Source organism: Streptomyces sp. NPDC029164, from assembly GCF_055563995.1.
The window spans coordinates 55087-96143 of record NZ_JBVHWW010000034.1; the positions used below are offsets into that span (position 1 = coordinate 55087).

Here is a 41057-nt window from a genome sequence, read left to right on the forward strand (position 1 = left end):
TGGGTGGCGGAGTCCTCGACGTGGGAGTCCGGGGAGTCGTGGGAGTCAGGGGGATCGAGGGACTCAGGTGACTCCGGTGACTCCGTTGCCTCGGCCGCGGGCGGTGCGCTCTCGCCGGTGTCCTCGGTGCCGAACGCGGTGGGGGAGAGCTGCAGACTTCCCACGATGGCGACCGCGGCCGCCGCGGCGACCATGGATATCCGGTGCTTGCCTGTCAGCCGCACGTATGCGTCGCCCTCTCTGAAGGCTCTCAAGGAATCGGAGCGACGATTAGATCAACAGGCCGAATGCGCTTGTCAAATCGCGCAGTTGGAGGCCGGTTAGCATGGGTGAGTGCCCCGGCTTGAGCTTCTGCGCTTCGACCACGCCCCGGCCGTGCTCGACTTCGAGCGCGAGAACCGGGCCTACTTCGCCGCGTCCGTCCCCGACCGCGGCGATGAGTACTTCGCCCACTTCGACGAGCGCCACCACGCGCTGATGGCCGAGCAGGACGCCGGACTGTGCCTGTTCCACGTACTGGTGGACGGCAGTGGTGCGGTCGTGGGGCGGGTCAACCTCGTCGACGTGGCGGAGGGTTCGGCCGAGCTCGGATACCGGATCGCCGAGAAGGCCGCCGGGCGGGGCGTGGCCACGGCGGCCGTGCGCGAGGCCTGCGACCTGGCGGCCACCGCGTACGGCCTGACCACCCTGCGGGCGGTCACGACGCTCGACAACCCCGGCTCCCGGGCCGTACTGGCCCGCACGGGCTTCGTGCCCACCGGCGGAATCCAGCTCGACGGCCGCCCCGGCCTGCGCTTCGCGTGCGACCTCGGGGCGTTCGCGCGACGCCTGTGAACGGATCAGAAGCGGGCTTTGTGGGCGAGGGCGGCGTCCGTGCAACCGGCGATCCAGTCCGCCGCGACGCGCTCGGGTTCAGGATTGGCGACTTCGTAGGACGGCAGCGAGTTCTTGCACGCCGCCTCGGCGGATCCCTGGTCCTTCACGGAAAGGATCTCGGTAACCGTGTTTCCTCCCAGGTGCCCCGTGCTGTCGGCGGGTCACAGTAACCGACGTCCAAGCCCGGTACCCGCCAAGGGCGGAGGCCGCCACCCCGCCCCTTGCACCCGGCCCTGCCCCCGAGGCATGCTTCGCCAGGGCAAATCGGAAGGATCATCATGCCGGTGGACAAGCGGACCGTCGTGACGGCGGTGCTGTGTGCGGTGGCGGCTCTGGGGGCGTCCGCCGCGGTGGCCGAGCTGGTGCCGCCGCCCGAGGGGGCCGCGCCCGTGCGAGCGAAGGCGGGCCCGACTGCATCGCCGACGGCCACATCGCGATCGCAAGCGGCGAAGCCTCAGCTCTCGACCCTGCCCGGAGCCACCCTTCCGCCCGCCGTCACGCCTCCGCCCGGTGGTCCCGCGGCGTTCACCGGGGCCCTGTTCACGGACGGGCTGGACAGTGATCACTTCTGTACGGCCACCGTGGTGCACAGCCCCGGCCGCAACATGATCATCACCGCCGGGCACTGTCTGCTGGAGGGTGACCAGGGCGACGGAACCGCCGTCTTCGCACCTGCGTACGCGAACGGCATGGCCCCGTACGGCACCTGGAAGATCGAGGAGGTCTTCGAGGACGACCGCTGGGCCGAGGGCACGGACGACGACTACGACCTCGCCTTCGCCCGCCTGGCCCCCGACGCCAAGGGCCGCACCATCGAGGACGTGACCGGCGCGGCCGTGCTCGACACCAGCGGGCGCGCGGGCGAGGAGGTCACCGTCACCGGCTACCCGGCCGACCGTAAGATCCCCCGCACCTGCACGGCGGTCGGCGTCCGCGAGAGCGCCACCCAACAGCGCTTCGACTGCGCCGACTTCCCCGGCGGCACCAGCGGCAGCGCGTGGATCGCCCGCGACGGAAAGATCATCGGCATCCTCACGGGCGGCGACACGGACGACGTGTCGACCAGCACGATCCTCGGCGAGTACGCCGCCTCGCTGTACGCCAAGGCCACGGCGAAGAACCCCGCCGCCGGCTAGCAGCGAGGCGGACCCCGCCGCGTCTCAAACGCCGGCGAGGCTGAAGTCGGCCCGCCGGTTGTGACGGGGTCGGGTGTGTGGCGGGGTGTCCCCGCAGGGCGTCGAACGCAACCGCCCCCTCACTCTCCGACCCCTCGCCACGTTCGGCGCCCGAGGAGATACCCCGGCGCGCGCCCGGCCCCGTCGCAACCGGCCCCCGCCCCACCCCGGCGGCCCCAGCTGCCGGCCCAGGCAGTCGGCCGGTCAGGCCAACAGGCCCAAGTGGACCGGTTCCGCCGGGGCGTTCGCCAGGAGGTCCGGGAGGCGCGGGGGCCACAGGGGTTCGCCGAGGGTGGCGAGGCGGTCCGCGGGAAGCCACTGCCAGTGGATGCCGGGGGACTCCAGGACCGGTTCGCGGTGGGGGCCGCGGGCGAGGTAGATGTGCTCGTGCTGGCGGACCGGGATGCCCTGGTGGGTGAAGTCGTGCTCCCAGGTGCACAGCAGCCGTTCCGGCTCCAGGTCCGTCCACCCGGTCTCCTCGCGCAGCTCGCGCCGCACGCAGTCCTCGGGGCTCTCACCGGGATCGATGCCGCCGCCGGGCGGCAGCCAGTGGATGCCGACCTCCACGTTGTTCTCGCGGAAGAGGAACACGGATCCGGCCGGGGACAGGATGACAACGCGCGCCGCGTGACGTGGAGTTCGATTCATCACCTCAGGGTACGTCGGTGATCGGGTCCGGGGGACGGGCTCGTCGGCACCGGTCTTTCGCCCTCCCCGGCTCGGCCCGCTTCTCCCCGGCCCGGCCGCCCCTCCCCGGCCCACCCCTCCCCGGCCCACCCCTCCCCGGCCCGGCCGCCCGGCCCGCCCGAACCCGCCCCGGCCCGCCCGCCCTACGCCGCCGCCAGCGCCAGCGTCGGCGACAGCCGGGCCGCGCGCACCGCCGGGTAGAGGCCGGCCACGGTGCCGATCGCCAGGGTGGAGGCGAAGCCGCCGGTCACCGCCCAGAGCGGGACCACCCAGGGCAGGTCGCCGGCGCGGGCGTAGACCGCCGTGGCCGCGCCGCCGAGGACGATCCCCGCCAGGCCGCCGAGGCCGGACAGCAGCAGGGACTCCGTCACGAACTGGATCCGGATCTGCCCCTTCGTCCCGCCCAGGGACCGGCGCAGGCCGATCTCGTGGCGTCGCTCCAACACCGAGATGATCATGGTGTTGGCGACGCCGACCCCGCCCACCAGCAGGGCGATCCCGCCCAGTCCCAGCAGCAGGGTGCTGAAGGCGCCCTCCGTGGCCGCCTTCGCCTGGAGCGCCGCCGAGGGGTCGGTGACCGAGACCGCGCTCGGCGTCTGCGGGTTGGCCGTCTGGGCGATGAGCTTCCTGACCGCCGCGACGCGGTCGTCCGCCGACCGCTCGTACACCGCCGTCGGATGGCCGTCGAAGCCCAGCAGCCGCTCGGCCGCGTCCCAGCCGATCAGTGCGGAGCGCTCGATCTCCGGGGCCAGCGGGACCGGCTTCAGGATGCCGATCACCGTGAAGTACCGGCCGCCGATGAAGACCTGCTGGCCCGGCTCGGTGATGCCGAGCCGGCGCGCGGAGACGTGCCCGAGCACCACCGAGGGGTATTGGCCGGTGGCCCCGTTGAGCCAGGTGCCGCTGCCCGTCCCGGCGCGCAGGGTGCCCAGCAGGTCGTCCTTGGCCGCCTTGAGCACGACCCCGCCCGTCTCCTCCTTCGGGATGTTCTCGGAGCGGCGTACGGACTCGGCCACGTCGCCGGTGGTGCCCACCGACTCGACGCCCTCGATCCGGGAGACCATGCCGGGGGCGTCCTTGGGCAGCTTGGTGTCCTGGCCGCTGAACATCCCCTTGCCGGGCGTCGCGACCAGCATGTTCGTGCCGAGCGCGTCGAGTTCGCGCAGCAGCTTGGCCTGGCTGGAGGAGGAGATCCCGACCACCGCGATCATCGTGGCGATTCCGATGGCGATGCCGAGCGCGGACAGGAACACCCGCGTCGGGCGCGAGCGCAGGCCCGCCGACCCGACGTGCAGGACGTCCCGCGGGGACAGCCTCGGCGGGGTCGGCTTCCGCGCCCGCCGGCCGCTGCCGGAGGCCGTAGCCGCGTCCGCACCCGTACCCGCGTCCGCGCCCGTACGGGTCCTCGTACGGCCCCTCACGCCACCACCCCCGCCCCGCTCCGTACGTCCGCCACGATCCGTCCGTCGCGGATCCGCACCTGCCGCGGCAGGCTCGCCGCGATCTCGTTGTCGTGGGTGATCAGGGCGATGGTGGCTCCGTCCCCGTTCAGTTCGTGCAGCAGCTCCATCACCGACTCCCCGGACGCCGTGTCCAGCGCGCCCGTCGGTTCGTCGGCGAGCAGCAGGTCCGGTGCGCCCGCCACCGCCCGGGCGATGGCGACGCGCTGCTTCTGCCCGCCGGACAGTTCGTGCGGCCGGTGGTCCATCCGGTCCCCGAGGCCGACCCGCTCCAGTGCCCGCGCGGCCCGGCGCCCGCGCTCGGCGCGCGAGAGGCCGCTGTAGAGCAGCCCTTCGGCGACGTTGGCCCGGGCGCTGATGCCCGGCACCAGGTGGAAGGACTGGAAGACGAAGCCGACGTGGCGGGAGCGCAGCGCCGACAGCGAGCGGTCCGAGAGGGCGGCGATGTCGTGCCCGGCGATCCGTACGCCGCCCGACGTCGGGCGGTCCAGGGTGCCGACGATGTGCAGCAGGGTGGACTTGCCGGAGCCCGACGGGCCGACGATGGCGAGGAGTTCGCCGGCGGTGACGGTGAGGTCGACGTCGCGCAGGGCGGTGACCCCGCCGGGGTACTCCTTGGTGACCCCGGTCAGCTCCACCACTGTCTCCATCTGTGTCACAGCTTCGGGATCCCCACCTGCATGCCCTCCTTGAGGGCGCCGCCGGTCACCTCGACCCGGCCGTTGCCGAACATGCCCAGCTCGACTTTGACCTCGCGCGCCCCGCCGTCCTCGACGACCTGGACGCCGAAGCCGCCGCCCGCGAGCGCGAGCAGCGCGTTGACCGGTACGGAGAGCACGCCCTTGCGGGTCTCGCCGGTGAGGCCGACGCTCACCGGGGACTGGTCGGGGGCGTCGACCTCGGCCGGCTTGTCGAAGGCGACGGACACCTCGACCTTGGCCTTCTGATCGCCGCCGCCTCCCCCTCCCCCTCCGCCTCCGCCGCCCGCGCCGCCGTTCTTGTCGTCCGGGGCGGCCGTCCCGCCCACCGAGTCGATCCTCCCGGTGGCGTCGACCCCGCCCGGCAGCCGTACGGTCACCGGGTCGCCGGCCTTCGCCGCCGCCGCCTTCGCCGCGTCGATCTGGAAGCGGACGATCCGCTCGGTTCCCGTCACCGTCAGCACCGGCTTGCCGGGCCCCGGCTCGTCACCGACCGCCGCGTCGCCCTTGCGCACCCGCTGCGGCCCCGAGGCGAAGGCGATGTCCTCCTTGCCGACCTCGCCCGTCTCCGCCGTCTTGTGCGCCTTCTGCCACCGCTTGACCGCCGTCGCCGTGCCCGCCGTGAAGGTGCCGTCCTGCGGATCGAGCCCGGTCCCGTACCCCAGCGCCTGCAGGTTCCGCTTGAGCTGCTTGACGTCCTCGCCCTTGTCGCCGCTCTTCAGCGGCCGGTACATCGGCGTGGACCCGTACATGAGCCGCACCGCCCTGCCGTTGACCTCGTACAGCCTCCCGTCCCGCTCGATCGCCGAGCCCCCGGCCGCGACCCACGTGAGGACGCCGGGCCCGCCCGCGTTCAGCTTGCGCTCCTGCGCGTAGCCGAGGGTGCCCTCCACCTGGAGGCCCGAGCTGAGGTCGCCGCGCCGCACCGGCGCCGTGGCCGGCGGCAGGCCGCCGCCCTCGCGCTGCTCCTGCCCGCCGGCGCCGCGCTGCGGCTGGGCGATCACGGCGTAGCCGCCGCCCGAGACGGCCAGGACGGCGGCCAGCGATCCCAGAAGCCACGTGGCGCGCTTCCTCATCGGGCCGTTTCGCACTTCTTCTGGGCCTCCTCGAAGGCCTTCTCCTGACCCTTGGGGATCTCGGTGGCGCTCTTCATGCCGCCGTTGTGCTCAGGGTCCTTGAGGGCGACCCCGTTCTCACGCATGCACCGGATCCACTTGAGCTCCTGGTCCTTCTCCTCCTGCGTGGGCTCCTTGCCCGACCCCGGTCCGCCCATCCCGCAGGCCTTCATGGCCTCCTGCGCCTTCTGCGGGTCGGCGCCCCCGCCGAGCGTCATCCCGCGCGGGTCCTGGCCGGGCTCGGGGTCGGGCACGTCCATGCCGTGTTCGCGCAGGCACTGACGCATCTTCACGGCCCGGTCGGCGTCCGCGCCGGCTCCGCCGCCGGTCCCGCCACCGCCTCCGGAGGCGTCCTTCTTCCCCGCCGCGGAATCGTTCGCGCAGGCGGTGGCGAACAGGGTCAGCCCGGTGACGACCGCGGCCGTGCTCATGATCAGGGATCGCTTCATGGGCCCGAGCCTGCGGTGAAGGGGCCTTTCGCTTCCCTCTCGCACCCTGCTTACGACGGCGAAATGCGGATCTCCGGTAAAGAGGACGCCATGCGCGTACTGGTGGTGGAGGACGAGGAATTCCTCCGGGAGATGATCGCCGAGGGGCTGCGCCGCGACGCGCTCGCCGTCGACGAGGCGAGCGACGGCCTGGAGGCCCTGCGGCGCCTGCGCCTGGGCGAGTACGACGTCATGGTCCTGGACCGCGACCTGCCCGGCCTGCACGGCGACGAGGTCTGCCGGCAGGTGGTGCGCGAGCGCCTGCTGACCCGGGTCCTGATGCTGACCGCGTCCGGGACCGTACGGGACCGCGTGGAGGGCCTCGGGCTCGGCGCCGACGACTACCTCACCAAACCCTTCGCCTACGACGAGCTCCTCGCCCGCGTGCTGGCCCTCGGCCGGCGTGCCCGCCCCGCGCTGCCGCCCGTACTGGAGCGTGCCGGGATCGCCGTCGACACCGCCCGCCGCAGCGCCAGCCGCGACGGGCACCGGCTCGCGCTGTCCCGCAAGGAGTTCGCCGTCCTGGAGGCCCTGCTGCGCGCCGAGGGCGCCGTCGTCAGCAACGACGACCTGATCGAGCAGGTGTGGGAGCAGGACACCAGCTACTCCACCAACGCCGTCCGCGTCACCCTCAGCAAGCTCCGCGCCAAGCTGGGCGAGCCGCCGCTGATCGAGACCGTGCCGGGCGCGGGCTACCGGATCGCCGCGCCGTGACGGGCCGCCCGATGCCGCGCCGCGCGACGCCAGGTAGCCCGGCGGCCCGCCGCCCGGTCGGGGGAGTCCTGCGCACCGAGCGCGGCCGCCTCACCGCCCTCTACGGCACGCTGCTGCTCCTCGCGGGCGGCGGACTGGTGGCGCTCGTCTACGTCCTGGTCGGCCAGGGCCTCTACGCGAGCGTCAGCGGGGCCGTCCGCACGGTCAGCCCGGCCTACGTCCTCCCCTCGCCCGGTGTCACGCCCGGTGTCACCCCCGGCGTCACGCCCGGTGTCACGCCCTTCCTCCCGCCCGGTACCGCCTCGCCCGGCCCGCGGGCCGACACGGGCCGCAGCTGGGAACCGGCGCGGCGGCGGCCCCCGGGCGAGCCGCCCACCCCCGAGGAGCTCAAGGGCTACGCCTTCACCCAGAACCTCTCGGACGCCGTCACCGACGCCACCCGGCACCGGCTGCTCATGTACTCCCTCCTCGCCCTGGCCGTCTTCGCCGTGCTGTCGATCTGGCTCGCCTGGTGGATGGCCGGCCGGGTGCTGCGCCCCGTCGGGGTGATCACCGGGACCGCGCGCCGCCTGTCCGGGGAGAACCTCGACGAGCGGATCTCCCTCGACGCCCCGCCCGGGGAGCTCAAGGAGCTGGCCGACACCTTCGACGCGATGCTGGGCAGGATGGAGCACCTGGTCTCCGCCCAGCGGCGGTTCGCCGCCAACGCGGCGCACGAACTGCGCACCCCGCTGGCCGTGCAGCGGGCGGCCGCCGAGATCGGGCTGGCCGGGGACCCGTCGCCGGAGAAGGTCGCCCGGATCCGGGCGAAGCTGATCGGCGTCGCGGATTCCAGCGAGCACCTCATCGAGTCCCTGCTGCTGCTCGCCGTGTCGGAGCAGGGGCTGGAGGGGACCGGGCCGGTGGACCTGGCGGCGCTGGCGGCGGCCGAGCTGGCGGCCTGCCCGCGGCAGGGGCTGACCGTCGTACGGACGCTCGCGCCGCTGACCGTGACGGGCGACCGCGCGCTCCTCGGCCACCTCCTGCGCAACCTGTTGATCAATGCGGTACGTCACAACCGGGCCGGGGGCCGGATCGCCGTGGCGACCTCCGCGGAAGGGGAACTGACGGTGTCGAACACCGGCCCGGTGATCGACCCGGCGGACGTGCCCGGACTCCTGGAGCCCTTCCGGCGGCGCGCCGAACGGCAGCACACCGCAGGTGAGGGAGCCGGTTTGGGCCTCTCGATCGTGGCGTCGATCGCGCGGGCGCACGGGGCGGAGCTGGCGGCCGAGGCCAATCCGGACCCGGAAGGCGGTCTGACGGTCCGTGTTCTGTTCCCCGGGCCCGGCGGGACGCGCAGACAGCGGGCGCACCTCCTCCGAAGAGCGCCTGATGTACGGTCGGTTCAATGAGCAAGCACGCCCGAGCACGCTCCCGAGCGCCCCGTACGCCCCGCCGTGTGGCCCTGGCCGCGACCCTCGGCCTCGCGACCATCGCGGTCGGCTGGGTGTACGTCGCCCAGGACCCGGACAAGACCGCCGACGCGGCGCCGCAGGCGCGCACGGACGCCCGCCCGCAGGCGGCGGACCGCGCCGCCCGCGACGTCCGGCGGTCCCCCCTGCAGGGCCTGACCGGCATCAGCGAGCAGACCCGGGAACGGATCCCGGCCGATGCCCGCCAGCTCATCCTGGTCACCGGCAAGGCCGGCGACTCCTCGGAGTCCACCGCCGCGCTGTACACCCGCCCGAGCGCCGACGTCGACTGGGTGCGGGGCGAGAGCTGGCCGGCGCGCAACGGCGCCAAGGGCTGGTCGGTGGATCGCGAGTACGGGGACCTGACCTCCCCGATGGGCGTCTTCGCGCTCACCGACGCGGGCGGCCTGCTCCCGAAGCCGCCGGGCACCAAGCTCCCGTACGACAAGGACCGGGGCTTCGTCGCCTCGGGCCGCGGGGTGAACGGCGAGTCCCTGGCGGGTTCCTTCGACTACGTCGTCGCCATCGACTTCAACCGCAGGCCGGGCAAGTCCCCGCTGGACCCGGTCATGCCGGAGGGCGAGGAGAAGGGCGGCAACATCTGGCTCCACGTGGACCACGACGGCCCCTCGCAGGGCTGCGTCGGCATCCCGAAGGAGGCCATGAAGAAGGTCCTGGAGACCCTCGACCCGGCGGCGAAGCCGGTCATCGTGATGGGTCCGGAAGGCTTCTGACCTCGACCGGGGCCCGGTCCCCGTTCCCGCCCCCGGTCCCGTTCCCGCCTCCGCCCCCGGTCCCGCTGCCGGGCCGGGCCCGGAGCAGCAGTCCGATGTAGGCGAGGTCGAACACGCTGCACAGGATCCCCAGCCCGAGGATGAACGGGGAGTCCTCCAGCACCCCGAACAGCAGGGTCGGGGCCAGTGTCCCCAGCCACTTGGCGACGGCGATGGTGAGTGACTGCCCGCGCGGCCCCCGCCGGGCGGCGTACAGGGCGATGAACAGGCCGGACATCAGCAGGTTCTGCAGGAAGGCCGAGTACCGGGTCGCGTCGTGCGTCCCGAACTGCGCGAGGAACAGCCACTGCACGGCGAAGCCGGTACCGAACACCAGAACGGACCAGGCGGCGAAGAGCGGCCGGGTCACGAAGTCCGGCAGCTCGGCCCGGCCGAACCGCAGGTAGGTGTAGACGATGACCACGTCGGCCGCCGCCCACACCACGTTCACCACGCCCTGCGCGGAGACGCCGGCCGTGAACTCGTGGACGGCGTAGGTCGCCTCCCAGGCGAAGTTCAGCGCGAGCGCGGCGACGGGCATCGCGTACGTCCGGTCCCGCAGCCCGACCCGGATCGCCTCCACGTACACGACCGTCCAGGCGATCCCGCTGACCAGCGTGAGCATCAGATCCACCCGCCGCACCCTAGGGCGTCTCGTACGGGCCCGGAAGGGTTCCGACCGGAGCGCCGGGATCAGCCGCCCAGGTCCAGGACGCGGACCGGCTCGCCCTCCCACCGCTTGGCGAAGGTGGTGGCGATGATCGCTCCGTCGGGGCGCTCGGGCGTGGGCTGGGCCGCGTACTGGGTGTGCGCCGCGGCCCAGGTCTCCCGGCGCGCCAGGGCCAGTGCGGCGGGCAGGTCCAGGTCGAGGATGGTGATGCCCGGCAGGGCGGCGAGGTGTTCCGCCGTGCCGGGCCTGGCGCGGTCCGCTTCGACCAGTGCGCAGGACGGCGCGTAGAGGTACCAGCCGGCCTCGGCGTGCGCGCGGTGGATGAGCCGGGAGGCGAGGACGTTGCCCTGTCCGGCTGCCAGCATCGCCGTCTCGTCCAGCACGATGTGCGTGTCCGTCACCGGCCCCTCGCCTCTGCCAGGCGCCGGTCCAACTCGCTGTCAAGGTCCTGCTGTTCGGACGGGGTCGGGGCGTATCCGTTCCAGTCCTGCAGTGCGGCGCGGGCGCGCTCGGCGCGGTCGGCCCGCTCGGCCGGAGTGAGCAGCGTCTCCGCGAGCCGGGCCAGGTAGGCGCGCAGCGACAGCCCCTCGGCGGCGGCTATGGCGGCGAGTCTGTCCTTGGCTTCCTCGGGGATGCGGATGTTGGCGTCGGCCATGAGCGTGCTCCTTCCCATACCCCCAAGCGTACGGGTACGTACCCGTACCCGCAATGTCCGGGCCTCCGGGATCGGGTCCTCCCTCTTGTCTGACGGGGCGTCAGCTACGACGATGGCCCGGCACCGATATGACGAATCGGCAGACGAAGGCGAGGCGGGCCCGCCATGGCGCGCGTGTTTCCGGAAGGTCGGCTGGTCTACGGGATGCAGCTCCCGATCCAGTCGCAGAGCACCATCTACGCCGAGCCCTGGGAGGCGTCGGCCACCGCCGCGGATCTCGCCGAGATCGCGCGGGCCGCCGACCGGTCCGGCTTCGGGTACGTGGCCACCTGCGACCACGTGGCCATCCCGCGGCGGCTCGCCGGCCCCATGAGCACCATCTGGTACGACCCGGTGGCCACCCTGTCCTTCCTCGCCGGCATCACCGAGCGGGTGCGGCTGCTGAGCCATGTGGCGATCCTCGGCCTGCGCCACCCGCTGATCAGCGCCAAGCAGTACGCCACGCTCGACCACCTCTCCGGCGGCCGGCTGATCCTCGGCGTCGGCGCGGGGCACGTGCAGGAGGAGTTCGAGATCCTCGGCGTGGACTTCGCCCGCCGCGGGGCCGTCCTCGACGAGACCCTGGACGCGCTGCGGGTGGCGCTGGGGCCCGAGGAGTACCCGGAGTTCGAGGGCGAGCGGTTCTCCTTCAAGGACCTCGGCCAGCTGCCCCGGCCCGCGCAGGAGCGGATCCCCGTCTGGGTCGGCGGATCCTCGCCCGCCGCCGTCCGCCGCGCCGCCGTCCGCGGGGACGGCTGGCTCCCGCAAGGGGACCCGCGCGACAAGCTTCCGGCGCAGATCGCCCGCATCGGGGAGCTGCGGGCCGAGGCCGGGGTCGCCGGCCCCTGCGAGATCGGCGCGATCACCGAGGCGCTGTACGTGGGCGAGCCCGGCTGGGACACCGGCCGCCGGACCCTGGCCGGCAAGGCGGAGGCGCTCGCGGAGTCCCTGCGGGAGTACAAGGCGCTCGGCGTGGACCAGATCCAGGTCCGCTTCCGCAGCCGCGACCGCGCCGAACTGACGGACCAGATCACCGCTTTCGGGGCCGAGGTCGGCCCCCTCCTCAACGACTAGGCCGAGACGATCAGGGAGCAGGACCATGGGCAAGCTGGACGGGCGCGTCGTCATCATCACCGGCGCGGCACGCGGCCAGGGCGAGCAGGAGGCCCGGCTGTTCGCCGCCGAGGGCGCCAGGGTGCTCCTCGGTGACGTGCTGGACGAGCAGGGCGCGGCGGTGGCCGAGGACATCGGCGAGGACCGGGCCCGGTACGTACGGATGGACGTGAGCCGCGAGGAGGACTGGGCGGCCGCGGTCGCCACGGCGAAGGAGGCCTTCGGCCGGATCGACGGCCTGGTCAACAACGCGGGCATCCTGCGCTTCAACGAGCTGACCGCGACCCCGCTGGAGGAGTTCCAGCAGGTGGTGCAGGTCAACCAGGTCGGCGCCTTCCTCGGCATCAAGACCGTGGCCCCCGAGATCGAGGCGGCCGGCGGCGGCACCATCGTCAACACCTCCTCGTACACCGGCCTGACGGGCATGGCGTACGTCGGCACGTACGCCGCCACCAAGGCGGCCATCCTCGGCCTCACCCGGGTGGCGGCGCTGGAGCTGGCGGCCAAGGGGATCCGGGTCAACGCGATGTGCCCCGGCGCCGTGGACACCCCGATGGCCAATCCGGGGCTGCTGGACCCGGCGAACATGACCGACGAGGCCAGGGACGCCATGGCGGAGCTCTACAAGCGGGTGGTCCCGATGGGGCGGGTGGGGCAGCCGGAGGAGATCGCCAAGCTGGCGCTCTTCCTGACCGGCGAGGACTCCTCGTACATCACCGGCCAGCCGTTCGTCATCGACGGCGGCTGGATGGCGGGCGTCAGCATCCTGTAGCGGTCCGCCGGTCTATCTGATGGAGCGTCAGGTATTGACGCTCCCGCCTCCGCGATGGAACAGTCGAGACATCGAATCTGACGCAACGTCAGAAACCAAAGGACGGTGAACCCCTTGGAATTCGGGCTCTTTGTGCAGGGATACGTGCCTGAGGCGCGGTCCAAGGTCGACCCCGAGGCAGAGCACAAGGCGCTGATCGAGGAGACCGAGTACGTCATCCAGGCCGACAAGTCCGGCTTCAAGTACGCCTGGGCCTCCGAGCACCACTTCCTGGAGGAGTACTCCCACCTGTCGGCGAACGAGGTGTTCCTCGGGTACCTCGCCCACGCCACCGAGCGCATCCACCTCGGCTCCGGCATCTTCAACCCGCTCGCCCCGGTGAACCACCCGGTCAAGGTGGCCGAGAAGGTCACCATGCTCGACCACCTCTCCAAGGGCCGCTTCGAGTTCGGCACCGGCCGCGGTGCGGGCAGCCACGAGATCCTCGGCTTCCTGCCCGGCATCGAGGACATGAACGGCACCAAGGAGATCTGGGAGGAGACCATCGCGGAATTCCCCAAGATGTTCCTCCAGGAGGAGTACGAGGGGTTCCAGGGCAAGCACTGGTCGCTGCCGCCGCGGAAGATCTTCCCCAAGCCGTACGGGAAGGCGCACCCGGCCATGTGGTACGCCGCCGGGTCCCCGTCCTCGTACGCGATGGCGGCGAAGAAGGGCCTGGGCGTCCTCGGCTTCAGCGTCCAGAAGGTCTCGGACATGGAGTGGGTCCTCGACCAGTACAAGACGGCCATCCGGGAGGCGAAGGCGATCGGCGCGTTCGTCAACGACAACGTGATGGTCACGTCCACCGCGATCTGCGCGGAGACGCACGACAAGGCGGTGGAGATCGCGGTCAACGCGAACATGAACCGCTTCCAGTCGCTGGTCTTCCGCTACCACGACACCTTCCCGCGGCCGGAGGCGATCCCGCAGTGGCCGGAGACCCTGCCGGAGTACAACGCGGAGATCATCGAGCTCCTGATCGCGGAGGAACTCCTGATCTGCGGTGACCCGTCGGAGGTCCGCGCCCAGTGCAAGCGCTGGGAGCAGGCGGGCGCGGACCAGCTCTCCTTCGGTCTGCCGACCGGGGTCTCGTACGAGGACACCATGACCACGATCAAGCTCATCGGCGAGCACGTCATCCCGGAGATGGACACGGACCCGGTGCACCGCACGACGCGCTTCCGTCAGGCCGTCTGAGCAGGCGGGGAACGGGGACGGCGTCTTCCCGGACCGCCGTCCCGCACCAGCCCCGGCCGGGCGGCCTCCGGCCGGGGCCACATCCGGCCTCGCCGGCGGTGCTGGAATTCCCAGCCCCGCCGGCGTTCGAGGTGCGGGGTGTGGGGCGCAGCCCCACGAGACGGGCCGCAACGCGAACACCGGCAGAAGGGACGTCATGCTCGACCACCTGATCAAGGGCGCGACCGTAGTGGACGGCACCGGCGCCCCCGCCCGCGTCGCAGACGTGGGGATACGCGACGGCCGCATCGCGGCGATGGCCGCGCCCGGCACCGTCACCGAAGAAGCCCGTACCAGCGAGGACGCCACCGGCCTGGTCCTCACCCCCGGCTTCGTCGACCCCCACACGCACTACGACGCCCAGCTCTTCTGGGACCCGTACGCCACGCCCTCCATGAACCACGGCGTGACCACCGTCGCCGGCGGCAACTGCGGCTTCACCCTGGCGCCGCTCAACCCGGCCCGCCCGGACGACGCCGACTACACGCGCCGCATGATGAGCAAGGTCGAGGGCATGGCCCTCAAGGCCCTGGAGGAGGGCGTCGACTGGACCTGGTCCACCTTCGGCGAGTACCTCGACGCCCTGGAGGGCCGGATCGCCGTCAACGCCGGGTTCATGGTCGGCCACTGCGCCCTGCGCCGCCACGTCATGGGCGAGGACGCCGTCGGCGGGCAGCCCACCCCCGAGCAGATGCAGCAGATGCTCGACCTGTTCCACGACGCCATGAACGCCGGCGCCTGGGGCCTGTCCACCACCCAGTCCTCCACCCACTCCGACGGCTCCGGCGCCCCCGTCGCCTCCCGGCACGCCAAGCCCGCCGAACTCCTCGCCCTCTCCAAGGCCGTCGCCGAACACGAGGGCACCCAGCTCGAAGCGATAGTCGCGGGCTGCCTGGACCAGTTCGCCGACGAGGAGATCGACCTCTTCGTCGACATGAGCGCCGCCGCCGGACGCCCGCTGAACTGGAACGTCCTCACCATCGACGCCTCCGTCCCGGAACGCGTGCCGCGCCAGCTGATCCCCAGCGAGCGCGCGCGCAAGGCCGGCGGCCGGATCGTCGCGCTGACGATGCCGATCCTCACCCCCATGAACATGTCCCTCGGGACCTTCTGCGCGCTGAACCTCATCCCCGGCTGGGGCGAGATCCTCGGGCTGCCCGTCCCCGAGCGGATCGAGAAGCTCCGTGACGCCGCCGTACGCGCCGAGATGCTGCGCCGCGCCGACAGCAAGGAGGCCGGGGTCTTCCGGCGCCTCGCCGACTTCGGCCGGTACGTCATCGGCGACACGTACAGCAAGGAGAACGAGGGCCTCTCCGGCCGCGTCGTGAACGACATCGCCGCCGAGCGCGGCCAGGACCCGTTCCAGTGCCTGGTGGAGATCTGCGCCAACGACGACCTGCGCACGGTGCTCTGGCCGATGCCCACCGACAACGACCCGGCGAGCTGGGCCCTGCGCGCCGAGACCTGGCAGCACGAGGACGTCATGCTGGGCGGCTCCGACGCCGGCGCGCACCTGGACCGCATGTGCGGGGCCCCCTACACGACCCGCTTCCTCGGCGACTGCCTGCGCGGCCGCAAGCTGGTCCCGCTGGAGCAGGCGGTACGGATGCTCACCGACGACCCGGCGCGGCTGTTCGGGCTGCGCGAGCGCGGCCGGATCGCCGAGGGCTACCACGCGGACCTGGTCCTCTTCGACCCGGAACGCATCGAGGCCGGCCCCGCGACGCTCGTCCACGACCTGCCCGGGGACAGCCCGCGGCTGGACGCGCGGGCCATCGGCATCGTCTCCGTACGGGTCAACGGCGTGGAGACCATCCGCGACGACGAGGTCACGGGGGCGGTCCCCGGGACCGTGCTCCGCTCGGGCCGCGACACGAGGACGGTGAGCACGCGATGACCGGCGCGCAGCCGCAGCCGCAGAGGCTCTACATCGGCGGCGAGTGGGTGGAGCCCGCCGGCGGCCACTACGAGGTGGTCAACCCGGCGGACGAGTCGGTGGTCGGGCTCGCCCCCGAGGCCTCGCGCCCCCAGGTCGAGGACGCGGCCCGCGCCGCGGCCGAGGCCTTCGAGAGCTGGTCCCGTACGAAGCCCGAGGAGCGGGCGGCGATCCTCGACCGGGCCGCGGACATCATGCAGCGCGAGTTCGACCCGTGGACGGCGCTGGCCCAGGCGGAGACGGGCGCGCCCACCGGGATCGCGCGCGGCATGCAGGTCGGCGTCGGGGTCGCCCGCTTCCGCCGGTACGCGCGCGGGGCCCTCGAACCCGTCGAGAAGGGCCTCCCGCCGCAGGTCACGGAGGCCGGCCCGATGGGGAAGGCGGGCATCCTCGGCGCGCTGGAGGTGCGCCAGCCGGTCGGCGTGGTCACCTGCATCACCTCGTACAACAACCCGTGGGCGAACCCGGCGGGCAAGGTGGCCCCGGCCCTGGCCATGGGGAACACGGTGGTGGTCAAGCCGGCCCCGCAGGACCCGCTGTCGGTGTTCAGGATGGCGGACGCCCTGCACGAGGCCGGGGTGCCGGCGGGCGTGGTGAACGTGGTGAACGGCCAGTCGGTGGAGGTCGGCGAGGCCGCCGTGGACTCCCCGTACGTGGACATGGTGTCCTTCACCGGTTCCACGGGCGTCGGACAGCGCATCGCGGAGGTCTGCGGCCGGACGATGAAGCGGCAGCTGATGGAGCTGGGCGGCAAGGGCGCGGCGATCGTCTTCGGGGACGCCGACCTGGACGCGGCGGTGATGGGCATCGGCACCACCTTCTCCTTCTACTCCGGGCAGATCTGCACGGCCCCGACCCGGGTGATCGCCCACCGGTCGGTCTACGACCAGCTGATCGAGAAGCTCACCGGCTACCTGGCCTTCATGAAGGTCGGCGCCCCGGCGGCGGCCGGCACGGTGGTGGGCCCGGTGATCTCGGCGGCGCACCGGGACCGCGTGGAGTCGTACGTCGAGCTGGGGAAGAAGGAGGGCGCGCGGATCGCGTACGGCGGCGAGCGCCCGGTGGTGGGGGAGGACGGCAAGGGCTTCTACGTGGCCCCGACCCTCCTCGTCGACTGCACGAACGACATGCGGGTGGTCCGCGAGGAGATCTTCGGGCCGGTGGTCGTGGTCGTCCCCTTCGACGGCGACGAGGACGAGGCGGTCCGGCTGGCCAACGACAGCGACTTCGGCCTGCTGAGCTACGTGTGGTCGGGGGACTCGGCGCGCGCGTTCCGCGTGGCGCGGCGGCTGCGGGCGGGCGGGGTCGGCGTGAACACCATCGGCCGCAACATGGAGGCGCCGTTCGGCGGTTTCAAGCGCAGCGGGGTGGGGCGCGACGTGGGCTCGTACGCGCTGCACGCGTACAGCGAGATCCAGTCGATCGTCTGGACCGGCTGACGGTACGACGGGGCCGGGCACCGGCCGGTGCGCTCTTGGTCGTCCCGGTTGAGCCCGCGGTGCCTGCCAGCCCGGGTCAGGGCGCGTCCAACGTGAATGCGGCCTCGCCGCGGACCCGTCCGTTGACCTGGAGCTGCACCAGGTGCTCGCCGGAGTGGTAGCGGCGGGTGGTGATCGGCTTGAAGGAGTGCCGCTTGGTGCCGCTGAGGGTTTCGCCGGGGGCCAGGGCGCGGGTGAGGAGTTTGAAGACCTTGGGGGTGCGGGTGCCGTTCGCCTTCGTGTGGTGCACGACGTAGTCGACGACGAGCTCGGCCGGGAGGGTGCCGGTGTTGGTGACCGCGTAGTCGAAGACGAGGTACGCGCCGACGGCGACCCGCGGGGTGGAGAGCACCGGCCCGCGCACGGTGACCGGCACGTCCGGGGAGTGCCCGAGCAGGGTCAGCGCCTCGGGCCGGCCGGCCTTGATCAGGGTGCGCAGTCCGTGGCGTACGACGCGGTCCGTCGTCCCGGTGGGTCCGGTCAGCCAGCGGCCGGCGGTCTCGACGGCGAGCGCGGGGTGGTCCCGGCTGATGTCGTTGAGGTGGTTGGAGACGGAGCGGCGGACGTACTCGGACTCGTCGCGGTAGAGGGCGTCCAGCACCGGCAGGGCCGGGCGCGGGTCGGCGACGAAGGCGGGCAGCTGCGGGGCCCACGGCAGCCGGGGCCGGGTGCCCTCGCTGGCGAGGCGCCGTACGTGCGGGTCGGGGTCGTCCGTCCACGTCCGTACGACGGCCAGGGCGCGGGCCGCGTCGGCGCGCAGGAAGGGCCGTACGGCGGATTCGGCGGTCAGCCGGGAGGTGAGGTCGTGCAGCAGCGCCAGCCCGGGCTCGAACACCTCCAGCCCGCGGACGGCGACGGCCTCGTTGACGGGGAAGGTCATCCAGCCCTCGAAGCCCGGGTCGGCGAGGGCGGTGCGGACGACGGCCTCGAAGCCGGGCCAGTCGTCGGGGAGGTCGGCGAGCACGGCGTCGCGGACGGCGCCGACGCGGCCGCTGTACGTCAGCCCGTCGAGGGCGTCGGCGCGGGCGCGCAGGGCGGGCGCGGCCCGGCCGCCTGCCCTGGCGAGCAGCCGGGCCAGGGTGTTGACGGTTTCCGCGCTGAGGAGCTCATCGGCCGTGGGCATGGGGACAGTCTCGCTGATGCGGGCCCGGTCCGGGGGCGGTTGGCTGCGCCGCTCGGGCCGTCTCGGGTGGGGCCGGTTGTGCCGGGGTCGGGCGCCGGTTGGCTGCGCCGCTCGGACCGTCTCGGGTGGGGCCGGTTGTGCCGGGGGCGGGCGCGCGCCGGGGCGTCTCCTCGGGCGCCGAACGTGGCGAGGGGTCGGAGCCTTCGGCGGTAGTGCGTTCGGCGCCCTGCGGGGATCACCCCGGCACACACCCGACCCCGTCCCAACCGGCAGGCTGGTCGGCGCCGAGGGGATCGGGCTGGGCGGGCGCCGTCGTTCAGTCCACGTAGTAGTCGGTGAGGACGCAGCCCTTCACCAGGGCCGGTTCCTTCCGGAAGCCGCTCGGCGGGTTGAAGTCCGCGTGGCAGTTCAGCATCAGCAGCCCGGCCTGCGGGGTCAGCAGGGCGCTCATGGCGTCCGAGCTCTCGGAACCCATGGCGAAGTCCTGCCCGATGACGATGCCGCTGTTGCGGTTTCCGCCCTCCTGCGCGGCGACCTCGGCCTTGAAGGCGGTCTGGAAGGCCTTCGCGTCCTTGATCATGTAGATGCTGGTGCGGCCTCTGCTGCCGCAGGTACCGCGCTCGGTGACGGTGCCGGACTGGAGGAACTTCTCGTCCGGGCCCGAGCTCGATACGCTGCCCGCGGGGACGGCCTTGATCGGGTCGCACGGGGTGAATCCGTTGACGAAGCGGGCGGCCGCGGCCATGGTCGCCGCCTTGGGGAGCTTCTGGAACGCCGTCCCGTCCTTGGGGGCGCTGCCGTTGACGCCGCCGTTCTTCGTCGGGTTGTCCAGCGTGCCCTCGTTGGGACCGCCGTCGCCGGTGCCGTTGGCGGCGCCGTTCGCGTCCGCCGCGACGGAATCCCCGCCGACGCCGCCGAGCGGCGGGTTGTCGCCGCCTCCGCAGCCGGTGAGGGAGAGCAGGGCCGCGGTGGCCGAAACGGTGATGATCAGTGGCTTGAAACGCATGTTTCCTGTGTCCCCCGGTAAATGACCTTGAATGGCGGCGACTCTAGGGCGGTGATCATGTCCGCGGCAAACCAGGGGAGAAAAACTCGCGCGGGAAAGTTTGAAAACGCCTAAAACGGACATGGCTGCGGTTTCCGCATCCTGAAAGCTTCTCCTGGGAGCCTGCTGAACCATGGTCGGAGGTCGAGGTGAACCTTCTATTAAGAGCGCGTTAACCGCGTCGGCCTCGGGTTTCCAAGGCGTTCGGGGTGCGCGGATTCCGGACTTCGATCGTCCAGATATGGAAAACGCACCATCTAACGTCCTGACCCATGACTCAGCTGGACGTTCGGCCTCAGGCCGGAGACACGGTAAGCGGCGTCGCCGAGGGCGACGTTCGCGGCAAGGGCCTCGGCAAGGGCTCCGTCGGCCTCGTGGGAAGCGCCGTCATCGGCATCTCCACCGTCGCCCCCGTCTACTGCCTGACCTCGACCCTCGGCTCCACCGCCGGGGAGGTCGGCATGCAGATGCCGGCCATCTTCCTCGCCGGCTTCCTCCCGATGCTGCTGGTCGCCTTCGCGTACCGCGAGCTCAACAAGGCCATGCCGGACTGCGGCACCTCCTTCACCTGGACCGTCAAGGCCTTCGGCCCGCGGATCGGCTGGATGTGCGGCTGGGGCCTGGTGATCGCCACGATCATCGTCCTCTCCAACCTCGCGGGCGTCGCCACCTCGTACTTCTGGCTGCTGGCCGGTGAGATCACCGGCAACGAATCGGTCGCGGCCCTGGACGACAACAAGCTCGTCCACATCGCCACCTGTCTGACGCTGATCGCCGTCGCGACCGCCATCAGCTACCGCGGCATGACCGCCACCAAGGGCGTCCAGTACGCCCTGGTCGGCCTCCAGCTCGTCGTGCTCGCCATCTTCGTCGCGATGGCCTTCCAGAAGGCCTCCGCCGGCACCTTCGACACCGGCCTGGACTTCTCCTGGTCCTGGATGAACCCCTTCGCGGTCGAGTCCATGGCGGCCTTCACCGCCGGACTCTCGCTCTCGATCTTCATGTACTGGGGCTGGGACGCGTGCCTGGCCACCAACGAGGAGACCACCGGCTCCACGAAGACCCCCGGCCGCGCCTCGCTCATCGCCATGGTCGTCCTGGTCGGCTCCTACCTCGCCACCGGCGTCGCCGCGCAGATGGCCGTCGGCGCGGGCGGCGAAGGCCTGGGCCTCGCCAACGAGGAGACCTCCGGCAACGTCTTCGCGGCCCTCGCCGGCCCCGTCATGGGCCCCGTGCTCGGCATCCTGCTCTTCGTGGCCGTCCTCGCCTCCGCCGCGGCGTCCCTGCAGACCACCTTCATCCCGGTGGCCCGCACGGTCCTCGCCATGTCGACGTACGAGGCGCTGCCGCCCTCCTACGCCAAGGTCCACCCGAAGTTCAAGACCCCGGGCCGCGCCACCGTCATGGCGGGCGTCGCCACCGGAGCCTTCTACACGGTGATGACCCTGGTCAGCGAGAACGTCCTGACCGACACGATCTTCGCGCTCGGCCTGATGATCTGCTTCTACTACTCGCTGACGGCCTTCGCCTGCGCCTGGTACTTCCGCGCCGAGCTGCGCCGCTCCACCCGCGACCTGCTCTTCAAGGGCGTCTTCCCGGTCCTCGGCGGGCTGCTGCTGGCCGCGGTCTTCTTCAAGACCCTCTACGACGCCTGGGACCCGGCCTACGGCTCCGGCTCCACCATCCCCGGCCTCGGCGTCGGCAACGTCTTCGTCATCGGCGTCGGCCTGCTGGCCCTCGGCCTGGTCATCATGTTCGTCACCGAGCGCCGCAGCCCCGCCTTCTTCCGCGGCCAGGTCCTGACGAAGTCCACCCCGGCCCTGGTGGTCGAGGACTGACCACCCCCGCGCCCCCCGCGCACACCCGCTGAGTCATCCCCGCGGCCCCGGATCGATCCCCCCCGATCCGGGGCCGCCGGCGTTCCGGGCACCGCTCGGTCACCCGAGGACGTACTGCTCGTCCCCGAACTCGGCCACGATCTTCAGCTTGCCGCCGAGGGCGCGGACATAGGCGGCCAGGGTCTCGACCTCGCTACGCTCCAGCTCGCCGTTCTCGATCCGGGAGACCCGTGTCTGGGTGACTCCCATGGCCTCCGCCACCTGGACCTGCGTCGTGTGCTGCCGCTTGCGTACCTCTGCCAGGCGGTGCGCGCGGACGACAGCGATCATCTCGGCTGCGCCGCGGTCGATCTCCGCCCGCTCGGATGGGGTCGTCCCAGCGGGCGGCCCGCACCGGGCGGTCGGGCGTCTGGCTCATGGGGTGTATCTGCGAGGTGGTGGATGTGCTGGAGTCACTCCTCGTAGGGGTCGGGCGGTGACCCGGGGTGTGGGGGAGTCGTTGGGCCGGGCATGAACGCCATGAAGCGCACCCTCGCCGCCCTGGTCGTCACCGGTGGCGCCGCCCTCGCACTCACCCCCGTCGCCGCGCACGCCGACGAGCCCGCCGGTCAGGCGCCCCCGGTCGTCGGCCGGGTCGTCGACATCGTCGACCACCCGGCCCAGACCGTCCAGGACGCGAAGACGGCGGTCGCGGTGACCACCTCCGCCGCCGGCACCGCCGCGGGGGCCACCGACTCCTCCCTCAAGGCACCCCTGCACACCCTCCCCAAGACCCCGTCGGTCAAGTGACCCCGCCCCGGCCGGTACGGGTGACCAGGACCAGCGGGATCTCGCGGGCCGTCGCCTCGCCGTAGGCCGCGTACGAGGGCATCGCGGCGACCACCACCGGCCACAGCCGCTCCGCCTCGGCCGGGGTGGAGCGGCGGGCCGCCGCCGGGAAGGCCTCCGCGCCGACCTGGCCGGTGACGGCCGGGTCGGCGGCCAGGTTCAGGTACCAGGCCGGGTGCCGGTCCGCGCCCGCGTTGGAGGCCGTCAGGACGTACGCCGCCCCGTGCCGGACGTAGGCGAGCGCGGTGCGGCGGAGCAGCCCCGACCGCCGGCCCCGCGTGGTCAGCAGCAGGTCCGAGATCCCCGGGCGGGGCTGCCCGGCGGTCTCCTCGAAGCGGCGGATGTGCGCGGCGACCCAGGCGTTCGGGCTGTCGGTCGCCGTCGCCGTCGCGGGCCCGGTGGGCGGTGCGGCGGTCATGCCGGGGCCACCCCCGTGTGCGTCCGGTGCAGCGACGGCGACCCGGCCTCGTCCACCACGGCCCGGGCGAAGTCCGCGTGGCTGATCCGGCTCGCGGCGTCCGCCGGAGCCAAGCCGTACCCGCCGGCCGCCGCGCCACCGCCCTCCGCGAAGTCCCCGGCCGGGCTCAGCACCGCCCAGTCCAGCCCCGCCGGAGCCTGCGCCCGCAGCGCGTCGGTCCCGGCCGCGTGGCCGGCGTAGAACTCCCGCCACTCCTGCGGATAGCCCGGCGTGTCCATCAGCGGCGCCCCCGACGCCCTGGGCAGTACGGAGGCCAGCCCGACCGCCACCAGCCGCCGTACCCCGGCTCGCGGGAGCCCCGCCGCCAGCGCCCGGCCGACGGCGGGGAAGAACGCCCCGGGAGCCGCCTGCGCGTCGTACACCGCGACCACCACCGCCGCGTCGTGCCCGGCCACCAGCCGCGCCACGTCCGCCGCCGAGGTCACGTCACCGTCGGTCCGGCCCGCCTCCGTGACCTCGTACCCGCGCGCCCGGGCCTCGGCGGTGACCGCCCGTCCGACGCGCCCGCCGGCCCCAACGCCGCGTCGAGTACGCCCTCGCCCCGGTCGGCCGCGGCCTCCTGGGCCCGCTCGACGCGGCGTGCGAGTGGACCCGGGAGCACTGGGACGAGGTCATCGACGCCCAGGAGGCCGCCCTGGCCGCAGAGGCCGTCCCGGCCGCCCCGGCCGCTCAGCCCCAGGTGCGGGAGCAGAGCACCAGCCGGTAGCCGTCGGGGTCTTCGATGGTGACCCCCCACTCGTCCCAGTACGGGTTGTGGGCGGCCACCCGCGTCCCGCCGTGCTCGACGAGCCGCTGCACCAGGGCCTCGTCGGGCGTCTCGCCGAGGTAGAGGACGAAGAGGTCGTCGACGGTGGGCACGGGCAGGATCGGGTTCGAGGCGTCACGGGTCAGCTCGAAGTGCCAGCCGCCGCCGGCCGGTCCGACCATCAGCAGGTCGTGCTCCCCGGGCGCGCTCCCGGTGGTGCGCCACTGCACCTCCAGGCCGAGCCCGTCGACGTAGAAGCGTTCGGCGGCCTTCAGGTCGAGGGAGGGCCGGGCGACGCGGACATGCGTACGTGAATCGATCATGTGCGGCAGCGTACGAAACCCGGGCAGGACGCCGGAAGTTCAGCCACGCCGAAGCTTTGGCCAGTAATTGACCCGAGTCCGCCGTGTCCGAATTCCACTTGTGGCCCGGCACCCGCTTCCCGCCTGCGCGGTACGGTCCCGGCGTCGATTCCCCTGGATCCGAGCAGGGGGCGAGTATCAGCCACATGGCATCTGACCTGCGAAAATGATGACGCGGGGATGCGATCTTGCGGCCTAAGATCGGCCCCCACTCACATGGGGGAAACACATCATGAACAAGAACCTCTTCCGCGCGTCCGCGGTCGCCGCTGCCGCCGTCGCCTTCTCGGGCGTCATCTCCGTCTCGCAGTCCGCCAGCGCGGCGCAGACCTGCTCGTCCGCCACCGCCAACGGCTGGGTCAACTCGATGCCCGGCGTCATCCCCGAGGCGCAGCTGCACGCGCCGACCTGCGTCGAGGCGCTCCCGGACAACAAGGTCCGCGGGAAGGTGACCGTCAACTGGGCCTTCATCAATGACGGTCAGTCCGACATGACCAGCAAGCGCTACACCTCGTTCAAGGTGACGACGCGGCTGGAGAGCCGTGTGCCGGGCGGCACCGACGCCGCGGTCACCACCAAGACCTGTGACCTCACGGCCAACATCAACTCGGTGACGGAGGGCAAGTTCACCTGTCTGACCCCGTCGGCCACCCTGGACCCGAACAAGCAGTGGTCCGGCGACGCGACGGTCGTCTTCGACATCGAGGGCGACAACAAGGGCCCCGTCACCTGGCAGCTGGCCGGCTCGCCGCTGATGAGCTGAGCGCGTCACCCGTTCCACCCGGCCGAGCGGGTGGAACCGTCGGGCCGCGGACGGTCGGACGGGGGAGGGTGGGCAAACCCTCCCCCCTCCACGGGCGGCCTGACCCCGGCGCCTCTCCGCCGCTAGCCCGCCGTGATCCCGTCGAGGAAGGCGTCCCAGCTCGCGGGCGTCACGGCGAGCTCGGGGCCGGCCGTCACCTTGGAGTCCCGGATGTGGACCGCGTCCGTGCAGGCGGCGACCTCGACGCAGTCGTCGCCGTCACCGCTGCTGTAACTGCTCTTGAACCATCGCAGCTGAGAGCTGTTCACAGGGATCCTCGCATTCGCATCAATAGGGCCCTGCTGTCCGCAGGATTGAGGGCCTGGATGCGAAGTTTGGCATACCGCAGGTGGAGGAGGCTCAGGTCTTTCGGGTCATTCAGGACGCGGCCCGACTGCTGTCCCTCGCTGTAACCCACCCATTCGTGGTCCTGGGTTTCCAGGAGACGGAAGGGGCCTCCGAGGCCCGCGTGGTCCGGGCTGACCAGCGGCATGATCTGCAGGTCCACGTTGGGCAGGCGGCTGCACTCCAGCAGGTGGTCGATCAGCTGGCGGGTCACCTCAGGTCCGCCGGTCTGCCGCAGGATCACCGCCTCGTCGATGATGAAACTGAAGACCGTGTACGGAGTGCGGGACAGCAGTTGCTGTCGCTCCAGCCGGGCCGCGATGCGAGCCTCAACCTCCTCAAAGGTGGGCGGCGGCAGGACGTCGTCCACAAGGGCACGGGCGTAGGCCTCAGGCTGAAGCAGACCCGGAACGGACCGGCACTCGTACGTATTGAGGATGACGGCCCCCTCCTCCAGTTCCGCCCACCGGCGGAACCACGACGCCAGGCCCCGCCGCCGGGACAGCCGCTTCGCCGCGATGTCGATGACGCCGAAGGTGTCCAGGGCGGCCTCGGTCTTGCTGATGAACTTCCGGGACGGATGCCGGCGGCCCTGCTCGACCGAGCCGACGTACTGGACCGAGTAGCCGATCCTCACGGCCAGTTGTTCCTGCGTCACGCCGGCCCGTTTGCGGGAGGCCTTCACCGTCTCGCCGAAGCTGCGCAGGTCGTCGTCCGGTTCGACCTCGCCGTCACCGCTGTCGTCGGCACTCACCATGGCGGTCACCTCCCCGACGTGAAGACTCACGCACGGTGACCACCACTGTCCAGAGGGTGGACTCGTACAGTTGGTTTGTACGAGTCCGGGTGGTGTTGAACAGCCCAGGTCAGGCGGGACGTTGGCGCCATGACCACACCCCCTGGCTCCGCCCAGGCCCTCGTACGCGTGTTCACTCAGCGTTTCAGTTCCACCCGGCGCGGGGCCCGCCTCGCCCGCCAGCTGGCCCTCGTCGAGCTGCACGACTGGGGTTTTCCCGAATCCACCGGGCTGTCCGCCGACGCCGGGCTCCTCGTGGCCGAGCTCGCCGCCAACGCCGTCACCCACGGCCGCGTTCCCGGGCGGGACTTCGAGCTCAAGCTCACGCTGCTGGAGAACGCCCTGCGCGTCGAGGTGTCCGACGCCCGGCGCGACCGCCGCCCCACCCCGTTGCCGCACGCCTACCAGGCCGAATCGGGCTACGGCCTCCGTATCGTCGAGGCCGTCGCCGCCGGCTGGGGCGTCACGGACCGGCTGATCGGCAAGACGGTCTGGGCCGAGCTGGCCCGCCGGGCGTGCCATCGGACGTAGGCGCGGGTCAGGGCCGCCAGCGCGGCGCGTCGTCGTCCGGGGTGTCCGGGCTGGCGAAGTGGAACCGTACGCCGAGGTGGGTGGCCAGGGCGCCGCCCGCGTGCGTCGCGGCGGCTGCCGAGGGGTGGAGCGAGCCCTCGGCGGCGCCGTCCAGGGCGCGTACGGCCGTGCCCCAGTAGATCGTGGCCAGGCACTTCTCCCCGGCGGGCTCGTCCGTGATCGCCAGTAGGTTCACGAACCAGTCGTGGACGGTGTCGCCGTCCCAGACGGCCTCGATCGCCACCACGCGGCCGCTGATGCCGTGCGCGAGGGCGGAGAGCGACTCCAGGTCGAGGGGCGAGTCGGGCGTACGGGCCACCCGGTCGCCGAAGTGCAGGTAGCGCAGATGGACGATCTTCTGCGCCTCCCGCAGGCCGACGCCGTGGGCGCGGCCGGCCTCCCATACGAGCCGGGTCGCCTGGAGGCTCCTGTCCTGGAGGACGTACCCGTCGGCCTGCGTCCGGATCCCGGCCGGGAGGGCCTGCCACTGGCTTTCGGCGTCGGTTGCCCGGTTCGTCATGGCGTCATGGTCGGCGGGGTGAGCGGCGGCCGTCGAGGGGATTTCGGCGGGCTACTCCCGTGACCGACCGGGCCGACCGTATCTGCGGCGGCGCAGCTCGTCGACCTCCTGGTCCGAGCGGCGGCGCTGACCGGCGGTGAACATCGTGCCGCCGATGAGGAGGAACAGGCCGCCGGTGATGCCCAGGCCCAGCGGGTCGAGGGCGCGGCTGCCGGTGGTCTCCATCCAGGGGTCGAGGCCGCCGAGCCGGTCCTTGAAGAGGACGACGTGCCCTCCCGGCGCCACCTGCGCGTAGCAGTTGCGGATGGCGTCGAGCTCGTGGCTCTCGCCCGAGGGCTCGACGACGCGGCAGTAGAAGCGGGCGTCACCCTTGGAGTTGGTGTACTCGCGGGACTCCGTGACCACCGCGTCCACCCGTTCGCCGAGCACCTTCAGGTACGACTCGTTCAGGTTGGACCCGGCGAAGACGCCGAGCGCCATGGCGCCGAAGCCCACGAGGGTGGCGGCTCCCGCCCGGTTCCAGTACGAGCCGGCGACGCCCGCGCCGAGTCCGGCCGCGGCGAGGACGACGAGCACGCCGACGTACAGCAAGCCGTACGGGAACTGGGAGACGAAGCCGCCCAGCGTGGCGCCCCCGGCGACGAGCGCGGCCCAGAACAGGGAGTTCCGTGTGCGCCGGGCCCGCGGTGGGGCCGCCTTCCCCGGGTGTCCGGTTGTCCGGGCCGTGCCGGCCGTGTCCATGTCGCCCTCCTCCGAGCCCCGTGTGCGGTCCGCCCGAGCCTACGCAGCGGCCGGGCGGGCGAGCCCGGAGGGTTCAAGGGCCGGGAGGGCCCAAGGGCTCAGAGCGGCCAAGGGCTCAGAGGTACTGGGCGAACTCGTCCAGGGTGCGCAGCACCTGCGCCTTCGGCGCCGAGGGCAGCTGGAGGACGACCTCCTCGATGCCCAGGTCGGCGTAGTGGCTCAGCTTGCCGGGGCTGGGCTGGACGGCGTACGGGACCACCTGGAGGGACTTGGGGTCGCGTCCGGCGGTCTCCCAGACCTGGCGCAGCACCGGGAGCGTCTCGGTGAGGCCGCCGCCGCCGATCGGGAGCCAGCCGTCGGCGTGGTCGGCGATGGCGGCGAAGAGCTTCGGGCCGGCCGCGCCGCCGATCAGGGTGCGGGGGCCGTGCAGGGGGACGCCGGGGGCGAGTTCGCGCGGGGCCTGGACCGGCTTGGGGTGGGCGTTGCTGGCCTGGACGGAGCAGTACTGGCCGACGTACGCCGTGGGCTCCGGGGCCCACAGGGCGCGCATCAGGGCCATGCGGTCGCGGACCAGCTCGCGGCGGGTGGGCCACTCGACGCCGTGGTCGGCGGCCTCCTCGACGTTCCAGCCGTAGCCGATGCCCAGGGTGAAACGGCCGCCGGAGAGGTGGTCCAGGGTGGCGACCTGCTTCGCGAGGTCGATCGGGTCGTGCTGGGCGACGAGGGTGATGCCGGTGCCGAGGTGCAGGCGCTCGGTCACGGCCGCGGCCTGGCCGAGGGCCACGAAGGGGTCGAGGGTGCGGCCGTACATCTCGGGGAGTTCGCCACCCATGGGCGCGGCGGTGTCGCGGGCGACCGGGATGTGGGTGTGCTCCGGGAGGTAGAGGCCGGAGAAGCCGCGCTCCTCCAGGCTGCGGGCCAGGCGTACGGGGGAGATGGTGCGGTCGGTGAGGAAGATGGTCGTGGCGATCCGCATGGGTACTGGCACCTCCGAGACGTGGGACCCGCAACGGTACGGGCTGGAACCGCGATTGTTGAGGGGGCGTCAGGTGGCGGGGTCGCGCTTCGGCCGTGCGGCGGCCGGGCGTCAGCCGCGCGGGTACCGGGCCAGCCAGCCGGGGGAGGCCTCCGCGGGGCTGTGGAGGGTCGGGCCCTGGGTCATCTCCAGGGCGAAGTCCTCGGCGATCTCCAGCAGCGTGGCGCGGCCTTCGAGCTCGGCGAGCCAGGCGGCCGGGAGGGCCGTCTCGCCGTGGAGGGCGCCGAGCAGGGCCCCGCACAGGGCGCCGGCGGCGGTGGAGTCGCCGCCGTGGTTGACGGCGAGGCGCAGGCCGTGGGCGGTGTCCTCGGCGACGAGGGCGCAGTAGACGGCGACGGAGAGTGCGTCGGCGGCGTCGGGGCCGTGGGCGTCCGGGCCGTGGCCGTCGGGGCTGCGGCCGTCCCGGCCGTGGGTGTCGGGGCTGCCGGCTGCCCGGCCGAGGGTTTCGACGGCCCGGGGGCCGGGCGAGCCCTGCGTGACGGCCGACAGGGCGCGCTGGAGGGCGTCCGTGACGGGCTGGTGGCCGGGGCGGGCTCCCAGCAGGCCCAAAGCCCGCTGGACGGCGGCGTCGAGGGAGTCGCCGCGGGTCAGGCCGTGGACGATGACGGCGAGGGCGCCGGCCGAGAGGGAGGCGGTCGGGTGGCCGTGGCTCTGCGCGGCGCACTCGACGGCGAGCTGGAGGACGAGGGCCGGCTCCCAGCCGACGAGCAGCCCGAAGGGGGCCGAACGGGCGGCGGCGGCCGCGTCGCGGGCGGTGGGGTTCTTGGGCTGGTCGAGGGTGCCGAGGGTCTCGTCGGCGAAGCCGGTCAGGCAGGCGCGGCCCGGGGCGCGGCGGGCGTAGAGCCACTCCTCCTGCGCGAGCCAGCCGTTGTCCTTGCGGCGCTCGTCGGGGCCCCAGTCGCTCTGGGTGGCGGCCCAGCGCAGGTACGCGCGGTGGATGTCGGTGGGCGGGTGCCAGGCGCCGGTGTCCCGGCGTACGTGGGCCCGTATCAGCCCGTCCACGGTGAAGAGGGTGAGCTGGGTGGCGGCGGTGACCCGGCCGCGGCGGCCGAGGGCGGGCGCGGGCGCGGTCAGGCCGTCGGGCCCGTGGGCCGCGCGGATGCCGTCGAGGGTGAGGCCGTCGAGGGGCGCGCCGAGGGCGTCGCCGAGCGCGGAGCCGAGGAGGGTGCCGCGGACACGGCTGCGGAAGTCCTGCTGCTCGATGCGGCCCCACAGCCCGGTGACGACGGCGCGGCCGAGCGTCCGCCCCTCGCCTGCGGCGGGCTCGGCCACTCCTTGGCCCGCGGGCCCGTGTCCGGCCGCGGGGGCGTGCCCTTGCACGTGCCCGTGCCCGTGCCCTTGTCCGTGCCCGGCGGGGCCGTCGCCGGCCGCCTGCCCGGCTACGGGCGCACCCGTGTGCCCGGTTCCGCCCATGGGCGCGGGCGGTCCGGCCGGGTGTTCGCCTGCGGGGGCCGCTCCCTGCCCCGCGGGCCCGGCGCCGGCCGGGGGCTCGGCGGCGAACCGGGCCCCGTACCCGGCGGGTCCGGCTACGGCGGGTGCGGACGCGTGTCCGGCCGCGGGGCCCGCCGCGGGCTCGGTGACAGGTGCGGGGAAGGGCGGGGGTCCGGCCGGGATCCCGGCCAGGGGCCCTGCCACGGGTTCGAAGCCGACCACGGGTGCGGCGGGTACGCCCGCGGGCCCTGCCAGGCCCATAGGTGCGGGCATGTAATCGGGTCCGGCGTGTCCGACGGGTCCAGCAGGTCCGGCGAACGGTGCGGCGGGTACGCCCAGCTGTCCCGGTCCGGGCGCGGGCGCGGCGACGAACCCCGCCTCCGGGCCCGGTCCGGGCACGGGCGCCGGTCCTGCCGGGACTCCGGCCACGGGTCCTGCCATGGCTCCGCCGGTGAACCCGGCCACGGGGTGGTCCGCCGGCTCGGCGGGCGGTGCGGGGAAGGGTGGCGGGCCGGCCGGGAACCTGGCCAGGGGGCCTGTCGCGGGGCCGGGCTGGGCGCGTCCGGCTTCGGGTCCGGGCCCCGTTCCGCTGTTCGTACCGATCACTTCGTCCACCCCCGGCACCCCGCCCCCGCTGACCACTTCACCCGATGCGCGGCGCCCGGCACCGCACTCGTATCTGCCGCGCATGCGAAACCCGCACTGTAGTAGACAGCTTCGATCGAATCCGGAAGTGGTTTGCCAAGAGGCCCGTAAGTGATCAAAGAACGGCCAGATTGCGAACACTTCCAGCCGCGACCTGGCTCATGGCACGTTTTGCCATCTGCCTTCGAGCCGGTTGGTTTCGGCCACGCCTCGTTCATCCGACGTTCTCCGGAGCCGCTGAGCCTCGAACGCATGAAGAAGGCCCTCCTCGCCGCGACCGCCGTCGCCGCCGCACTCACCGCTTCCCTGGTCGTGGCCCCCGCCGCCACCGCCACCGGCCCGGACCACCTCCCGTGGGCCGGCCACCGCGACGACCGTCCCGCCATCCCCTTCACCGAGGCCACCGTCACCGCCGGCGCCGGCGGGTCGTTCACCCTGCAGTGGAAGGCCCGTGGCACCAAGCGTGTCGAGATCAAGGCGAACGGCAAGGTCGTCGCCAAGGGCGGCGCCGAGGGCCGGGCCGTGGTCAGGGGGCTGCCCGCCGCCGACCGCCAGTGGTTCGACTTCAAGCCGGAGCGCGGTGGCGGCCTGCGCCTCGCCGACCGCCAGATCACGCTCGACGGCGCGGTCAACTTCCGCGACGCCGGCGGCTACCGCACCACCACCGGCCAGTGGGTGAAGATGGGCGAGATCTACCGCTCCGACGCCCTCGACAAGCTGACCGCGAACGACCTGGCCAAGCTGGAGCGCCTGCGCGTCAAGACCGTCTTCGACCTGCGGATGGAGGACGAGCGCACCAAGGACGCCGACCGGGTCCCGGCCGGCGCCACCTACGTCGTCGCCGACGTCTTCGCCGGCTCCGGCTCCTTCCAGACCCTGCCCAAGACCCCCGACGAGGCCGTCAAGGCCATGGTCGACGCCGAGAAGGCGATGGTCAGCGGCGACGGCGGCAAGAAGGCGTACACCCAGGTCTTCGACGGGATGCGCGACGACCACCGCCGCTCGGTCCTCTTCCACTGCACCGCGGGCAAGGACCGCACCGGCTGGGCCAACGCCTCCCTGCTGACCGCCCTCGGCGTGCCGAGCGAGACCGTCATGGCCGACTACCTCGCCAGCAACGACTACCGCAAGGCCGCCAACGACGCAGCCCTCTCCCACCTGCCCGCCCAGCAGGCCGCCGTCTACAAGCCGCTGCTCGACGTGCGCCCCGAGTACCTCAACTCCGGCTACGACGAGGTCAAGGCCACGTACGGCTCCTTCGACCGCTACCTGAAGGACGGCCTCGGCATCGACTCCCGCGAGCTGCGCCGGCTCAAGAAGGACCTGCTCGTCGGCTGACGGCCGGCAGGAGTACGCGCGGGCCCGGCCGGACGCCACACCGGCCGGGCACCGCGCGCCGCCGTCAGTCCAGTACGGGCAGCAGCTCCGGCAGGTGCCCGTCCGAGGCGCGCGCCGCGTCCTGCCGCTCCCGCGGCACCTCCCCGTACAGCGTCGTACGGGCCTTCGCGGGCCGCCCGGCCGCCTCCGCGACGGCGATCAGGTCCTGGACGGACTTGTACGAGCCGTAACCCGACCCCGCCATACGGGAGATGGTCTCCTCCATCAGCGTCCCGCCCAGGTCGTTGGCCCCGGAGCGGAGCATCTCGGCCGCGCCCTCCGCGCCCAGCTTCACCCAGCTCGTCTGGATGTTCGTGATGTGCGGGTGGAGCAGGAGCCGCGCCATCGCCGTCACGGCGCGGTTGTCGCGGACCGTCGGGCCGGGCCGGGCGATGCCCGCCAGGTACACGGGCGCGTTGGTGTGGATGAAGGGGAGCGTCACGAACTCCGTGAAACCACCGGTCTGCTGCTGGATGCGGGCCAGGGTGCGGAAGTGGCCGAGCCAGTGCCGCGGCTGGTCCACGTGCCCGTACATCATGGTCGACGAGGACCGGATGCCGAGCTCGTGCGCCGTCGTGATGACGTCGATCCAGTCCGCCGTCGGCAGCTTCCCCTTCGTGAGCACCCAGCGGACCTCGTCGTCGAGGATCTCCGCCGCCGTGCCCGGGATGGAATCCAGCCCGGCCTCCTTGGCCGCCGTCAGCCAGTCCCGTACGGACATCCCCGTCCGCGTGGCCCCGTTGACGACCTCCATCGGGGAGAAGGCGTGCACGTGCATGCCGGGGACCCGCTCCTTCACCGCGCGCGCGATGTCGAAGTACGCCGTCCCGGGCAGGTCCGGATGGATGCCGCCCTGCATGCACACCTCGACCGCGCCGACGTCCCAGGCCTGGGCCGCGCGGTCCGCGACCTGGTCCAGCGACAGCGTGTACGCGTCGGCGTCCGTGCGGCGCTGCGCGAAGGCGCAGAAACGGCAGCCGGTGTAGCAGACGTTGGTGAAGTTGATGTTCCGCGTGACGATGTAGGTGACGTCGTCGCCCACGACCGACTTGCGCAGGTCGTCGGCGATCCGGCACAGCGCGTCGAGGGCCGGGCCGTCCGCGTGCAGCAGCGCGAGCGCCTGCGCGTCGGTCAGCTTCGTCGGATCGTCCGCGGCCTGCGCGAGGGCGGCGCGTACGTCGGTGTCGATGCGCTCGGCCACCATTCCGGGAGCCGCCGCCTCGCGCAGGGCCTCCCAGTCGCCGTACACGTGGTCGAAGTCCTCGCGGCGGTCGCCGGTGCGGCCCTCGGAGTCGATCGCGGTGTGCAGGTCGGTGCGCCCGTAGGCGACGAACCCCTCGTCGGGCTCCTGCCAGGGCCGCCCCTCGACGGTGGCGCTCTCGTCGGCGAGCCCGGTCTCCGGGTCGGCCAGCGCCCGTACGTGCGGCAGCAGGCGGGGATCCAGCCACGGCTCGCCGCGCTGCAGGAACTCCGGATAGATGGTGAGGCGTTCGCACAGCTCGAAGCCGGCGGCCCGGGTGCGTTCGGCCAGCTCCTCGATGTGCGGCCAGGGGCGCTCGGGATTCACGTGGTCGGGGGTCAGCGGCGAGACCCCGCCCCAGTCGTCGATGCCGGCGCCGATGAGCAGGGCGTACTCGGCGTCCACCAGGTTCGGCGGGGCCTGGATGCGGGCGCTCGGGCCCAGGATGTGGCGGGCGACGGCGATGGCGGCGGCCAGCTCCTCCAGCTCCGCGTCCGGCATGCCGCGCATGGCCGTGTCCGGCTTGGCGCGGAAGTTCTGGACGATGACCTCCTGGATGCCGTGGTAGCTGCGCTGGATCCGGCGGAGCTCGAAGAAGGCCTCGGCCCGCTCCTCGTACGACTCGCCGATGCCGATCAGCACCCCGGTGGTGAACGGGACGTTCGAGCGCCCCGCGTCCTCCAGCACCCGCAGCCGTACGGCCGGTTCCTTGTCGGGGGAGCCGTGGTGGGGGCCGCCCGGCTCGGACCACAGGCGGGTGGCGGTGGTCTCCAGCATCATGCCCATGCTCGGCGCGACCGGCTTGAGGCGCTGGAGGTCGGACCAGGACATGACGCCGGGATTGAGGTGCGGGAGCAGCCCCGTCTCCTCCAGGACGCGGATCGCCATGGCGCGGACGTAAGCGAGGGTGTCGTCGTAGCCGTGCGCGTCCAGCCACTCGCGGGCCTCGGGCCAGCGGTCCTCGGGGCGGTCGCCGAGGGTGAACAGCGCTTCCTTGCAGCCCATCGCCGCGCCCTGGCGGGCGATGTCGAGGACCTCGTCGGGAGAGAGGTACAGGCCGTGGCCGGCCTTGCGGAGCTTGCCGGGCACGGTCACGAAGGTGCAGTAGTGGCACCGGTCGCGGCACAGGCGGGTGAGCGGGATGAAGACCTTGCGCGAGTACGTGATGACACCGGGCCGCCCGGCGGCGGCGAGCCCGGAGTCCCTTACGCGTGCGGCGGACGCGGCGAGGTCCCGCAGGGCCTCGCCGCGCGCCTGGAGGAGCACGGCCGCCTCGGTCGCGTCGAGCGCGACGCCGTCTCGCGCCCGCCGGAGCGCGCGGCGCATCGCGTTGTCGGTCGGAGCGTCACTCGGAGTGGTCATGGGCCGAGCATACGATCCGAAGTTCCGGCGGTGGGGCGGCGGTGGGGCAGCGGCGGGAGCGGCTCATCTCATCAGCTCACCGGCGTTGACCAGCAGGGACTGGCCGGTTATCGCCCGCGCCCGGTCGGAGGCGAGGAAGACGGCGGCGTCGGCGACGTCCCCGTCGGTGGCGAGATCGGGCAGGGCCATGCGCTCGGTCAGCCGGGCGTGGACCTCGGCCTCCGCGACGCCCTCGGTGTGGGCGGTGAAGGTGACGAAGGCCTGCACGGGCGGCCCCCACATCCAGCCGGGCAGCACGGTGTTGACGCGGATCCGGTGCGGGCCGAGCTCGCGGGCCATGGAGTACATGGCGGAGGTCAAAGCCCCCTTGGAGGCGGCGTAGGCGGCCTGCTGCACCTCGTTGGGCGCGGCGACCGCGGACTGCGTCCCGATGATGACCACCGAACCGCCGCGCTCCTTGAGCGCGGGCAGAGCGGCCCGGGTCATCCGCAGGGTCCCCAGCAGGTTGACGTCGATGATCTGCTGCCAGGTCCCGAAGTCGGCGTCCTCCAGCCCACCGAAGTACGAGTCCCAGGCGGCCACGTGCACGACGGCGTCCACACCCCCGAACCGCGCGCGGGCCAGCTCGGCCAGGGCCTCGCACTGCCGCTCGTCACCGATGTCGGTCGGCAGGTAGGCGGTGTGCGTCCCGTCGGGGTCGATCTCGGCGGCGGACTTGGCGAGATTCGCCTCGGTCCGCGCCCCGAGCACGGCGTTCCCCCCGTCGCGCACGACGGCGGCGGCCACCTGATGCCCCAGCCCGGCCCCGACACCGGAGACGATCACGGTCTTCCCTCGCAACAGCATGACGCCCTCCAGCACACGACATATCTGACGGCTCGTCAGGTTAGGCGGCCGCCGCGACGGTGGGAAGGGGTGGGGATCCGATGAGTGCCGAAGACCGGTCACACGCTCCACGGGGGCTCGTCCGTGTGCCGTAGCTTGAGAAGGGATTCGGTTGCGAACGCCTCCAGGTCGGCCGAGTAGGGGCGAACTCCGGGTGGTCACCGCAGAAGGTGACGGTCGCCGTGAGGTGGTCGCCGGCGAGGCCGCCGCAGGACAGGGAGATGAAGGCGGAGACCTCCACGGAGGAGTCGAGTTCGTCCGCACGAGCAGACAGCGGCTCGCGTACGCCACGCAACGCCGCAACAGCCTCGACTCCCGCTCCTCCCCGGAGGCCGGAAGATCGTAGTCGGTCATTCCGTGACCGTTGACGGTGTACTCCTCGTGCACCACGTCCGAGAACGGTCCCGCCGGAGCGGACTTCAACGCCGACAGCAGGTGCGCGCCGCGAGGAGTGACCTCCCAGCCGCCCTCGGCGATCCGGAGGAACCCCGGAGGAACCCCGAGGAACTTCGTCCGGGCTGATGCCCGCCATGTCGGCCCGCCCCAACAGACACGCCATCGAACGGTGAACCCTGTCTCCCTACTGATGCCGCTGGGGCGGCTCAGAGCAGTCGTGCCACGCTGCGGAATTGGTTCAGAGCGGCCGTGTAATCGTCTCGGACGCCATCGTGAGCGGGCAGTGCTTCCAGGGTGTTGTCGGCTAGTTCCTCTGCTGCGCCGAGAACGGCGGTGGCCAGTGCGGCGCGGCTGACCACTGCCAATTTTTGGGATCCGGATGTCACGCCGATTCCCGCCTTCATCGCTTTGAAGGTCAATGTGAACGAACTGTCCACGCCTACGAAGCGTGCGGTAGCGGTCCGTCCCTCCAACAGGTCGCGCACGGTGTCGAGAAGCTGGGCAACCGAAAGGTGGATCATCATTCCCTGATCGGGGTGTCGGCTGGCAGAGCTTGCCTCGCCGAGCTCTCCCCGCCAGGTCATGTCTCCAAGGTCGAATCCGCTGGGGTCACCCTGTTCTGGCCGTACCGAGAATTTCACCCACAGGCCGCCCCGCGCGTCCAACGGCACCAGGACGACCCGGCTGCGGAAGTCCGCCAGCCGCTCCAGCACCGCTTCCCGCGCCTGCGCCACCGGATCGGCCTCGACCGAACCGACGGCGGCGACATCCGACGGCCTCGACAGGCTCGACGGCCTTGAACCCGCGTGCCGCTCAACGGCATCGGCGCGCAGCCGACCCCATTCCTCGTCGAACCCCACCTGGATCCCCACCCCGTCCGTCGCGATCGAACGAACCTTCGCACGAGGGGGTGGGGTGGGCCAACTTTACTGTTCGGTAGTGCACAGATCGAGACAGGTGTGCGGTCTCCCGGGTGTTCGTGTTGGCAGCGACAGGGTCTTGGATCGGTGAGTTGACCGGAATCCGGCCGCCGTGCCGGCGTGGCGGGATTCCGTTGCAGAAGCAACAGCCCCCCCGCCCGGGTGTTCAGGTGCCGCTGTACTCCGCCAGTGCGCGGCCCAGGCGGGTCGCGCCCTGGCGGATCTCCGGTGGGGTGTGGGTCGTGAAGGAGAGGCGGAGGGTGCGGGGGTCCGGCGTGGTGGCGTGGAAGGGGGCTCCCGGGACGAAGGCGACGCCGTGGGTGACCGCCGTCTTGAGGAGGGCGGTCGCGTCGTGTTCCGCGGGCAGGCGGGCCCATATGAACATGCCGCCCGCGGGGAGGGTCCACGCGCAGTCGGCCGGGAGGGTCCGGCTCAGGGCGTCGTGCAGGGCGTCGCGCCGTTCGCGGTACGCCGCGCGGACCGTGGCGATGTGGGCGGTCAGGTCCGTCGTCGCCAGGTAGTGGGCCGCGGCGAGCTGGTCCACCGTCGAGGTGTGGAGGTCCGCGGCCTGCTTCGCGATCACCGCGGCCCGGCGCAGGGCCGCCGGGGCCCGGAGCCAGCCCAGGCGGAGTCCCGGCGCCATGATCTTCGAGAAGCTGCCGAGCAGGGCCGTACGGTCCTCCGCCCCCGGGTGCGCCGCGAGCCACGGGACGTCGGAGCCCTCGTAGCGGAGGTCCCCGTACGGGTCGTCCTCCACCAGCCACAGCCCGAGGCGCGCCGCGATTCCCGCCACCGCCGCACGCCGGGCGGCCGGCAGGGTGCGCCCCGTCGGGTTCTGGAAGGTGGGGACGGTGTAGAGCAGCTTCGGGCGTTCACGGGCCACGAGGTCCGCGAGGGCCTCGGGGATGATGCCCTCCCCGTCGCAGGGCACGGCCACCACCCGCGCTCCCGCCAGACGGAAGCACTGGAGCGCCGCCAGGTAGGTGGGGTCCTCGACCAGCACCACGTCCCCGGGTTCGATCAGGGCGGCGGTGATGAGGGTGAGGGCCTGCTGGGAGCCCGAGGTGACGAGGACGTCGTCCGCGTCGGTCGGCAGGCCGCGCGCCGTCGCGCGGGCGGCCACGGCCGCGCGGAGTTCCGGTGCGCCCTCCGTGGTCGAGTACTGGAGCGCGCGCCGCGCCGACACCGCGAAGGCGGCGTCGTACGCGGCCCGCAGGCCCTCGGTGTCGAAGAGCTCGGGAGCGGGGAGGCCACCGGCGAAGGAGATGATCCCGGCGCGTTCGGTGAGCGCGAGGATCTCGCGTACGGAGGAACCCTCGACCGAGGTCGCGCGGGAGGCGAACGCGGGCGGCGGCGACGCGGGCACGGCGGCGACGGGCACAGCGGCGGCGGGCATGGCGGCGACGGGCACGACGGCGGCGGGCACAACGCCGTTGGCAGGCAGGGCGGTAGCAGACATGGGCGCTCCTCCGGAGACGGGTGCGCGCATCGTAGGCCGGGGAAGTTGTAGACGGCATGCATGTATCAGGTGGTGGACGGGTGGGCGGACCCCTCCCCATCTGACGTCGCATCAGCTAGACCGTTCCCATGACGACAGGAGAGCAGGAACCGCAGCAGGACACCCGCGTCGACGACTACGCCGCGCTCGCGTCCGTCGGCCCCTACGGCGTCCGCCCCGGCCACGCGCTGATCACCATGGTGGAACCGCACCCGGGCCACGAGTACGCGTACAACCGCTGGTACGAGGACGACCACTACTACGCCGGCGCCATGGCCATGCCCTGGATGTACGCGGGCCGCCGCTGGGTCGCCACCCGCGAGCTCCAGGAGCTGCGCTACCCGGAGAAGTCGGCCGTCGCCCAACCGGTCACGGCGGGCTGCTACATATCGACGTACTGGGTCACCGAGGGCCGCTACGACGAGCACATGAAGTGGACCGTCGGCATCAACAAGCGCCTGAACCGCGACGGCCGGGTCTACCAGGACCGCACCCACGTCTTCACGGCCTTCCAGGACCACGCGGCCACCGTCTACCGCGACGGTGCCGCCGGCCCGCGGGACTTCCATGCCCTCGACCACCCGTACGCCGGCCTCGTGGTCCAGGTCGTCGACGCCGACGAGCCCGGGCAGCGGGGCGAGTTGCTGGAGTGGCTGCGCTCGCGCGCCCTGCCGAAGCGGCTGCACGGCTCCCCGGCCGCGATGGTGACGGTCTTCCGGCCCACCCCGCTGCCCGGAGACCGGATGACGTACGTCAAGCAGGTCGAGGGGGTGGACACCCGGCTCACGCTGCTGTGGTTCCTGGAGGCCGATCCGCGGGAGTGCTGGGACCGCTTCCAGGGGCTGGACGCCGAGGTGGCCGGGTCGGGGCTGGGGCGGGTGGAGCTGGTGGCGCCGTTCATCCCCACGGTGCCGGGGACGGACCGGTACGTCGACCAGCTGCGGTGACGGTGGCGGTGGCGGTGCCGGTGCCGGTGCGCGTGCCGGTGGCCGGTGCCGCGCCCGTTTCTGGGCCCGTTTCCGTGCCCGTTTCCGTGCCCGTTTCCGTGCCCGTACGCGGACATGGCCGAGCCCCCTCGGCCAAGACGGCGGACCGGTCGAGAGGGCTCCAGTAGGAGGGGCGGTTGGGACGCGGCGTGATCTTCAGGCGAGGCGTCCCAGCCGGCCCTCGGTGACGTCGGCGACGAAGGAGGTCCAGGAGCCGGGCGCGAAGGTGAGGGACGGACCGTCCTGCACCTTCGAGTCGCGGACGGCGATGGCCTCCATGACGGGGGACTTGACCTCGACGCAGGCGCCGTTGGCGGAGTAGGAGGACTTGATCCAGTTGTCCGTGGCGCCCTGACGAATAGCCATGTTTCTCTCCGGTGAGCGAGTAGTTCCGGTGTCTTGTCGGCCATTTTCGGCTGACCTGATCGACGCTACCGGCAGCTCCTGATAGGTGAAGGAAGCGTTCACCCGACCGAGTGGCATATTCCATTCAGGCCTTATGTGGCCGGGGAGTGACGGTGTACCGTACCGACCCCTTCGCCACTCCCCCGGCGCATCACGGAGCCATTCGACCCATTCGCTCTATTCGCCCTTGTTGGCGTATTCGCCGATGATGTCGGAGATGAACTGACGGGTCTGGTCGACGTTGAGGGCCTGCGCGCGCAGGTGTTCGTACATCACGCTGTACTTCTGCACGTCGTTGGCCTTCTCCAGGTACAGGTCGCTCGTCACGCCCTCGATGTACACGACCGTCGAGTCGGACGCGTCCGGGAACTCCAGGATCGCGTACTGCCCGTTGACCCCGGGGTGGGCGCCCAGCGAGAAGGGCATCACCTGCACGGTGACGTGCGGCTGCTCCGACTGCTCTATCAAGTACTCCAGCTGCCGGGTCATGAGCCGGGCGTCACCCACCTGCCGGCGCAGCGCGGCCTCGTCGATGACCGCCCACAGGCGCAGCGGCCCGAGCTCCGGGTTGTTGTTGTCGGTCTCGGAGAGCCGCTTCTGGCGGTGCATCCGGACCTGGACCCGTTTGTCCACGTCGGCCGGGGCGGTCTCCGGCCAGGCGCCGCGGACGAGGGACTGGGCGTACTCCGTGGTCTGGAGCAGGCCCGGGATCACCAGGGGTTCGTACGTGCGCAGGCTGGCGGCGTCCGTCTCCAGCCCGATGTAGACGCTGTACGGGATGTCGCCGAAGGCGTGCCACCAGCCCTGCTGGCGGGAGTCCTTGGCCATCTGCATGAGCGAGTCGATGAGCCGGCGGTCCTCGACCTCGTACACGTCGCACAGGTCGCGGACGTCGCGCTGGCTGATGGAACGGCGGCCGTTCTCCAGCCGGCTGATCTTCGACTGGGAGACGAGGAGGCGCTCGGCGACCTGTTCGGCCGTCATGCCCTTGTCCTCGCGGAGCTTGCGCAACTCCATGCCCACTCGGCGGCGTCGGACGGTGGGATTGACATTGGACGCCACGGGAACGGCACCTCCGCCTTCTTCTGTCGTGCAGCGATCTCTCTGCGTGTCTGATGTCGAGCAGACTGCCACCGAAGCGGGCGCCGCCGCTGGGGAACGGCAGGGAAAACACAGACGCGGGGGGGGGGGGGGGGGGGGGGAAGGGCCCCCCCCCCCCCCCCCTTGTGTGTTCCGCACCGGGTGTTTTTTTCGGTTTGGTTTGGTAAAGGGGTTTTGGTGTAGGTGGGGGCGAGCGGCGGAGGG

At 72.4% G+C, this 41057-nt stretch carries 42 protein-coding genes and 2 pseudogenes (1 of these 44 running past the window's edge); 16 read left to right on the forward strand and 28 right to left on the reverse strand.

The window, feature by feature from the left end:
* Positions 1-224, reverse strand: partial view of a ricin-type beta-trefoil lectin domain protein gene (locus tag ACZ4VT_RS28825; protein ID WP_467953972.1) — the beginning only. The gene continues 1147 nt to the left of window position 1, outside the view; 224 of the gene's 1371 nt are visible here — the first part of the coding sequence; the start codon lies at positions 222-224; its stop codon lies off the left edge, out of view.
* Between the two features lie 109 nt (positions 225-333).
* Between ACZ4VT_RS28825 and ACZ4VT_RS28830 the strand changes: the two genes are divergently transcribed.
* Entirely contained in the window at positions 334-834 is a 501-nt protein-coding gene (locus ACZ4VT_RS28830; protein WP_467953974.1) for a GNAT family N-acetyltransferase, read from the forward strand.
* Between the two features lie 5 nt (positions 835-839).
* Here the strand turns inward: ACZ4VT_RS28830 and ACZ4VT_RS28835 are convergent, their stop codons facing one another.
* Positions 840-983, reverse strand: a complete 144-nt coding sequence (locus ACZ4VT_RS28835; protein ID WP_467953976.1) for a hypothetical protein — start codon at positions 981-983, stop codon at positions 840-842.
* A 171-nt stretch (positions 984-1154) separates the two neighbouring features.
* On the opposite strand from ACZ4VT_RS28835, the gene ACZ4VT_RS28840 reads away from it, so the two are divergent.
* Positions 1155-2012, forward strand: a complete 858-nt coding sequence (locus ACZ4VT_RS28840; protein WP_467953978.1) for a trypsin-like serine peptidase — start codon at positions 1155-1157, stop codon at positions 2010-2012.
* 243 nt (positions 2013-2255) lie between these two features.
* On the opposite strand, the gene ACZ4VT_RS28845 is transcribed toward ACZ4VT_RS28840, so the two are convergent.
* The 5 genes from ACZ4VT_RS28845 to ACZ4VT_RS28865 all read right to left on the reverse strand — a co-directional run bounded on the left by ACZ4VT_RS28845 (position 2256) and on the right by ACZ4VT_RS28865 (position 6460).
* Positions 2256-2699 carry an NUDIX hydrolase gene (locus ACZ4VT_RS28845; protein WP_467953980.1) on the reverse strand — a complete coding sequence of 148 codons (444 nt, stop codon included), beginning with the start codon at positions 2697-2699 and terminating at the stop codon, positions 2256-2258.
* Between the two features lie 182 nt (positions 2700-2881).
* Complete coding sequence (locus ACZ4VT_RS28850; RefSeq protein ID WP_467954041.1) at positions 2882-4051, reverse strand: ABC transporter permease; 1170 nt, start codon at positions 4049-4051, stop codon at positions 2882-2884.
* A gap of 104 nt (positions 4052-4155) precedes the next feature.
* Positions 4156-4848 carry an ABC transporter ATP-binding protein gene (locus ACZ4VT_RS28855; RefSeq protein WP_467953982.1) on the reverse strand — a complete coding sequence of 231 codons (693 nt, stop codon included), beginning with the start codon at positions 4846-4848 and terminating at the stop codon, positions 4156-4158.
* A 5-nt stretch (positions 4849-4853) separates the two neighbouring features.
* Entirely contained in the window at positions 4854-5972 is a 1119-nt protein-coding gene (locus ACZ4VT_RS28860) for a peptidoglycan-binding protein (protein WP_467953984.1), read from the reverse strand.
* A complete protein-coding gene (locus ACZ4VT_RS28865; RefSeq protein WP_467953986.1) occupies positions 5969-6460 on the reverse strand; it encodes a hypothetical protein in 492 nt (163 codons plus the stop codon). The genes ACZ4VT_RS28860 and ACZ4VT_RS28865 overlap by 4 nt, the downstream gene beginning before the upstream one ends.
* Positions 6461-6550: 90 nt before the next feature.
* Here ACZ4VT_RS28865 and ACZ4VT_RS28870 point away from each other — a divergent pair, with 90 nt between their 5' ends.
* From ACZ4VT_RS28870 to ACZ4VT_RS28880, 3 genes are read left to right on the forward strand one after another with little or no spacing between them, the layout of a single operon-like run.
* Positions 6551-7213: a response regulator transcription factor gene (locus ACZ4VT_RS28870; RefSeq protein WP_467953988.1), complete on the forward strand. Its 663-nt coding sequence runs from the start codon at positions 6551-6553 to the stop codon at positions 7211-7213.
* Positions 7210-8607 carry an ATP-binding protein gene (locus tag ACZ4VT_RS28875; protein ID WP_467953990.1) on the forward strand — a complete coding sequence of 466 codons (1398 nt, stop codon included), beginning with the start codon at positions 7210-7212 and terminating at the stop codon, positions 8605-8607. The genes ACZ4VT_RS28870 and ACZ4VT_RS28875 overlap by 4 nt, the downstream gene beginning before the upstream one ends.
* Positions 8604-9401 carry a L,D-transpeptidase family protein gene (locus ACZ4VT_RS28880; RefSeq protein WP_467953992.1) on the forward strand — a complete coding sequence of 266 codons (798 nt, stop codon included), beginning with the start codon at positions 8604-8606 and terminating at the stop codon, positions 9399-9401. The genes ACZ4VT_RS28875 and ACZ4VT_RS28880 overlap by 4 nt, the downstream gene beginning before the upstream one ends.
* Here the strand turns inward: ACZ4VT_RS28880 and ACZ4VT_RS28885 are convergent.
* Genes ACZ4VT_RS28885 through ACZ4VT_RS28895 form a run of 3 tightly spaced genes read right to left on the reverse strand, consistent with a single transcriptional unit; the run spans position 9373 to position 10765 of the window.
* A complete protein-coding gene (locus ACZ4VT_RS28885; RefSeq protein WP_467953994.1) occupies positions 9373-10074 on the reverse strand; it encodes a transmembrane-type terpene cyclase in 702 nt (233 codons plus the stop codon). The genes ACZ4VT_RS28880 and ACZ4VT_RS28885 overlap by 29 nt on opposite strands.
* Positions 10075-10133: 59 nt before the next feature.
* Positions 10134-10475, reverse strand: a complete 342-nt coding sequence (locus ACZ4VT_RS28890; protein WP_467954043.1) for a hypothetical protein — start codon at positions 10473-10475, stop codon at positions 10134-10136.
* Positions 10476-10507: 32 nt separating this feature from the next.
* On the reverse strand, positions 10508-10765 hold the full coding sequence (locus ACZ4VT_RS28895) for a hypothetical protein (RefSeq protein WP_467954045.1): 258 nt from the start codon (positions 10763-10765) through the stop codon (positions 10508-10510).
* A gap of 165 nt (positions 10766-10930) precedes the next feature.
* Here ACZ4VT_RS28895 and ACZ4VT_RS28900 point away from each other — a divergent pair, with 165 nt between their 5' ends.
* From ACZ4VT_RS28900 to ACZ4VT_RS28920, 5 genes are all read left to right on the forward strand, one after another.
* Positions 10931-11878 (forward strand): LLM class F420-dependent oxidoreductase, encoded by a 948-nt coding sequence (locus tag ACZ4VT_RS28900; RefSeq protein WP_467953996.1) that lies wholly within the window; start codon positions 10931-10933, stop codon positions 11876-11878.
* A gap of 25 nt (positions 11879-11903) precedes the next feature.
* Positions 11904-12689: an SDR family NAD(P)-dependent oxidoreductase gene (locus ACZ4VT_RS28905; RefSeq protein WP_467953998.1), complete on the forward strand. Its 786-nt coding sequence runs from the start codon at positions 11904-11906 to the stop codon at positions 12687-12689.
* Between the two features lie 114 nt (positions 12690-12803).
* Positions 12804-13925, forward strand: a complete 1122-nt coding sequence (locus ACZ4VT_RS28910) for an LLM class flavin-dependent oxidoreductase (protein WP_467954047.1) — start codon at positions 12804-12806, stop codon at positions 13923-13925.
* Between the two features lie 196 nt (positions 13926-14121).
* Complete coding sequence (locus tag ACZ4VT_RS28915) at positions 14122-15861, forward strand: N-acyl-D-amino-acid deacylase family protein (protein ID WP_467954000.1); 1740 nt, start codon at positions 14122-14124, stop codon at positions 15859-15861.
* Positions 15858-17339 (forward strand): aldehyde dehydrogenase family protein, encoded by a 1482-nt coding sequence (locus tag ACZ4VT_RS28920; protein ID WP_467954002.1) that lies wholly within the window; start codon positions 15858-15860, stop codon positions 17337-17339. Before ACZ4VT_RS28915 ends, ACZ4VT_RS28920 begins: the two co-directional genes overlap by 4 nt.
* Positions 17340-17415: 76 nt before the next feature.
* Here ACZ4VT_RS28920 and ACZ4VT_RS28925 read toward each other — a convergent pair whose 3' ends face one another.
* Together ACZ4VT_RS28925 and ACZ4VT_RS28930 are read right to left on the reverse strand one after the other, a co-directional pair.
* Positions 17416-18501, reverse strand: coding sequence for a DNA alkylation repair protein (locus tag ACZ4VT_RS28925; RefSeq protein ID WP_467954004.1), 1086 nt, complete (start codon positions 18499-18501; stop codon positions 17416-17418).
* A 316-nt stretch (positions 18502-18817) separates the two neighbouring features.
* A complete protein-coding gene (locus ACZ4VT_RS28930; protein ID WP_467954006.1) occupies positions 18818-19507 on the reverse strand; it encodes a hypothetical protein in 690 nt (229 codons plus the stop codon).
* 311 nt (positions 19508-19818) lie between these two features.
* On the opposite strand from ACZ4VT_RS28930, the gene ACZ4VT_RS28935 reads away from it, so the two are divergent.
* The gene (locus ACZ4VT_RS28935; protein ID WP_467954008.1) at positions 19819-21384 is read left to right on the forward strand and encodes an APC family permease; all 1566 of its coding nucleotides are present in this window, start codon (positions 19819-19821) and stop codon (positions 21382-21384) included.
* Positions 21385-21483: 99 nt separating this feature from the next.
* Here the strand turns inward: ACZ4VT_RS28935 and ACZ4VT_RS28940 are convergent.
* A pseudogene (locus ACZ4VT_RS28940) lies at positions 21484-21741 on the reverse strand (helix-turn-helix domain-containing protein); the annotation flags it as partial.
* A gap of 153 nt (positions 21742-21894) precedes the next feature.
* On the opposite strand from ACZ4VT_RS28940, the gene ACZ4VT_RS28945 reads away from it, so the two are divergent.
* Entirely contained in the window at positions 21895-22173 is a 279-nt protein-coding gene (locus ACZ4VT_RS28945) for a hypothetical protein (RefSeq protein ID WP_467954009.1), read from the forward strand.
* On the opposite strand, the gene ACZ4VT_RS28950 is transcribed toward ACZ4VT_RS28945, so the two are convergent.
* The 3 genes and pseudogenes from ACZ4VT_RS28950 to ACZ4VT_RS28960 all read right to left on the reverse strand — a co-directional run bounded on the left by ACZ4VT_RS28950 (position 22166) and on the right by ACZ4VT_RS28960 (position 23758).
* Positions 22166-22630, reverse strand: a complete 465-nt coding sequence (locus ACZ4VT_RS28950; RefSeq protein WP_467954011.1) for a nitroreductase/quinone reductase family protein — start codon at positions 22628-22630, stop codon at positions 22166-22168. The genes ACZ4VT_RS28945 and ACZ4VT_RS28950 overlap by 8 nt on opposite strands.
* A pseudogene (locus ACZ4VT_RS28955) lies at positions 22627-23193 on the reverse strand (NAD(P)-dependent oxidoreductase); the annotation flags it as partial. The pseudogene ACZ4VT_RS28955 and the gene ACZ4VT_RS28950, both read right to left, overlap by 4 nt.
* Before the next feature lie 166 nt (positions 23194-23359).
* The gene (locus ACZ4VT_RS28960) at positions 23360-23758 is read right to left on the reverse strand and encodes a VOC family protein (protein WP_365472856.1); all 399 of its coding nucleotides are present in this window, start codon (positions 23756-23758) and stop codon (positions 23360-23362) included.
* 271 nt (positions 23759-24029) lie between these two features.
* Here ACZ4VT_RS28960 and ACZ4VT_RS28965 point away from each other — a divergent pair, with 271 nt between their 5' ends.
* A complete protein-coding gene (locus ACZ4VT_RS28965; RefSeq protein WP_362806408.1) occupies positions 24030-24560 on the forward strand; it encodes a hypothetical protein in 531 nt (176 codons plus the stop codon).
* Positions 24561-24682: 122 nt separating this feature from the next.
* Here the strand turns inward: ACZ4VT_RS28965 and ACZ4VT_RS28970 are convergent, their stop codons facing one another.
* Positions 24683-24868, reverse strand: coding sequence for a DUF397 domain-containing protein (locus tag ACZ4VT_RS28970; protein WP_467954013.1), 186 nt, complete (start codon positions 24866-24868; stop codon positions 24683-24685).
* Complete coding sequence (locus ACZ4VT_RS28975) at positions 24865-25701, reverse strand: helix-turn-helix domain-containing protein (protein WP_467954015.1); 837 nt, start codon at positions 25699-25701, stop codon at positions 24865-24867. The genes ACZ4VT_RS28970 and ACZ4VT_RS28975 overlap by 4 nt, the downstream gene beginning before the upstream one ends.
* A gap of 129 nt (positions 25702-25830) precedes the next feature.
* Between ACZ4VT_RS28975 and ACZ4VT_RS28980 the strand changes: the two genes are divergently transcribed.
* Entirely contained in the window at positions 25831-26271 is a 441-nt protein-coding gene (locus tag ACZ4VT_RS28980) for an ATP-binding protein (RefSeq protein ID WP_467954017.1), read from the forward strand.
* Between the two features lie 7 nt (positions 26272-26278).
* Here the strand turns inward: ACZ4VT_RS28980 and ACZ4VT_RS28985 are convergent, their stop codons facing one another.
* The 4 genes from ACZ4VT_RS28985 to ACZ4VT_RS29000 form a co-directional block, all read right to left on the reverse strand.
* Positions 26279-26830 carry a hypothetical protein gene (locus ACZ4VT_RS28985; protein ID WP_467954019.1) on the reverse strand — a complete coding sequence of 184 codons (552 nt, stop codon included), beginning with the start codon at positions 26828-26830 and terminating at the stop codon, positions 26279-26281.
* 51 nt (positions 26831-26881) lie between these two features.
* Positions 26882-27571, reverse strand: a complete 690-nt coding sequence (locus ACZ4VT_RS28990; protein WP_467954021.1) for a hypothetical protein — start codon at positions 27569-27571, stop codon at positions 26882-26884.
* A 115-nt stretch (positions 27572-27686) separates the two neighbouring features.
* Positions 27687-28547 (reverse strand): TIGR03619 family F420-dependent LLM class oxidoreductase, encoded by an 861-nt coding sequence (locus tag ACZ4VT_RS28995; protein ID WP_467954023.1) that lies wholly within the window; start codon positions 28545-28547, stop codon positions 27687-27689.
* Between the two features lie 111 nt (positions 28548-28658).
* Entirely contained in the window at positions 28659-29822 is a 1164-nt protein-coding gene (locus tag ACZ4VT_RS29000) for an ADP-ribosylglycohydrolase family protein (protein WP_467954049.1), read from the reverse strand.
* Positions 29823-30935: 1113 nt separating this feature from the next.
* On the opposite strand from ACZ4VT_RS29000, the gene ACZ4VT_RS29005 reads away from it, so the two are divergent.
* Entirely contained in the window at positions 30936-32021 is a 1086-nt protein-coding gene (locus ACZ4VT_RS29005) for a tyrosine-protein phosphatase (protein ID WP_467954025.1), read from the forward strand.
* Positions 32022-32085: 64 nt separating this feature from the next.
* On the opposite strand, the gene ACZ4VT_RS29010 is transcribed toward ACZ4VT_RS29005, so the two are convergent.
* From ACZ4VT_RS29010 to ACZ4VT_RS29025, 4 genes are all read right to left on the reverse strand, one after another.
* Positions 32086-34662, reverse strand: coding sequence for a bifunctional FO biosynthesis protein CofGH (locus tag ACZ4VT_RS29010; RefSeq protein ID WP_467954027.1), 2577 nt, complete (start codon positions 34660-34662; stop codon positions 32086-32088).
* A gap of 63 nt (positions 34663-34725) precedes the next feature.
* Positions 34726-35508: an SDR family oxidoreductase gene (locus tag ACZ4VT_RS29015; protein ID WP_467954029.1), complete on the reverse strand. Its 783-nt coding sequence runs from the start codon at positions 35506-35508 to the stop codon at positions 34726-34728.
* Between the two features lie 641 nt (positions 35509-36149).
* Positions 36150-36803: a hypothetical protein gene (locus tag ACZ4VT_RS29020; protein ID WP_467954031.1), complete on the reverse strand. Its 654-nt coding sequence runs from the start codon at positions 36801-36803 to the stop codon at positions 36150-36152.
* 226 nt (positions 36804-37029) lie between these two features.
* Positions 37030-38259: an aminotransferase-like domain-containing protein gene (locus ACZ4VT_RS29025; protein ID WP_467954051.1), complete on the reverse strand. Its 1230-nt coding sequence runs from the start codon at positions 38257-38259 to the stop codon at positions 37030-37032.
* A gap of 191 nt (positions 38260-38450) precedes the next feature.
* On the opposite strand from ACZ4VT_RS29025, the gene ACZ4VT_RS29030 reads away from it, so the two are divergent.
* Positions 38451-39308, forward strand: a complete 858-nt coding sequence (locus ACZ4VT_RS29030; protein ID WP_467954033.1) for a hypothetical protein — start codon at positions 38451-38453, stop codon at positions 39306-39308.
* A gap of 195 nt (positions 39309-39503) precedes the next feature.
* On the opposite strand, the gene ACZ4VT_RS29035 is transcribed toward ACZ4VT_RS29030, so the two are convergent.
* On the reverse strand, positions 39504-39713 hold the full coding sequence (locus ACZ4VT_RS29035) for a DUF397 domain-containing protein (RefSeq protein WP_030706854.1): 210 nt from the start codon (positions 39711-39713) through the stop codon (positions 39504-39506).
* 216 nt (positions 39714-39929) lie between these two features.
* Positions 39930-40814 carry a helix-turn-helix domain-containing protein gene (locus ACZ4VT_RS29040; RefSeq protein WP_467954035.1) on the reverse strand — a complete coding sequence of 295 codons (885 nt, stop codon included), beginning with the start codon at positions 40812-40814 and terminating at the stop codon, positions 39930-39932.
* Positions 40815-41057 lie beyond the last annotated feature (243 nt).

Bases quoted from the DNA above. Each gene is read 5' to 3' on its own strand.
- ACZ4VT_RS28840 (WP_467953978.1), top strand. From the start codon at position 1,155: ATGCCGGTGGACAAGCGGACCGTCGTGACGGCGGTGCTGTGTGCGGTG.
- ACZ4VT_RS28845 (WP_467953980.1), bottom strand. From the start codon at position 2,699: ATGAATCGAACTCCACGTCACGCGGCGCGCGTTGTCATCCTGTCCCCG.
- ACZ4VT_RS28855 (WP_467953982.1), bottom strand. From the start codon at position 4,848: ATGGAGACAGTGGTGGAGCTGACCGGGGTCACCAAGGAGTACCCCGGC.
- ACZ4VT_RS28860 (WP_467953984.1), bottom strand. From the start codon at position 5,972: ATGAGGAAGCGCGCCACGTGGCTTCTGGGATCGCTGGCCGCCGTCCTG.
- ACZ4VT_RS28865 (WP_467953986.1), bottom strand. From the start codon at position 6,460: ATGAAGCGATCCCTGATCATGAGCACGGCCGCGGTCGTCACCGGGCTG.
- ACZ4VT_RS28870 (WP_467953988.1), top strand. From the start codon at position 6,551: ATGCGCGTACTGGTGGTGGAGGACGAGGAATTCCTCCGGGAGATGATC.
- ACZ4VT_RS28880 (WP_467953992.1), top strand. From the start codon at position 8,604: ATGAGCAAGCACGCCCGAGCACGCTCCCGAGCGCCCCGTACGCCCCGC.
- ACZ4VT_RS28890 (WP_467954043.1), bottom strand. From the start codon at position 10,475: ATGCTGGCAGCCGGACAGGGCAACGTCCTCGCCTCCCGGCTCATCCAC.
- ACZ4VT_RS28895 (WP_467954045.1), bottom strand. From the start codon at position 10,765: ATGGCCGACGCCAACATCCGCATCCCCGAGGAAGCCAAGGACAGACTC.
- ACZ4VT_RS28900 (WP_467953996.1), top strand. From the start codon at position 10,931: ATGGCGCGCGTGTTTCCGGAAGGTCGGCTGGTCTACGGGATGCAGCTC.
- ACZ4VT_RS28905 (WP_467953998.1), top strand. From the start codon at position 11,904: ATGGGCAAGCTGGACGGGCGCGTCGTCATCATCACCGGCGCGGCACGC.
- ACZ4VT_RS28915 (WP_467954000.1), top strand. From the start codon at position 14,122: ATGCTCGACCACCTGATCAAGGGCGCGACCGTAGTGGACGGCACCGGC.
- ACZ4VT_RS28920 (WP_467954002.1), top strand. From the start codon at position 15,858: ATGACCGGCGCGCAGCCGCAGCCGCAGAGGCTCTACATCGGCGGCGAG.
- ACZ4VT_RS28925 (WP_467954004.1), bottom strand. From the start codon at position 18,501: ATGCCCACGGCCGATGAGCTCCTCAGCGCGGAAACCGTCAACACCCTG.
- ACZ4VT_RS28930 (WP_467954006.1), bottom strand. From the start codon at position 19,507: ATGCGTTTCAAGCCACTGATCATCACCGTTTCGGCCACCGCGGCCCTG.
- ACZ4VT_RS28935 (WP_467954008.1), top strand. From the start codon at position 19,819: ATGACTCAGCTGGACGTTCGGCCTCAGGCCGGAGACACGGTAAGCGGC.
- ACZ4VT_RS28945 (WP_467954009.1), top strand. From the start codon at position 21,895: ATGAACGCCATGAAGCGCACCCTCGCCGCCCTGGTCGTCACCGGTGGC.
- ACZ4VT_RS28950 (WP_467954011.1), bottom strand. From the start codon at position 22,630: ATGACCGCCGCACCGCCCACCGGGCCCGCGACGGCGACGGCGACCGAC.
- ACZ4VT_RS28960 (WP_365472856.1), bottom strand. From the start codon at position 23,758: ATGATCGATTCACGTACGCATGTCCGCGTCGCCCGGCCCTCCCTCGAC.
- ACZ4VT_RS28965 (WP_362806408.1), top strand. From the start codon at position 24,030: ATGAACAAGAACCTCTTCCGCGCGTCCGCGGTCGCCGCTGCCGCCGTC.
- ACZ4VT_RS28975 (WP_467954015.1), bottom strand. From the start codon at position 25,701: ATGGTGAGTGCCGACGACAGCGGTGACGGCGAGGTCGAACCGGACGAC.
- ACZ4VT_RS28980 (WP_467954017.1), top strand. From the start codon at position 25,831: ATGACCACACCCCCTGGCTCCGCCCAGGCCCTCGTACGCGTGTTCACT.
- ACZ4VT_RS28985 (WP_467954019.1), bottom strand. From the start codon at position 26,830: ATGACGAACCGGGCAACCGACGCCGAAAGCCAGTGGCAGGCCCTCCCG.
- ACZ4VT_RS28990 (WP_467954021.1), bottom strand. From the start codon at position 27,571: ATGGACACGGCCGGCACGGCCCGGACAACCGGACACCCGGGGAAGGCG.
- ACZ4VT_RS28995 (WP_467954023.1), bottom strand. From the start codon at position 28,547: ATGCGGATCGCCACGACCATCTTCCTCACCGACCGCACCATCTCCCCC.
- ACZ4VT_RS29005 (WP_467954025.1), top strand. From the start codon at position 30,936: ATGAAGAAGGCCCTCCTCGCCGCGACCGCCGTCGCCGCCGCACTCACC.
- ACZ4VT_RS29010 (WP_467954027.1), bottom strand. From the start codon at position 34,662: ATGACCACTCCGAGTGACGCTCCGACCGACAACGCGATGCGCCGCGCG.
- ACZ4VT_RS29015 (WP_467954029.1), bottom strand. From the start codon at position 35,508: ATGCTGTTGCGAGGGAAGACCGTGATCGTCTCCGGTGTCGGGGCCGGG.
- ACZ4VT_RS29025 (WP_467954051.1), bottom strand. From the start codon at position 38,259: ATGCCCGCCGCCGCTGTGCCCGTCGCCGCCGTGCCCGCGTCGCCGCCG.
- ACZ4VT_RS29030 (WP_467954033.1), top strand. From the start codon at position 38,451: ATGACGACAGGAGAGCAGGAACCGCAGCAGGACACCCGCGTCGACGAC.
- ACZ4VT_RS29035 (WP_030706854.1), bottom strand. From the start codon at position 39,713: ATGGCTATTCGTCAGGGCGCCACGGACAACTGGATCAAGTCCTCCTAC.